This window comes from Paraburkholderia sediminicola, from assembly GCF_046027825.1.
In the GTDB taxonomy this organism is placed as follows: Bacteria; Pseudomonadota; Gammaproteobacteria; order Burkholderiales; family Burkholderiaceae; genus Paraburkholderia; species Paraburkholderia sediminicola_D.
In genome coordinates, this window is the sequence record NZ_JAQQDU010000062.1 from 1 (window position 1) to 53,054 (window position 53,054).

At 57.4% G+C, this 53,054-nt stretch carries 47 protein-coding genes; 11 read left to right on the forward strand and 36 right to left on the reverse strand.

Annotated elements, in window-relative coordinates:
- Together PQQ96_RS28125 and PQQ96_RS28130 are read right to left on the reverse strand one after the other, a co-directional pair.
- Window positions 1-242 (reverse strand): helix-turn-helix domain-containing protein (locus PQQ96_RS28125; protein WP_408298717.1); only part of this gene is annotated, 242 nt, incomplete at its 3' end.
- A 390-nt stretch (window positions 243-632) separates the two neighbouring features.
- Window positions 633-1,052: a hypothetical protein gene (locus tag PQQ96_RS28130; RefSeq protein WP_408298719.1), complete on the reverse strand. Its 420-nt coding sequence runs from the start codon at window positions 1,050-1,052 to the stop codon at window positions 633-635.
- 273 nt (window positions 1,053-1,325) lie between these two features.
- Here PQQ96_RS28130 and PQQ96_RS28135 point away from each other — a divergent pair, with 273 nt between their 5' ends.
- Together PQQ96_RS28135 and PQQ96_RS28140 are read left to right on the forward strand one after the other, a co-directional pair.
- Window positions 1,326-1,883 (forward strand): hypothetical protein, encoded by a 558-nt coding sequence (locus tag PQQ96_RS28135; protein ID WP_408298721.1) that lies wholly within the window; start codon window positions 1,326-1,328, stop codon window positions 1,881-1,883.
- A 30-nt stretch (window positions 1,884-1,913) separates the two neighbouring features.
- Complete coding sequence (locus PQQ96_RS28140; RefSeq protein WP_408298723.1) at window positions 1,914-2,552, forward strand: hypothetical protein; 639 nt, start codon at window positions 1,914-1,916, stop codon at window positions 2,550-2,552.
- Window positions 2,553-2,568: 16 nt separating this feature from the next.
- Here PQQ96_RS28140 and PQQ96_RS28145 read toward each other — a convergent pair whose 3' ends face one another.
- A complete protein-coding gene (locus PQQ96_RS28145) occupies window positions 2,569-4,506 on the reverse strand; it encodes a putative bifunctional diguanylate cyclase/phosphodiesterase (RefSeq protein WP_408298725.1) in 1,938 nt (645 codons plus the stop codon).
- Between the two features lie 84 nt (window positions 4,507-4,590).
- Entirely contained in the window at window positions 4,591-5,667 is a 1,077-nt protein-coding gene (gene alr, locus PQQ96_RS28150; protein ID WP_408298727.1) for an alanine racemase, read from the reverse strand.
- Window positions 5,668-6,540: 873 nt separating this feature from the next.
- Here alr and PQQ96_RS28155 point away from each other — a divergent pair.
- Window positions 6,541-6,738 (forward strand): hypothetical protein, encoded by a 198-nt coding sequence (locus tag PQQ96_RS28155; protein WP_408298729.1) that lies wholly within the window; start codon window positions 6,541-6,543, stop codon window positions 6,736-6,738.
- Between the two features lie 126 nt (window positions 6,739-6,864).
- Here PQQ96_RS28155 and PQQ96_RS28160 read toward each other — a convergent pair whose 3' ends face one another.
- Entirely contained in the window at window positions 6,865-7,050 is a 186-nt protein-coding gene (locus tag PQQ96_RS28160) for a hypothetical protein (RefSeq protein WP_408298730.1), read from the reverse strand.
- 1,079 nt (window positions 7,051-8,129) lie between these two features.
- Here PQQ96_RS28160 and PQQ96_RS28165 point away from each other — a divergent pair.
- Window positions 8,130-9,113 (forward strand): GlxA family transcriptional regulator, encoded by a 984-nt coding sequence (locus tag PQQ96_RS28165; RefSeq protein WP_408298732.1) that lies wholly within the window; start codon window positions 8,130-8,132, stop codon window positions 9,111-9,113.
- A gap of 254 nt (window positions 9,114-9,367) precedes the next feature.
- Window positions 9,368-9,676, forward strand: coding sequence for a hypothetical protein (locus PQQ96_RS28170; protein WP_408298734.1), 309 nt, complete (start codon window positions 9,368-9,370; stop codon window positions 9,674-9,676).
- A 230-nt stretch (window positions 9,677-9,906) separates the two neighbouring features.
- Here PQQ96_RS28170 and PQQ96_RS28175 read toward each other — a convergent pair whose 3' ends face one another.
- The 4 genes from PQQ96_RS28175 to PQQ96_RS28190 all read right to left on the reverse strand — a co-directional run bounded on the left by PQQ96_RS28175 (window position 9,907) and on the right by PQQ96_RS28190 (window position 14,869).
- Window positions 9,907-10,647 carry a carboxypeptidase regulatory-like domain-containing protein gene (locus PQQ96_RS28175; RefSeq protein ID WP_408298736.1) on the reverse strand — a complete coding sequence of 247 codons (741 nt, stop codon included), beginning with the start codon at window positions 10,645-10,647 and terminating at the stop codon, window positions 9,907-9,909.
- 19 nt (window positions 10,648-10,666) lie between these two features.
- The gene (locus tag PQQ96_RS28180; RefSeq protein WP_408298738.1) at window positions 10,667-13,045 is read right to left on the reverse strand and encodes a YjbH domain-containing protein; all 2,379 of its coding nucleotides are present in this window, start codon (window positions 13,043-13,045) and stop codon (window positions 10,667-10,669) included.
- A gap of 882 nt (window positions 13,046-13,927) precedes the next feature.
- A complete protein-coding gene (locus tag PQQ96_RS28185; protein WP_408298739.1) occupies window positions 13,928-14,230 on the reverse strand; it encodes a hypothetical protein in 303 nt (100 codons plus the stop codon).
- Window positions 14,231-14,380: 150 nt separating this feature from the next.
- A complete protein-coding gene (locus PQQ96_RS28190) occupies window positions 14,381-14,869 on the reverse strand; it encodes a GDP-mannose mannosyl hydrolase (protein ID WP_408298741.1) in 489 nt (162 codons plus the stop codon).
- 524 nt (window positions 14,870-15,393) lie between these two features.
- Between PQQ96_RS28190 and PQQ96_RS28195 the strand changes: the two genes are divergently transcribed.
- On the forward strand, window positions 15,394-16,767 hold the full coding sequence (locus PQQ96_RS28195; RefSeq protein ID WP_408298743.1) for a UDP-glucose dehydrogenase family protein: 1,374 nt from the start codon (window positions 15,394-15,396) through the stop codon (window positions 16,765-16,767).
- Window positions 16,768-17,791: 1,024 nt separating this feature from the next.
- Window positions 17,792-18,994 (forward strand): hypothetical protein, encoded by a 1,203-nt coding sequence (locus PQQ96_RS28200; protein ID WP_408298745.1) that lies wholly within the window; start codon window positions 17,792-17,794, stop codon window positions 18,992-18,994.
- Between the two features lie 5 nt (window positions 18,995-18,999).
- On the opposite strand, the gene PQQ96_RS28205 is transcribed toward PQQ96_RS28200, so the two are convergent.
- From PQQ96_RS28205 to PQQ96_RS28290, 18 genes are all read right to left on the reverse strand, one after another.
- Window positions 19,000-20,604: a hypothetical protein gene (locus tag PQQ96_RS28205; protein ID WP_408298747.1), complete on the reverse strand. Its 1,605-nt coding sequence runs from the start codon at window positions 20,602-20,604 to the stop codon at window positions 19,000-19,002.
- A 54-nt stretch (window positions 20,605-20,658) separates the two neighbouring features.
- Entirely contained in the window at window positions 20,659-21,960 is a 1,302-nt protein-coding gene (locus PQQ96_RS28210) for a glycosyltransferase WbuB (RefSeq protein WP_408298749.1), read from the reverse strand.
- Window positions 21,957-22,787 carry a glycosyltransferase family 2 protein gene (locus PQQ96_RS28215; protein WP_408298751.1) on the reverse strand — a complete coding sequence of 277 codons (831 nt, stop codon included), beginning with the start codon at window positions 22,785-22,787 and terminating at the stop codon, window positions 21,957-21,959. The genes PQQ96_RS28210 and PQQ96_RS28215 overlap by 4 nt, the downstream gene beginning before the upstream one ends.
- Window positions 22,784-23,347: an LbetaH domain-containing protein gene (locus tag PQQ96_RS28220; RefSeq protein WP_408298753.1), complete on the reverse strand. Its 564-nt coding sequence runs from the start codon at window positions 23,345-23,347 to the stop codon at window positions 22,784-22,786. Before PQQ96_RS28220 ends, PQQ96_RS28215 begins: the two co-directional genes overlap by 4 nt.
- A 3-nt stretch (window positions 23,348-23,350) precedes the next feature.
- Window positions 23,351-23,908 carry an acyltransferase gene (locus PQQ96_RS28225; RefSeq protein ID WP_408298755.1) on the reverse strand — a complete coding sequence of 186 codons (558 nt, stop codon included), beginning with the start codon at window positions 23,906-23,908 and terminating at the stop codon, window positions 23,351-23,353.
- Window positions 23,892-25,148: a glycosyltransferase gene (locus PQQ96_RS28230; protein WP_408298757.1), complete on the reverse strand. Its 1,257-nt coding sequence runs from the start codon at window positions 25,146-25,148 to the stop codon at window positions 23,892-23,894. The genes PQQ96_RS28225 and PQQ96_RS28230 overlap by 17 nt, the downstream gene beginning before the upstream one ends.
- Complete coding sequence (locus tag PQQ96_RS28235) at window positions 25,145-26,380, reverse strand: glycosyltransferase (RefSeq protein WP_408298759.1); 1,236 nt, start codon at window positions 26,378-26,380, stop codon at window positions 25,145-25,147. The genes PQQ96_RS28230 and PQQ96_RS28235 overlap by 4 nt, the downstream gene beginning before the upstream one ends.
- Complete coding sequence (locus tag PQQ96_RS28240; protein ID WP_408298761.1) at window positions 26,377-27,498, reverse strand: glycosyltransferase; 1,122 nt, start codon at window positions 27,496-27,498, stop codon at window positions 26,377-26,379. The genes PQQ96_RS28235 and PQQ96_RS28240 overlap by 4 nt, the downstream gene beginning before the upstream one ends.
- A 12-nt stretch (window positions 27,499-27,510) precedes the next feature.
- A complete protein-coding gene (locus tag PQQ96_RS28245) occupies window positions 27,511-28,914 on the reverse strand; it encodes an oligosaccharide flippase family protein (RefSeq protein ID WP_408298763.1) in 1,404 nt (467 codons plus the stop codon).
- Window positions 28,915-28,930: 16 nt separating this feature from the next.
- Entirely contained in the window at window positions 28,931-29,881 is a 951-nt protein-coding gene (locus PQQ96_RS28250; RefSeq protein WP_408298765.1) for a GDP-L-fucose synthase family protein, read from the reverse strand.
- A gap of 5 nt (window positions 29,882-29,886) precedes the next feature.
- On the reverse strand, window positions 29,887-31,005 hold the full coding sequence (gmd, locus tag PQQ96_RS28255) for a GDP-mannose 4,6-dehydratase (protein WP_408298767.1): 1,119 nt from the start codon (window positions 31,003-31,005) through the stop codon (window positions 29,887-29,889).
- 66 nt (window positions 31,006-31,071) lie between these two features.
- Entirely contained in the window at window positions 31,072-33,276 is a 2,205-nt protein-coding gene (locus PQQ96_RS28260) for a polysaccharide biosynthesis tyrosine autokinase (protein WP_408298769.1), read from the reverse strand.
- A gap of 3 nt (window positions 33,277-33,279) precedes the next feature.
- A complete protein-coding gene (locus PQQ96_RS28265; protein WP_408298771.1) occupies window positions 33,280-33,720 on the reverse strand; it encodes a low molecular weight protein-tyrosine-phosphatase in 441 nt (146 codons plus the stop codon).
- Window positions 33,717-34,820 (reverse strand): polysaccharide biosynthesis/export family protein, encoded by a 1,104-nt coding sequence (locus PQQ96_RS28270; protein WP_459252141.1) that lies wholly within the window; start codon window positions 34,818-34,820, stop codon window positions 33,717-33,719. The genes PQQ96_RS28265 and PQQ96_RS28270 overlap by 4 nt, the downstream gene beginning before the upstream one ends.
- 196 nt (window positions 34,821-35,016) lie before the next feature.
- Entirely contained in the window at window positions 35,017-36,396 is a 1,380-nt protein-coding gene (locus PQQ96_RS28275; protein WP_408298775.1) for an undecaprenyl-phosphate glucose phosphotransferase, read from the reverse strand.
- 47 nt (window positions 36,397-36,443) lie between these two features.
- Window positions 36,444-37,970 carry a mannose-1-phosphate guanylyltransferase/mannose-6-phosphate isomerase gene (locus tag PQQ96_RS28280; RefSeq protein ID WP_408298777.1) on the reverse strand — a complete coding sequence of 509 codons (1,527 nt, stop codon included), beginning with the start codon at window positions 37,968-37,970 and terminating at the stop codon, window positions 36,444-36,446.
- A 704-nt stretch (window positions 37,971-38,674) separates the two neighbouring features.
- A complete protein-coding gene (locus PQQ96_RS28285; RefSeq protein ID WP_408298779.1) occupies window positions 38,675-39,007 on the reverse strand; it encodes a hypothetical protein in 333 nt (110 codons plus the stop codon).
- Between the two features lie 507 nt (window positions 39,008-39,514).
- On the reverse strand, window positions 39,515-39,904 hold the full coding sequence (locus PQQ96_RS28290) for a hypothetical protein (protein ID WP_408298781.1): 390 nt from the start codon (window positions 39,902-39,904) through the stop codon (window positions 39,515-39,517).
- A 567-nt stretch (window positions 39,905-40,471) separates the two neighbouring features.
- On the opposite strand from PQQ96_RS28290, the gene rfbC reads away from it, so the two are divergent.
- Window positions 40,472-41,020: a dTDP-4-dehydrorhamnose 3,5-epimerase gene (gene rfbC / locus PQQ96_RS28295; RefSeq protein WP_408298783.1), complete on the forward strand. Its 549-nt coding sequence runs from the start codon at window positions 40,472-40,474 to the stop codon at window positions 41,018-41,020.
- 101 nt (window positions 41,021-41,121) lie between these two features.
- On the opposite strand, the gene PQQ96_RS28300 is transcribed toward rfbC, so the two are convergent.
- The 4 genes from PQQ96_RS28300 to PQQ96_RS28315 all read right to left on the reverse strand — a co-directional run bounded on the left by PQQ96_RS28300 (window position 41,122) and on the right by PQQ96_RS28315 (window position 45,405).
- Window positions 41,122-42,117 carry a GlxA family transcriptional regulator gene (locus PQQ96_RS28300; protein WP_408298785.1) on the reverse strand — a complete coding sequence of 332 codons (996 nt, stop codon included), beginning with the start codon at window positions 42,115-42,117 and terminating at the stop codon, window positions 41,122-41,124.
- 287 nt (window positions 42,118-42,404) lie between these two features.
- Window positions 42,405-43,286 (reverse strand): UTP--glucose-1-phosphate uridylyltransferase GalU, encoded by an 882-nt coding sequence (gene galU, locus PQQ96_RS28305; RefSeq protein WP_408298787.1) that lies wholly within the window; start codon window positions 43,284-43,286, stop codon window positions 42,405-42,407.
- A 366-nt stretch (window positions 43,287-43,652) separates the two neighbouring features.
- A complete protein-coding gene (locus tag PQQ96_RS28310) occupies window positions 43,653-44,642 on the reverse strand; it encodes a GlxA family transcriptional regulator (RefSeq protein WP_408298789.1) in 990 nt (329 codons plus the stop codon).
- Window positions 44,643-45,210: 568 nt separating this feature from the next.
- On the reverse strand, window positions 45,211-45,405 hold the full coding sequence (locus PQQ96_RS28315; RefSeq protein ID WP_408298791.1) for a hypothetical protein: 195 nt from the start codon (window positions 45,403-45,405) through the stop codon (window positions 45,211-45,213).
- Window positions 45,406-45,832: 427 nt separating this feature from the next.
- On the opposite strand from PQQ96_RS28315, the gene PQQ96_RS28320 reads away from it, so the two are divergent.
- Together PQQ96_RS28320 and leuB are read left to right on the forward strand one after the other, a co-directional pair.
- Window positions 45,833-46,828, forward strand: a complete 996-nt coding sequence (locus tag PQQ96_RS28320; RefSeq protein WP_408298793.1) for a GlxA family transcriptional regulator — start codon at window positions 45,833-45,835, stop codon at window positions 46,826-46,828.
- A gap of 210 nt (window positions 46,829-47,038) precedes the next feature.
- Window positions 47,039-48,127, forward strand: coding sequence for a 3-isopropylmalate dehydrogenase (gene leuB, locus PQQ96_RS28325; protein WP_408298795.1), 1,089 nt, complete (start codon window positions 47,039-47,041; stop codon window positions 48,125-48,127).
- On the opposite strand, the gene PQQ96_RS28330 is transcribed toward leuB, so the two are convergent.
- Window positions 48,102-48,311, reverse strand: coding sequence for a hypothetical protein (locus PQQ96_RS28330; RefSeq protein ID WP_408298797.1), 210 nt, complete (start codon window positions 48,309-48,311; stop codon window positions 48,102-48,104). The genes leuB and PQQ96_RS28330 overlap by 26 nt on opposite strands.
- 322 nt (window positions 48,312-48,633) lie before the next feature.
- Here PQQ96_RS28330 and PQQ96_RS28335 point away from each other — a divergent pair, with 322 nt between their 5' ends.
- Complete coding sequence (locus PQQ96_RS28335; RefSeq protein ID WP_408298799.1) at window positions 48,634-50,532, forward strand: potassium transporter Kup; 1,899 nt, start codon at window positions 48,634-48,636, stop codon at window positions 50,530-50,532.
- 143 nt (window positions 50,533-50,675) lie between these two features.
- On the opposite strand, the gene PQQ96_RS28340 is transcribed toward PQQ96_RS28335, so the two are convergent.
- The 4 genes from PQQ96_RS28340 to PQQ96_RS28355 all read right to left on the reverse strand — a co-directional run bounded on the left by PQQ96_RS28340 (window position 50,676) and on the right by PQQ96_RS28355 (window position 52,947).
- Complete coding sequence (locus PQQ96_RS28340) at window positions 50,676-51,569, reverse strand: haloalkane dehalogenase (RefSeq protein WP_408298801.1); 894 nt, start codon at window positions 51,567-51,569, stop codon at window positions 50,676-50,678.
- Window positions 51,566-52,183, reverse strand: coding sequence for a TetR/AcrR family transcriptional regulator (locus tag PQQ96_RS28345; RefSeq protein WP_408298803.1), 618 nt, complete (start codon window positions 52,181-52,183; stop codon window positions 51,566-51,568). The genes PQQ96_RS28340 and PQQ96_RS28345 overlap by 4 nt, the downstream gene beginning before the upstream one ends.
- Before the next feature lie 37 nt (window positions 52,184-52,220).
- Window positions 52,221-52,457: a hypothetical protein gene (locus PQQ96_RS28350; protein ID WP_408298805.1), complete on the reverse strand. Its 237-nt coding sequence runs from the start codon at window positions 52,455-52,457 to the stop codon at window positions 52,221-52,223.
- Between the two features lie 163 nt (window positions 52,458-52,620).
- The gene (locus PQQ96_RS28355) at window positions 52,621-52,947 is read right to left on the reverse strand and encodes a hypothetical protein (protein WP_408298806.1); all 327 of its coding nucleotides are present in this window, start codon (window positions 52,945-52,947) and stop codon (window positions 52,621-52,623) included.
- Between the last annotated feature and the right edge of the window lie 107 nt (window positions 52,948-53,054).

Genomic DNA, 53,054 nt, shown 5'->3' on the forward strand with positions numbered 1-53,054 from the left:
ACGCCTTGCCGCGCAATGCGCTGGCGCCACTGGCTGACGGTCTGCACGGACACGCCCAGTTCCTCTGAGATCGCCGCGCTCGTGTAGCCCTCGTGAGCCATTAATGCGATGCGTGCCCGTGTCACATCGCGTTGTGCAGCCGTCGTGCGTCGGATCAGCGACTGCAACTCCTGTCTTTCCTTCCTGGCCAGCTTCACTGGCGTTGCATGGCGTCCTCGACTCATACCGCCAGGATAAACCATGCAATCAATTATTAAAAGTAATTGCGGGATGTTGTACTAGTTTGAATTCCGGGCTCAGGAGGCGGGCGGGACGAAACCCGGCGGGCAACTCATGTGCGCGTTGGCAACGGTGGCATTGCCACATGCCGCCTTGACCGATGTAGCGGGAGTCGGCGAAGGGGACGATATGCCGTCGCCGCATGCGCCGAGCAGCACTGTTAGAGCACTGAGGACGATGAGCGCAAAAGGCCGGAATGCCGATATCGGCATGAGTGTCTCCGAGGAAAAAAATGACGGACGCGATCGCGCGTCGGCAACCGCTGCGTTCAGACGCAAGCGGTGCCGAGACGATAATTACCGTTTATTACATGCGAGTGTCGTGGAGAAAAACTGGCGAACTACGTATAAAGGTTAGCGCCTGGGTGGCTGAGGATTATTCGCCGGATTGGTATCGAACCTGGCGACGTTCTGAATGCCTTCGTCACCGATCATGGCCTGCAATTCAGCTTCCATCACGTCGGTGATTTCCTTGCCGTATATCTCGTCGCCATTCACATAGACCGTGAACGACAGCAAGTACTTTGCTTTCTTCTCCGGGTTCTCGATTGTCTGCCGGGTCCACTGATAAAGCGGGTAGTTTTCCGTTCCCTGCTTTTCCGCCTCGTTCACGTAATCGGCGAAAGCATCGAACTGACACTTCAAGGTCGCGTTATGCCGGCGTAACACTTCATGAAGCGCGGTATGCGAAACACCCTGCGGGTTTGGGCGCAGATCGCCGGCAAGTTTGGGCGAGACGGTGATCCTGAGCTGGAATTGCCATGTGAGTTCCATGTCGACCTCGGTATCGCAGCACGAGTATGCGCTAGTGGAGATAAGTCGGCGCTATTGGCCGTTATGCAATGGCCGATCATAGACCGGTTAATTCTGAATCAACTCGCCAATGTCTCTCGCATGAATTAATTACGATTTTCTTTCAACACAAAAAGAATCAGCCTTCAGTCAATTTTTCTCCGGACTTGCCGATAACACGTGAACCGCCTTTACATAAGAGTCGGGCGGCCGACCACCTCATTCAGACCATAACCAAAGAGGCATTAGAAGCCCATGTTTGCTTTGCGAAAGATTCTCCTCGTCATCCCGATTGCCACGCTCGCCGCGTGCTCGGTTGTCGCGCCGCCCTATTCTGCTTCCGTCGACAATATCCAGACGCTCAAGAACGCATCGCCTCTGGCAACGCGTCTCGGCACGTTCACTAACGATAAAGCCGATGGCGATCATTCGTCCGTGCAACTGCGCGCGAACCGCATGACCTCGCCCGTTGGCGATTCATTTGCCCAATACCTCTCGAGCGCCCTGCAGCAGGAACTGACGATCTCCCGCGCGCTTTCACCCGACGCCAAAGTCGAACTGAGCGGTGTGCTGCTGAAGAATAACGTCGATGCCAACATCGGCACGGCCACCGGCACGATCTCCGCTCGCTTCATCGTCAAGCGCGGCGACGAAGTGCGATACGACAGCGTGAAAAGCGCGACGACGCAATGGGACTCGTCATTCGCAGCCGCGATCGCGATTCCAAGGGCGACTCAGGAGTATCCGCTCATCGTCCAGAAACTGCTCGCGTCGCTCTATGCAGATCCTGCATTCCTGCAAGCCATCCAGTAATCCTTCTCTTCTCAAAGACCAGAAATCATCATGAAACTGATGCATCTTATCCGCAGTATCGCGGTCACCGGCGCCATTGCGTCGCTCGCAGGTTGCGCACACGACATCACCATCTCCGGCGACCCGGCAGCGCTCACAGCAACCACCACGACCGCAGCAACATCGACGGCGCAGACGCAGCCGCAGCCGCAGCCGGTCATCAACAAGACGGTGGGGCTCGTCATTACAGACGAGTTGCGCGCCAAGGAAGTCGTCACGCCAGGCGGTGGTGGCGACAAGGTGGCCTACAAACCGTATCGCGATCTGGAGCTGCCGATCTACGTCGAACTCAGCCAGGTGTTCAGCAATGTGGTGAAGCTGAATGCGGCGCCTGATCAGGCAACGGTCCAATCGAAGAGCCTGAGCTATGTCGTCACGCCGACCATCTCAACGACGTCTTCGTCGCCGAGCCTCCTGACCTGGCCGCCGACCGACTTTTCGGTGACGCTCGTGTGTACCGTGACAGATCCGAGCGGCAAGCTCGTGACGAAAAAGGAAGTGACGGGCAGCGGTCACGCGGAGTTTGGTGAATTCAAGCGCAACTTCGGTCTCTCCGCCCAGCGCGCGACGATTGACGCCGTGCAAAAGCTGCAGGCAGCCATGCAGGATTCGCCTGAACTGCGTCAGTAAAAGCAGGCCGCAATGATCAGCGCCCGCTGGACTCAGCGGGCGCTGCAAGTTTTATTTCAAGCTGCGGAATCTGGTCACCGCAGACCGACTTGCCCAGAAGATAACCCTGAGCATGCGTGCATCCGCAGACGCGCACAAAATTCAGCTGTTCCTGCGTCTCGATGCCTTCCGCCGTGGTCGGTATACCGATCTCCCGTGCCAACGCCACGATCCCGCGAACCACCGCCGCGGATTCGCGCCGATGCACGGACTCCTTCACGAACGAACTGTCGATCTTGAGCTTGTCGAATGAGAAGCGCACGAGCGTCGACATGGTTGAAAACCCCGTGCCGAAGTCGTCGAGCGCAAGGCCGATGCCCAGCGCGCGGAGCTTCTCGACGTTGAGCCGGGTGACGATATCGTCGCTCAACAACACCGTTTCCGTGACTTCGATATTCAGACGCGCCGGCGGCAACCCCGTCTTGCCAAGGATCGCTGCAACCGTCGAGGCGAACGATTCCTCCCGCAATTGCACCGGCGAAACATTCACGGCGACGCTCACTGCATCGCGCCAGGTGGCAGCTTCCGTGCATGATTGCAGCAGGGCCCACTCGCCGAGTGCGAGGATAAGGCCCGTCCGTTCGGCGGTCGGAATAAATGCGGAGGGAGAAAGCTCGCCGCGAGTCGGGTGCGTCCAGCGAAGCAGTGCTTCGCGGCCGGAAATCGTGTCATCGCTGAGGTCGACAATCGGCTGGTACTCCATGCGCAAACCGCTATACGACTGCATCGCGCCTTCCAGATCGCTTCGCAGGAGGCTCAAACTTTCGTCCGACGCGTGCCTGACGGCATCGAAGAGCGCGTACGCGCTTTTGCCGCTGCGTTTGACCGCGTACAAGGCACGATCCGCGCAGATCAACAATTGCGGCCCGGTCCTGGCGTCTTCCGGATAGAGCGATACGCCCACGCTCGCGCCGATATGCACCCGCGCCTCGCTGAGTGCGAAAGGCCGCGCCAGCGTCTTGACGATCCGGTCCGCCAGCAACCGCACGTCGCGGTTCAGCCCCGTGCCGTCGGAAATGGCGACGAACTCGTCGCCAGCCAGCCGTCCCACGAGATCGCCGGCCGGCAGCACGTCACGCAATCGAACCGCCGCTTCCTGAAGGATCTGATCGCCGGCGGCATGGCCGAGGCTGTCATTGATTGCCTTGAAGCCGTCGAGATCGATCAGCAGAACAGCGAACAATTGATCCTGACGCAACGAACCTGCCTCGGTACGCTCCAGCAGGAGCTCACTGATACGCGCGCGATTGGGCAGGCCAGTGAGGCTGTCCTCATGGGCAAGGCGATGGCTGTTTTCGCGTGCCAGCAGCAACGCAACGGTGTCACGATTGCTACGCAGCGCAACCGTAAAGAAGCCTGCGGCACAAAACGGCGCCTGAAACAGCAGCACGAGCTTGCCGGAGCCGGGAGAAAGCGCCGCCCCCACGCCCAAAAACCCGAGAATAAGCGTAATCTGCAGCAGCACGAGGCGGGGCGTCCCGGCGTTTCGTCCAGCCAGCCCACCGATCACACCCACCGCGCAAACGTTGCCCAGCAGGAAAAGCGTCTGATCTCCGCTGGTATTGCACAAGAAGGTGCCGAACCCGAATAGCGCGCTCCACAGAAGGCTCGCGAAAAGAAATGCCGAAGTGGGTGTCCGCTGGCCCAGCGCGCTGCGCTGGCAACACAGCCAGATCAAGGCAAGGCGGGTGATCAGCAACGCGACGACGGCGCTGCCCCAGCATGCGTACAGGGCTTTGGGATGGAGATAAAACGCGGTCGCGCAAACACTGATTTCGCAGATCGACGCAAACACGATCGACGCAGTTCGCGTGAACAGGTTGGCCAGCAATATTTGCCGATTCTCGGCGCTCAGCTCCTGAGCGGAGGACACGACCCACTTGAAAAATGGAGACCTTGGTTCGCTGAAAGCCATGACCTACGCATTTTGTGGTTAGTGGGTCGAATCGTACGCTCCTCGCAATTAGTACGTAAACACAAAAAATGCCTGGTTGCACCACTATTGCGCTGCTTTCACCTCTACGGGCACCCGTTTTGCCAAAGCGCACATCAGTTCGTACCCAATCGTCCCCGAAGCATGCGCGACGTCATCGATCTTGACCTGCTCGCCCCACAGTTCGACCTTTGAACCAACCTGCGCATGCGGGCACGGCGTCAGGTCGACGGTGAGCATGTCCATCGAGACGCGGCCAACCACTTGCGTCATGATTCCGTCGACAGCGATTGGCGTACCCGTGGATGCGTGCCGGGGGTATCCGTCCGCATAGCCGCATGCCACCACACCGATGCGCATGTCGGTATTCGCGGCGAAGGCACGGCCATAACCGACGGTCTCCTGCGCCGACAATGACTGCACGCCGATCACTTCGCTCCTGAGCGTCATCGACGCGCGCAAACCCACGTCATCAATATGACGCGACTGACCGGTGGGCGAGCCGCCGTACAGCACGACACCCGGGCGCACCCAGTCACGATGAGCCTGGGGATGCCACAGAACGGCCGCTGAATTCGCGAGACTTCGTTGGCCGGGAATGCCGTGCGTCACCGCATCGAAGCGATCCATCTGCCATGCCACGTCGCCATCATCAGCATTCGCGAAGTGGCTCATCAACGTGATGTCCGAGATGCCTGGAATCGCACTGGCCTCCTCCCATGCGGCGCGGTACGCGTCGGGCCGGAATCCAAGGCGATTCATGCCGGAGTTCATCTTCAGATGCACGTTGATGCGCTCACGTGACGGCGACAGGCGCAACAGATCGAGTTGCTCACGGCAATGCACGGCCATGGAAAGATCGAACTGCTGGGCGATCTGCACGTCACCTGGCGTGAAAACACCTTCCAGAAGCAGAACCGGCTTGGTCCAACCCAACTCCCGCACCCGGACCGCTTCGTCGAGATCGAGCAGCGCGATGCCGTCGGCGTTCGCGAGTGCCGGAAACACGCGATCGATTCCGTGCCCATAGGCGTTGGCTTTGACTACGGCCCAAGCGCGTGATCGAGGCGCCCGCTGCTTGACGAGGGAGAGGTTATGGCTGACTGCGTCGGGATGAATCTGTGCAACGATCGGGCGTGGCATAGGAGGCGTTGAGGGCTGGATTGGAAAGGGAATGGATGCCCGTTGCTAAAGACCAATGTTATGGCCGACAGGCAGCGTTTTCCACTATCGTATCGAGCAGTAGCCAGTTTTTGTTAATGTATTACTTTGATTTTTAGGTTTATTTATCGACCGTTTGTCTCTGTCGGCGGAAGGCGGATGTACGGATCACCTGGGTGGTCTGAGTGGCCTCAGTGAGCGCCGGCGCTCCGTCGGCGAGAAGCACGCGATCCCGTTTATCGCGAATGTTTTGATCGGTCCTGCCTGGATGAGCCCTTTTTCATGTCCTGTTCGGTCAAGAATGTGACCCCATCCGCCGCATGCGTCCGCCGCCTGCTTTGAGCGACTAAACTCAGCTTCGGTCTTTCGAGGGGCGCTTCTCTCAAGCGAACCCCACCCCTCGATCTTTCAGCCTGCCGCTCCCTCGGGCGGCAGGTTCTTTTTTCGTTTGCATTCCTATTCGATTTGAAGACACGATGCGCGCCCGTTCGAAACCCCGCGCTACGGGTCCGATCCAGGATTGGCAGCAGGTCTGCAGTTGGGTAATGACCTGGCGATCATGTCCGATCCGGGCATGTTTAGACCGATCCTGCCGGGACAAACCTTTTTCATGTCCTGTTCAGTCAAGAACGGGACCCCATCCGCCGCGTGCATCCGCCGCCTGCTTTGAGCGACTAAACTCAGCTCCGGTCTTTCGAGGGGCGCTTCTCTCAAGCGAACCCCACCCCTCGATCTTTCGGCCTGCCGCTCCCTCGGGCGGCAGGTTCTTTTTCGTGGACCTCTTCAGTACCGGGCAGTATGGATGACGTCGAGAACTACTCGTGTGCAAAATCGCGTGACGCTTTCGAGGAAAACATGCAGCTACCGACCGTAGATAATTTCATCAAGGACCGGCAGCACGGCGTCACCTACAACATCTGCGCCTATCGCAAACTTTCAGGTCCGGAGATGACGCGCGCGATGCAGGTCTTCATTCAGCAACAGGGTGAGCGTCAACCGAAGCCAGGATCAGTCGTCAAGATCTTTTCGCTGGCCGGTCTGGATGACCAATAGGGGTGGGGATGCTTCAGACGCCAATTGACGGACGTCGGGCACGTCCACGATCGCGCGGCTAGCGGCACGCTGCGTCATGGCATCGAAGCATTTGTGCGGCAAGATACGCCGTGTCGACGACGCAGTCTAATCGAACATTGACAGCAGATCGGCGATGTTCGTGTTAGGCAATCGCTTCGCAACCATGTCCCAGAAGATCACATCGTGCATCGCGCTGGCGTCTTCGGCCGTCTTCCACGCGCGCGCGCCGACGATAGAATCGGCTGTTTCGCGAGCTGCGGAAACAATTGTCTGAATGTCTTGTTTGTGCATGAATCCGTTAACGGTCGCGTGTAGAGCTTATTTAGCCCTATGCGCAATCGTTTGCTAAATATTTTTATTCACCCCGCCTGCGCCTGGAACAATGCCTGTGCGGTGACCGAGTTGAACGAACGCTTTACATGATACAAGCGCTCCCCGTGCGCAAGGAGGCAGGAAACCCTTCCTTGAAAACCCGGACGAATCGTAGGCAAAGCAGTTGGACGGTAGCAGGCAGCACACGCCCAAAAAACCACCATTCGGCGGCTGACTCGGCTCGATAGCGTTGATTGATCCGACAGGCGATCGACAGGCGTAAAGCCTGCAGCCCGAACGACGCCAAGTGCCCCGAACCCTTCGCCAGGTTCGACCGTGACGGGAGAGTTGAGTCGGCTCGCGAGGTCTCGCATTGAATTAATGCGCAAGTGACCGTATCCCAGGACCTATCTGGTTGCAGTGTCATCAAAACATCGACAAGTCCGCCGAACTACGACGTCGGCAGGCAACGATACGCGCGTCACACACCTGCAAGCGCATATCCTGAGCGGCCGAACGTAATGTTACCCGCTCCAGTGGGCCGCACCGCTTTGCGGCGGTTATCGGAAAACTTCTGTCCGAGAAGACCAAACCGGGCGCCGCCTCGCAAATCGCCTGAGGCACCCACTTCCCCGGCGTTCGCAGCAGGCCTTTGTGACAGCACACCGCACGGCATGGCGGATGTGTCAGATTGAGACAACACACCCCCTAAATGCATCCGTTACAAGATATTTCTATGGCATTGATCAATTCCCCATTATTGGGCAATATCCATCAGAAGCTTATGTAAATGAATAAATATTCTCGCTATACATTCCGTCTCAGTTTTGTCGCGAATTGCATTTCCAACCCTTAGCGGGTTCGCGGGCGGTAGAATCAGAAGCCCAGCACGGCTATTCGCCGACTCACCGGTCAGTGTCCCCAACGGCCAATGTGTTGGTTAATTCGGCCATGTAATACTGACAACAGAATCAAATCTATAGCATGCTCCAATAAGAAAAAAACCAGAGTCTTGGGGAGAAGACTTTGCAGACCACATATTTCCGGGGAAAAAATAAATGGACTTGGTAGAGACTCTGCCGCATAGCTCGCGGCAAAGTGCGGTGCCGATGCAAACGAGCGCGCTGACGCGCGTCGACATCGCACTGTTCAATGGATTTGCACTGCCTACGGTCGCAGCAATCATCGAGATCTTCCAGAAGGCAAACTCGCTCACCGCCGCGCAGCGATCGGGCCGCGCCCGCTACGACGTCTCGCTGCTTTCCGCCGCGGGTGGGCGTATCGCCAGTTCGTCATCGGTATTTGTCTGGACCGACGACGTCCAGTCGCACCGAGGCACGAACGAAACACACCTGTTGTTCGTTGCCGGCGGTGCGGGCGCACAGCAGGCATGCCGCGACGAGCGGTTGAGCAACTGGCTGCGCCGCCGGCATCCGGTCAGCGAGATCGTGCATCCGATCGCGGAGGGCCAACTGCTGCTGCAAGCAGCCGGGTTGCCCAGTCGCTACTGCCCGCTTCTCTATGGCGGTAGCGAAGTGCAAGGTCTGCCTCCGGCGCGATCGCTGTCAGAACCGCCTGGTGCCGTATCCACGGCGCTACGCATCGTCGAAGAGGATCTCGGCGCCGATCTGGCACAGCAAGTCGCCGAATCGATCGCCCCGCAACCCACGACACCTTTCAGCTCGGCAGGCACGTTTGGCCTGACGCCACAGGTCAGTGAGAAGATCCTGGCGTCGGCGCGCTGGCTGGATGCGAACGTCGATCGCCCCATCTCAATCGACGATGCGGCACAGGTTGCGGCGATGAGCGAGCGCAACTTCCTGCGCCGCTTCAAGAACGAGATCGGCATGACGCCCTCCGACTATCTGCTTCGCGCACGTTTGAACATGAGCTGCCGGATGCTTGTCGAGTCGCGTTTGCCGGTCGACAAGATCGCGCGCCGCTGCGGTATCGGCAGCGGCGGGCAGTTGTCGAAGCTCTTCAGGAAATATCTGGCGACGACACCGACGGACTATCGGATGCGCAACGAAGTGGCACCGTAGAAGGGTTGTGAAGAGGGGGCATGGATACCGGCCGCCGTTTTACGGGCGGTGGCCCTTGACTATATCGGCCATCATTATGGTTCTTTCAGCCGCGTTTTCATTGCGCGGGTGCGGCTTCGGTAATATCAAAATCAATCAACTCGTTCTTCACTTCCGAAGAACGATTGTCCCAAGCGGTCGGCCGTCCGATGGTAAAGTTCGAATCGGCGGCTCCCAATTTCAGGCTGGCTAATCTACCGGGTGCATAGGGAGTTATGGGCGAGTTTATTCCAGAGTATCTGGTCCGCGAACAGGCAGCCGTGGGTGCGCTCGTGTTGTTCGGCGTTCTGCGCATCGTTGCCGCTGCTGTCGCCGTTGGAAAGGACTGGCGTATATCGATCGTGCAAGGTTATTGCATTGCGATCGCGGCGCTCTACTGCGTACCTCAGCTATTCGATCTGTTTACACAGCTATATGGAATGCGGGCCGCGGTTGCGGCCGCGGAGCTCGAGGGCAAGGCAGCGGGTGCTGCGTTGGCGCTCTTTTTCGCGCCCATTCTGAGCCACAAGCTCGGCTACGAATAGCTGGCTTTCACGTCTCGAGCCCATCTCGTTTGGTGCATGGATTCTCGCGGCCGAATCGCAAGGACCGTGGGTATCCAATCGAGACCATCGCGACGCGAAGCCTCAAATATCTTCAGGTTTATATGAGTGTTTTCCAATCGGGCAAGGATTCTTTGGCGAACCGGCCGGTCTAGCTCCGCTTGGGACCTAGACCGGTACCGCGCCCGATTTCCCGCTTCCGCACGTGAAAACTATTTCGTTGTGGTTCCCGTGCCGCCGGTGCCACCCGTTCCGCCGGTTGCTCCACCGCCGTTGCCCCCACCGGAGATCGGCGCTGCCGCACCCGCCGCTGTCACAGCGGCCGACAGCGACGCCGCCGGCTGACCATTCGCGGTGATCGCGCCAGCAGTCTGCAAAGTGTCCAGATCCGCGTCCGCGCCGGGCTGCCCTGGCGTGAACGAAACCGTCAAGAACGACGATGACGAAAGCGTTATCCCATACTGGGTCTTGATCAACTGGGCGACAGCCGCCTGTGCGTTCGCGATTACCGTGTTGTTGGACAGTGCGCTCTGAAACGCTGTGTTGCTCGAGATACCCGACAGCAATCCGCTAACGGTGGTTCCAAGCTGCCCGGCCAGATAGCTCAATAGCAATTCGGTCAAGGGCGTCACGTTGTAAGTGCCGGCGCCGGCCGCGAACGAATGGAGCGCGATGGCACCGCTCGAAGCAGTGATCGCACACGGTCCGTCAAAATTGAAGGTCGCCGAATACGCGCCGTTGGAATTAGCCGTCGCACTACCTGAACCGTTCTTGCAGGTCAGTACGATGCTTGCGTTTGCCATTGCCGCGCCTACTGCGGCTGTGCCGCTCACCGTCCCGGCCGGTGAACTACCGCTATCGGTTCCGCCACCGCATGCGACCAGCGCGCTGGTCGCAAGTACCATCGATCCGACCTGTAGCGTGCGCAGCGTAGCACCGTTTAGAAGCTTCATCGCCTATCTCCAAAGAAAGTCATTCACAATTGACCGGCACCAACGCCCGTCCGTCGCTTACACCCTGAAAACCGCCTCCGCAGACACCGTGTGAAAGCGCGGCACCTGTCGACACAACAGGCACACCCACTTGCGGCTTCGGCTTCGTTCCGTCACCGCCAGGTCGCCCGTAACGCAGATACGCATCTCGCATCCTGTAAAGCTGGGTCGAGAAGTACTCGCCGCTAAAGCGGCCCTGATTCAGCAAGTACTGCTGCGTGCTATACGGGAAGCTCATGTTCTCGGCCGCATTGGTCGACAGATAATTCGTCGATCCCACCCGCGTACGGAAGTCGAGCCCGAACTGTTCCGAGCCGTACACCTGGCTGATCCCGGGCTTCATGCCCTGACGCAACGTCAGCGGGAAACTGATTGCCGCGCCCACAAACGTGCCCTGCCCGCTGTGCTCGCCATGCACGCTCACCGATACGTCGTCGAACCAGCGCGTCAACGTCGCTTCCGGCCCCTTGTCCCCGCCGACAAAGCGCGCCACGCCCGCTTCGATCCACAGCTTCCAGGACGGCTGCACCCAGCGGTAGGTCAACTCGGCATTCTTCTCACTCGGCAATTCGTCATGGCCCGGTTCATGGTGCAGATAGGCGAGCCGCAAGCGGATCAGATCGGGACGCCCCGGCACAAACATCGTTGTTTCGTTTTGCACGCCGACATACGAGTAATCGAACTTGCCGATCGATGTCACGTTGAACACCTGCGGGATGATCCAGAAGCTCTGTGCCAATCCGACCGCATTCAGGCCGCCGCGCAGACGGTAGTCGCTAAACACGCGGCCTTCGTCCATGTTCTTCGTGTTGTAAATCGGCGCGATATAGCTCGCGTAGAACTCCGCGCCACGCCACAGCGGCACGAACCCTTGAATGTTGGCGCCGAGCGAGATGTCGAAATTGCCGTACTCAGTGCCGTACAGGTAACTGACGATCGGCTCGATCTGAATCCGCGTCAGCCCATGCGTGTGCTCGTTGCCATGCCACGCGATCGAATCCGCGTCGTACGTCGGACGCGTGCGCATCGTCAGTGAGGCACCTGCGGCCGTCGGCGCGCCGCCTTCAACGAACTGCGCAAATGCATCACGATCGACAATGACTTCGCCTAGCGGCTGATTGGCCTTCTTGATGATCACGTGAATCTTGTCGGTGCCATGAGGCGCATTCACGCTCGCCACGCCAAGCACGATACCGAGCGCGTCAGCTTCGTTCTGGTTGTAGCGATGGTTCTCGTACTCGACCACCAGATCGCGACCGCTCATCCCGACACGCACACGTTCGAGGCCGGCGGCAAAGAGTTGCGCGGCGATTTCGTCGAGCGCGGACGTATCCAGCGCTTCAGGAATGGCAGGAGACAGTGCATCCGACGATTTAGCCGCCGTCACGTCACTCAGCATCACGGATGCATACGACTGCAGCGGCGGCACATACGTAATCGGCGCAGCGGCCAGCGCGTTGTTGTTACTGGTGGCAGCGCGCGTGTCCACCGGTTGCAGGCTGGCCAGGCGGATCGGGCCGTCATCACCGGCATCCGCGCTCTGGGCGACCGGCACTTGCGGGCCCGCGCACAAACCGTCTGCACAACGCGCACTGCTAAATCGTTTGCCCAGCGGAATCTGAATGCCCACCGAGAACGACGTGCGTGGCGACACCCCATCTGTTGAACGGATCGACCGTGTAAACGTGCCGATTACGTTCGCATCGGCTAGCCAGCTAATCCGCGGAGACTGATAGCGCACGCCGGCATAGGGCGTTTTCGAATCGTCTTCCGCGAGCAGCGACAACCCTGTGTTCCACAACGAGACCTGTGCGCCGCCGAACGCCCCATCAAGGCGATCGCCCTGACCGTAACCGGCAGTCAACGTCACTGGCCCAAAAGCTTGCGACACCACGCCGTATTTCGAACGGAAGTAATGCGTCTGGCCGCCAATATCGGTTATACCGAACGCAATGGTTGGTTGATACTTGAAAAACTTCGGCACTTCTACCTTGACGTCCGCCATCAGATGACGAAGAACCGTGTGATCCTCATTCGCATACGGTACGTGTACGTTGGCCGGATAGTTTGCTAGCCCACCGGACAATTCCACGTATGGCACCAGACCTACTGCGCCCCAAACAACTTGAGAGCCCGTCGCCTGTTTGCCGTAGCGCGGATCGATATAATTGTTGTACTGCGCCTCCACCGTCCCTTCAGGCAGTGCAAACGCATACGGAATCACCAAACCACCCGCTTGCCCGAGCGCATTGAGCGCGGGGTCGGCCGCTTGCGCCGAGGCGGAAAACGCCAGGACGGCAGCAAGCGCAAGCGCACTCGGTGTCGATCGGGGTTGTTGTCCACGCATATTTCGGGTCATGTTTTTAGTTGTTTGTATCAGTTCACGTTGCTGTGGACCCAACCCTTCGGCCTGCCTCCTCTATAAATAACCATGCCGAATTAATGACGAAGATTCTGTTTTTATATCAGTTCGACTCACCCAATCCACTACGCTTAAAATTTTCCAATGTGACGTTGAGTGTCGAATAAGCTGGAGCTACCTGACACGGCGATTTGCACGGTTCGTTACAGCGCAGAGGAAAATCTATCTGGGTTGCGGTGCATCATATCCAGATTGCTGCATGGCGGAATGCTGCTGACGGAAAAAGCTAACATGTTGGCGGAATCCTCCATTTTTCAACTTTATTCCGAATGAGACGAGGTAAGTTCGCAATCTTAGAGCGATGTCTTGTCCTCTGCAAAGTGCGCATAATCTACGCTACCGTTGCAGAAAAAGACGCACTCACTCGCTCCTGAATCGACACTGCCTATGGATGTCATGCAGACCGCGTAAACCCATCGCGTCCGACTTTTCCATGTCGCGTGGACACAAGCGGAGAATGGTGATTCTGTTGGTCATTTCCGACAATAGATTGACCCATACCGCAACGCGACAACTTGTCGATTATCTATCACGTTAAAGTCATCTCACCTCGGATCGTTTGAGGGATCTCTCAGCCCTTCAAATGTCCTTTTCAGCCCGCAGGCATCCGTCGGCGGGCTTTTTTTCATTGAACATCCACGGGCGCGGCATCAACGCGTAGAACCGCCCCGCATCGCGGACGGCCCTGCAACAGGAAAACGAGAAGGTGGTCGTCCCCCGCAATCTCAACGAATGGAAGGAAGCGTCGTTTAGATCGAGCGTCCAGTAGCATCTTGATAGTCGCGGGCTGGCACGCTGCCACGACGCACTGCGGTTTACTTAAGCGTGGTCGCCCGGTGCTGTCGTTTCCATCCGGATCGGCCATATTAATGCACCGTCGGTCAGTGCGACGTTTAAGATGCTCGGTCGATCCGGCTCTTCGGCTGCGATCGTCGTCGCATACTCGTGCGCCACGTCGGCATCCCCTGCTTCCACTGCGGCGCGAAATGCCTCGAATTGGGCACTGAGTCGGATGTCCCCGCCAATGTCGGGAAGGTTCGCCTCGATGAGGTCGATCGCTTCCTGATATTTGCCTTGACCACGGAGCGTGGCCGACACCTGGATGATTTCATTCATCTTCATCGATCATTCCTCTGCTTACCAGCCTCTGACACTAACGAGCACGATATTTTTCTAATCCTCTGCCTCGCGCATGCGTAGCCTAATTCTTCTGTCAACAAGTGCGCACTATTGGCGAAACAGTCGGCCCTGAGTTCGAGGAAGATGTCCATGTCATATCAATAAGCGACCTTCGCGCCGTAGCGCGAGATCCTCGAAATATGCCTGGGTGTTCGGATGAACCTCCGCATCGCTCGCGATCTCTTCTTCCGTGGCCCAACGGTACGCGGTGTGCTGCAGGTCGGGCAGGCACGCAAGTTTAAAAGTGCCACGCAACTTGTACCCGAGTACAACGTAGTGAGTCGAGATACCGAAATGACCACTGAAATTGTCCTCGTACAGGTGTTCATACACGCCGAGAAAGTCGGCGTCGGCCCGTCTGAGGTCGGCTCGGCCAAGTTCCTCACCTGCAATCCGGCGAAAGGCGTCGTCAAGGCGTTCGTTCTTGCGAATGCGACCGCCCGGAACAAACCAGAAACCTTGAGCAGGCTTATTGACGCGGCGCCCCAGAAGGTAACCACCCGCCCCGTTCTCAATGATAAGGTCGATGGCTACCAGTGGCGTTGCATCGACAACATTCAAGAACATATGGATTGGAAGCATGGCGGTTCAGAATGAAATGATCGAGAAGAACGGCATTACGTGTGAAAAGCCCATTAAAGATTGCGCGCCAATGCATCGATCAATGAGCGTGCCCCGTACCGATATGTCTTTTAGATAGGCATCGCACGCATACTTTCCTCTCGCAAGAGCCGTGCGAATCCCAGCAAGTGTACGGTGCAAGATTGGGCCCAGTCGGACAATCTTGGGACGTAATCCGCCGTCATCTCTCCGTACTCATCTAGCGAAACTTGATACCGCGCTTTCACCCACCAGAACGTTCCGCCGTCGGCACCCAACTAGCGACGCGGACACTCCCGCTGCGTTTTCGCCAAGCTCGCCATGCCGATCAAACCTTGACGGAAAAAGAAATTACCTTGTCGCCTAGCGCCAGATATTTCCGAAGCAGGACTCGTTAAGTAAAGATGCGAACTCGTCGGACCGTTACGCCCTCGGACAAACCGATCAGGCGAGTATTTGCATGCCGACTTGAAGAATATTTCCACTTTCCACGCGCACCAGAATCCATGAAAGTCACTATCGTCGGAACGGGTTATGTAGGTCTTGTCACCGGAGCATGCCTCGCGGAATTGGGTAATGACGTGTTGTGTCTCGATGTCGATGCCGCGAAGATCGAGGAGCTAAACAGCGGCGGCGTGCCTATCTACGAACCCGGGCTATCGGAAGTGATCGCGCGCAACCGCGACGCCGGACGCCTGACGTTTTCCACTGATGTCGCGAAAGGGGTTGCACATGGTGACATCCAGTTCATCGCAGTTGGAACCCCACCCGATGAGGACGGCTCCGCAGACCTGAAGTACGTGCTTGCTGCCGCGCGCAGCATCGGCCGGCACATGGACTCGTTCAAAGTCGTTGTAGATAAGTCGACGGTACCAGTAGGTACCGCAGACAAGGTACGCGACGCGATCCTGGAGGAATTGGCGGCATGCGGCAACGACGCACAATTCGCCGTCGTCTCAAACCCCGAGTTTCTCAAAGAAGGCGCAGCGGTCGAGGACTTCATGCGACCTGATCGTATCGTCTTGGGATACGACTCCGACGTCCCGGGACTGCGCGCGAAGAGCCTGATGGAACAACTCTATGCACCGTTTAACCGCAATCATCAGCGCACTCTGTGCATGGACGTGCGATCCGCCGAGTTCACCAAGTACGCCGCCAACGCAATGCTCGCCACACGGATATCCTTCATCAACGAACTCGCGAACCTGGCGGACCGGGTTGGCGCGGATATCGAACATGTCCGGCGTGGCATTGGCTCTGATCCACGCATCGGTTATAGCTTTCTGTATGCGGGTTGCGGGTACGGTGGCTCCTGCTTTCCGAAGGACGTGCAGGCGCTAATGCATACCGCCAGCGAAAACGGCATGGAGTTGAACATCCTGGCTTCAGTCGAGTATGTGAACACCCTGCAAAAGACGGTGCTGTTCGACAAGATCAAGCACCACTTCAGCAACGCACTGAATGGCAGGCATTTTGCGATTTGGGGGCTTGCTTTCAAGCCGAACACTGACGACATGCGAGCGGCAACCAGCCGCCAACTAATCGCGGAATTGATTCGCGGTGGCGCGACGGTCAGCGTTTACGACCCCGTTGCGCTGGACGAAGCCCGACGACGCCTCGCGGAGGACCTCGGCCCCGATCGTTACGAAAGTGTGACCTTTGCGAAAGAGCGCGACGTAGCGCTCCGAAACGCCGACGCGCTGGTGATCCTGACCGAATGGAAGGAATTCCGCAGCCCCGACTTCGAGCAAATGAAAGAAGCGCTCAACGACACGGTCGTATTCGACGGACGCAACCTGTATGACCCAGGTGTAATGAGGGATAGCGGCTGGACGTACTACACCATCGGGCGCGATGCGGCTCACTCTACTTCCCGGTGACGCTGCAGCTATGACTCGGATTCGCTTCAGTTTCAATGTATTTGCGTTGCGCCACGGAATCGCGAGGCGCTCCACGAACATGGGCGCGAGCCGATTGCAAGTTCGGGTGGGCGGATTCAATCTGTTTTGTTGCGATGCCGGCGCTGCTGAGCAGCGTCAGTATTTTGGCTCGCGGATGAATACCTGTTTCATGAAAATTCGCTTGATCGCTACGGTTGCGACAGCGGTGAGCGCCATCGCCTGTTCATCGGCATACGCGCAAAGCAACCTGGACTCGATGCGAGCGCAATACTCAAGCGCCAATCCGCAGCGCGGTGGGCAGGTTGGTTCAGATTCGTCCTTGAGTCCCCTGCTTGGACCACCTCCGGACTATGAGATGAACGCCCTGTCAGGTGATGACGCCACGGGTTCAACCCGAAGTCAACCTTCCAAGGGTGATCGCCAGACGCGTAGTACAAAGTCGCCGCAAAGCGCGCGCATTAGCTCTCTGTACGGCGCGCCCACGGATTACGAGGATAGTTACTCGGCGCACCTTGGAAGCCAGCCTCAAAAGAAGGACGGGGCGCGTCAGACGACGAGTTACGGGCTCGCGGCGGTTGAGGGCTTATCGTCACCTGGAGCGGGCAACGGCGGGGAGGATTCGTTGGGGAAGACAACAGCGCGGCCGAATAGCGGTCGGGTGCGAACCGGGCAACAGGGCAACGGTAGTGTGCCCGGATCTTCGATAGTGGCGCCCGAGTCGTCTTTTGCGACGCGACTTAACTCGGCGGCTGGCGGAGATGCGGCTGCGACCTTCTATAGGTCGCCGTGGTAATCGCCCAAAACCGCCTGCAAGTGGCCGGAAAATTATGAAAGATACGGCGATGTAAGTCTGAGACGTAATGCACTATAGTATTTGACCCTCCATGCGCATCGGCAATGCCTGTCCTGCGCCATCGGAAACGACAAGAATATGCAAGAGCACACAATCCCTCTTCGATACAGCAACCGATCTAGCTTCATGCTTCATCGGCTAATAAGATTCATGACTTCATGGTTTCCCTCATTTATCTACGCAATCCTGCTACTTTCCCCATTCTCATTTCGACTATTTGACATTGGAGGAAACTATTTTCTGGAAGGCGCTCTGGTAATTGTCGCGTTACTTGGCTTCTTGATGCGAGATGCGGTGTTCAACGCAGCGGCCAAAGCACTACGCCAAATCAAAAAACCTGCCGTAGCATCGACAATCGTAATTATCACAACACTTTTTCTAATCGGAGCGCTGGTCGAAGGGAACGCGGCCTATGCTTACGGGGACTACCGGTCGAACCTGTTGGTAGTCTTTGGGTTTGGAGTTTCCTCACAATTCAAAAACCGAGACCCCTTGCCGCTGATCCGCCTTGGAATAGCGACGGGGCTCATTAGCCTAGCCGCCTGGTATATGCAAATTAACGGCGACACTGCAAGCACGAAATTCAGCTCGCCATACTTGTGCTTAACGGCCGCAGTTTTGCTTGCATGCGAAACTCGACGCGCCCTCCTTGCAGTTTTCGCGGTCATTATCCTTGTCGTTTTGGCCGGCGTTAGCTTCTTTCGTCAGTATTGGATCATCGCGATATTGACGATTTTTATTTTACTCACTTTCTCTTTGCGATCCTTCAAGGGAAAGGCTCGCCTTCGCATGTTGACAGCGCTTGCAATCGGAACCTTGGCCGCAGTGGCAGTCATTGTCCACGAGTACAGCAAGATTCAGGCATTCTTTCTTGATGACCAGTCTCGATACATCCAAGGCGTGGGCAAGGCAAGTGCTTTGATGGATACTCTGAACGGGGGCGGAAAAGCCGTTCAGGAAGGTGACAATTTGCGACTTGCCTACTTTCAGTTCTTAGGTACACAACCGTGGAAGGTGGTTCTGCCACACGGACTAGACTATCGTTCAGCTTACGATCATATAGACCCTTTCTTTACCCGACAGGGCTATCAAGCGACGACAATTGATTCTCTGTTTTTCTACCTTGCCTACCACTACGGCCTAATTATCACCGTCCCGTTGCTCTCGTGGCTATATTGGTCCCTCTGGGCTAACCGCCGACGATTTGGCGCGTTGCCTGCATTGAGTCTCATACTCGTCCTTACGGTCGTCTTGCTGTTTGACGGTGGACAGGCGGTAATTCCTATCAAATCATTTTGGCTCGGCGCCTTCGTCGCATTATTTTCCAGGCCGGTATCGATTAGATGGAGGTGAAAACCTTACTCCTTATCGTCGACACGTAAAGCGCCCCGCTTTCCATCGATCGTCAACTGGGAGGCGGATACCCGGCCGGTGCCGCGCTGAAAAAAACTCTCGTTCCGGTTGCTTGCGTAAGTGGTTGACGCGACGCCGGAAACTGTCTTTATTGTGACGTCACCCAATTGCACATTGCCCAGCGCTCCCAACGGGAAGTAGTCAGGATCTGCGCGCGTGGTGCCGGATTCGCCTGCCACGATAGGAGCCCCCCCGAGCGTGCTAGCGAATTCAATGTACGCTTGATCTATAGCAAGTGTTGCGTCGTGCGAGCGGATTGGCACCGTAGAGGAACCCGTGATCTTGAGCTTACCGATCCGCACGTTCGTAGTGCCGCTGTTACGCACCAGATACCTAGAGTCCATTGCGTTGGATGTCGACGCTGTTGGTCCTGCGCCGTCGGCCGGGAATCCGACAGACAACGCAGCACTGAAGCCTCTTCTGGGATCGGCGAGCGTCGCGCAATTGGACAAAGTTAGCTCGCCAATTACCGCGTCAACGCCATACATGAATGTCACTCCGCCCCGCTTAAAATCCTTGGCGAAAATTCTTCGGATATGAATGGCGCGCGAGTGATCGTCGACGAACAACCCACCCACAGCGTTGTTGGAACCGTTGCCGTTAAGAATTAGACTACCCCACTCGACGTCCGAGGTCGACTCGATACTAAGCGCATTTTGTGCAAGAGGATCAGCGTTGATTACAACACCATCCGAACGCATCTGTTGGCACGTACCCCAAGATGCGTTGACCTTCTTTCCCAGCGTAACATTCTTCCATCCACTATTTATCGTTCTCGAATGAAGGACATAAGCCAGCGGGCTGCGTGTCGTAAACGAGATGTTTTCCAAGAAAATGCGCCGAGGATAGTCCGCCGCGTTTGCGAGAAAGCGCACTACCAAATCTTGCGCGGCATCAAATCGATGTGCGGGAAGCTCCGCGAAGCGAACGCTATTCCCGGAAATCGCGCGTATGGTGAAGAACTGATTTGGTGCGTCCTCGTTTGAGGGTGTGCCTCCCGGCGGTTGGGCCTCGCGAGCGAGACGTACCGTTTGCCCGACACTTAGCTGGTCCGCCGATTTCACGCTGACGAGAAAGGGGTCAAGGCTTAACGCAACGACGTCGGTCGATTCCTCGCGATCGAGAGGCGCCGAAAGGACGTTATAAGTTCCTTTAAAGCCAAGCGCCTCGGAAGGTCCACCGCCGAGGTCAATTTGAGTCGAGCGGTCGCCTACAATCGTCACATTTGACGGAATCACCCAGGTAGTTGATATGACATCGTTGCCAAGTGATTTGGAAAGTATTTTCCCGCCTACGTCTGAACCGCGGTATCGCCCTAGATAGTAATAGCCCTGCGCGAGTCGAAGGTACCCACCGCCAAGTTCATGGAGTCGATTCGAGGCGCGTTGAAATGCCGCCATCCAATCCGGCCCCTCGTCTTCACGTCGAAACGTCTCTACGGAAAGCACTGGACTGTTAGCCGATTGCGCAACGTTCCAACGAGCGGGCCCCGTCAGTGCGGTTGCCGTGCCTGCGATGCGCCAAAGCGCGCTTCTTCGATTCGCATTCATTCATTCCCCGTACATCTACTTTCGTTGTGGCGAGAACAAATCTGATCCACTCATTCAAGTAAAAACCGACCTCCCCCTCTCCCCATCACACAACATCTGGAACCTCCCGTCGAGCCGCTCCATCACCGCCCCGCGTGACAACTCCGTTTCCGCGTAAACGCGAGCGGCGGCGCCAAGCCGAGTTCGCTTGCTCTTGTCATCGGCCAGATCTTCTATCGCCGCCACTAGCGCCTCAACATCCTCAGGCGCCACCGTCACCCCCCGCGGAGACACCACATCGAAGAGCTCCGTCCCGGCACGGGCCATCGCGATGATGGAGCGGCCGCTGGCGAGCATGCCGGTCAGTTTCGAAGGCATGACCAGATCAGCTGCATCTGCGCGTTGCGGCAGAACATGGATGTCCGCAACATTGAGGAGATCGTTAAGATTTTCAAACGGTTGCAGAGAGAGAAATGTGCAGTTCGTCAGCTGCCCACATTGCTCAATAAGACTTCCTTTGCATGGCCCGTCCCCACACAGCACGAATTGAATATCCCGTCTGTGTGCAAGAGCAGCAGCAGCCTGCGCCAACACCTCAATGCCCTGTTTGGCGCCCATGTTCCCAGAGTACAGAACCACGATAGAGTCGTCGGGAATATTCAGTGCCTTTCGGTACAGGCTCGGACGTTCCAGCGGAAAGATAACGTTCACGTCGACCCAATTGGGCAGTGAAAACAATCGCGGTGAATCCACCCCCTTGCTGCGGCCGTGCTCGATCATTTTCGCGGAAATGGTCGATACGACGTCGAAGCGTCGCATCAGCCAACTTTCGACACCCAAGGCGAATCGCCTCAACCGCTTGCCTTTTAGCATTCCCAGTTCGAAAGCCGCATCGACTTCATAGTCCTGAATGTGAAGCCATGTGCGTGCCTTCGTCAACCGGCCGAACATCAAGGCAGCCGGAATGTTCATCAGACTCGGGGCAACGGCGATCACAATATCGGGCCGCCAAAACAATTGTGCGAACACCGTCGGCAGACTCGCAACGGCGAAACTCGCGAGATGCAGGAGACGCTTCAACCCGCCAGGACGGCTCGGCACCCACACCGGCGCGCGCTGAACGCGCACTGCCGCACGTTGCTCAGTGCGATAGCGCCAGGCCGAGTGACCGGTCCCAATCCGCCACTCCGGGTAGTAGGGCGGCGCACATATAACGTGCACCTCATATCCCGCATCGGCCAGCGATTCCGCCATCTCCGCGCTGTACTTTCCAATGCCGGTGAGTTCGGGCGCGTAGTTAAGTCCATAGATCAGGACCTTTCTGGAAGCCCGCCTATCAGCGGTGGCCGGGCTGGATTGGATGAGCGCGCCCTTCATGCTTTCGGCACCTTCAAACGCTCACGCACCTTCAACACGATGAAATACTCGTAGATGGACTGCAACACGGCGTAGACGAATCCAGGCCGTCCATCCAGGAACCCTCTTCGAACCCCATACAGTACAAAGAATTTGACCAGTGGACGCAAAGGCATTTTGTAAAACAAGCCCTTTTGATGATAGCGACGCACCTGAAAATCCTCGGCCAGCAGCGCCTTTGAAAGCTTGAACTTCTCGCCCTTGCTGGCATTGATCATGAATTGATCGGCCTCGAGCGAGCTATATGAATTGTGTCGTGCCAACCAGTGCGAAACACCCTTGCTAAACGGGTGATGGTCGAGATAGCCGTCAATCCTGCCTGTCTTGCCGTTGACCACAGTGACCGGATTCACCATCCGTTCGTACCGAATGTAAGCCGGTTTGAAAAGGCGAACGTAGTACGGCGACACCTGGACGTGTTTCAGCCACCGCTCGCTAAAGAAATCGCGACGCTGCACTTCGAAGGCAACGCAGTCGGACGATCTGGAGACCGTCTCGCGTATCGAGCGAGCCAGTGCCTCGGTCACGCGTTCGTCAGCGTCGATATATAACACCCAGTCATGCTTGAACTTGATGTTGGCCAGCCCCCAGTTCTGGTGACTCGCCCAGTTATCGAACTCCCTCAGCGTAATCTTCGCGCCGAGCAGCTTGGCAAGCTCAACCGTGCGGTCGGTGCTGTAGGAGTCGTAGACATGGATATCGTCGCACCATTCGATAACGCTCTCCAGGCAGCCTGGAAGATCCTGTTGTTCATTCTTTGTCAGAATGAGGACTGAGACACTGCTCATCGCTTTTCTCCAGATCCAGTTCGAGTGGATATCTTTCTCGCAGGCATGCCCGCATATACCGTCCAGCTCTCGCGAAGACTGCGGGTCACCACCGATCGCGCGCCCACCACAACGCCCTCAGCGATCTCCGCGCCGGGACAGACAAACGCTTCTGCGCAAATCCATGCCTCGCGACCGATGAATATCGGCTGTGCTGTGAGCTGAAACATAGGATCGTTGAAATCGTGGCTACCGGTGCACAGATGCGCACCCTGTGAGATCACGCAACGCTCTCCCAAAACAATCCTGTCCATCGAGTAAAGCGTGACGCCGTTGGCAACGCCTGCCAGGGCCCCAATCGAAAGATTCCAGGGCGCCCAGATCTTGACCCGCGGATAGATGTGCGCCCCCGCCCCGACTTGGGCACCGAACACCCTTAGAATTCCTCGACGCCACGCATGGAAAGGGCGCGGTGTAGGGAGGAAAAACAGCACATATGCGATTCCCCATAGCACGCGTGCCACGCGATTTTTCAGCGAAAACGAAGGCGCAACCTTGGAATCCACACCTTGCAAAATCATTGTTCAAGCCTCTTGCTGAGCCGCCACGGGGGCACAGTACTTGCCCGCGACGGCAGGTGCTTCAAGCATCTTTCTGTGTATCAACTCGTCCCTCAAGATCGCGAAGCGGCGTCTGATCAGACGTGCCGGAACGCCGCCGACCACCGTGAACGGTTCGACGTCCCGGGTGACGACCGCCCCGGAAGCGACCACAGCACCATCACCAATGGTCGTTCCGCAAAGAATGGTCGCGCCGGCGCCGATCCATACGTCCTTACCGATATGGGTCGGGCGAAACGTGGGTCGCCCGCTAAAAATGATCGGAACGCCTGGGCGATCGAAGATGTGATCGTTGCCCACGATCTGCACGTCGGGCCCCAGCATCGAATAACTGTCGACGCGAACGCCTGGATTGATCCGGCAACCGGGTCCCACGTAGACATACTCGTCTGCGTGAAAATCTCGGCTGATATCACCGTATCCGCCGAATAACACCGTTGGATGGACGTCGTTGAGCCTGAGCAGTTTCCGCCAGAACAGTCTTCTCGCGCTGCGCATCGCGGCTCTAAGCTCGGCCTTCATACGCATCTCCATAGAGGGCTTGCATGTCGTTACCCTGTCCGGCCGCTTTCCCGTGGATTGCATCCGAAAGCACTTCACATTGCCTATAAGGGTTATATATTTCGTCAATAATCCTGAAGCAATTTCCTCGCGTTTGGCTTCGATTGGGAAATACGTCGGGAATCGAAATCAGACACCTCGACAGATCGGCTATGTCGCCGTAGCGGAACAAAATTCCCGATATACCTGGTGCGACCGCTTCCACTTCAGGCATTTGCCGGTCCATGTCCGAGTGGCTAATAACCGGTGTACCGAACATGAGCGAATGCATGGCAGTCAGGCCGATCTTTCCGGGTGAAACGACAACATCGGAATCGAAGATGTAGCCGGCCACCGCCTCCTCGTCGTACAGCTCACCAATGAAGTCGATATCCAACTTCAATTGCGCGGCAAGCTCTTTAAGCTTGCTTTCCGCAGGGCCGCCTCCTATCAACGTGAGCTTGAACCGGCGCTCCGACGTTTCCTGCGCCAGTGACACAGCATGCATCAACACATCGTATGCACACTTGTCAGTCAATCGGGACACACCGAGGATGTGGATTTCAGAGGACAACCGAGGCTCTTCGGCACGCACCAACAGCTCACAGCGTGTACGCAATTGGGACTGGTAGTCCAGGCTGTTAAACCCCACATAGAGATTGCTGGAGCGAAATCCAAAGCCTTCAGCAATGCATTTAGCACGGTAGCCATAGAGATACTGAGCATGTCCGAGCGAGAGGAAGATACGCCTGATGTAGTTTTTCAAAGACCGGTCGGCCGACAAGAATCCATGCCCCCAAAAGAGCACACGCTTGCCGGTCAAGCGCCCGATTGCAGCCGCAATCCAGGTCGTGAAGAAATTCGGGTTGGCAAGCAACACCAATACGTCGAATTCACTCGAGAAGGAAGCGCGTACCGCCGCCCACTGAAACGAGATGTCATTCACCACCTTGACTGCCGCTGGTCTGAAATCTGTATCGGCCTCGAAACGCAATGCTGGGATGCCTTGGTAGCGCGCCACTGGGTCGCCAAAAAACGTCACGTCAAAGTCGTCCTCGCTGATCGCATCGAGAACACCTTTGCGGTAATGCGGGAAGAAGTGGTACACGATCGCAACGCGGAGGCGCTTATTCGCGCCGCCGCTCTTGCCGGATCGGCGCGAGGTGTGCGATGAACCGGGCCGCCGGTCCCGCAACGTACGCATCAGGCTAACGGTAGTCATGCGCGTCCTTCCATTCGATGAACGTGGCCGATCGCGTCCATCACATTGCTCCCGAACTTGTCGGGGCTGTGTTGGCGCGCAAAGTTTGCAAGCTGAGACGAGCCCTTAATGGAATGCACGATCGTCTCCAGTTTTTCCCAGTCAAAGCGTGGCACCGGCGACGCTGCGAGAAGAAAATCGTCCCACCGCAGGCCGAGCGAGTTCTTTGCCCGATTGTGGTCGATAAGACCGTAGTTCGAGGTGATCACGGGCACACCCGCTTGAGCCGACTGGATCAGCACGCCACTCATTCCGCTAAAGTTCTCGTAACACAGCCACATCGCATCGGCTGCCGCGAATACCCATCCCTCCTCAAGTTCGGAACAGAATTTGTTCATCAGGATCACCTGTGACCGACGCGCTCCTGCCTTCGACATAAAAGACTGGATCAAACGGGCGGCTTCGGCATCCTGTACTCCGGCAAGCACAAGCCTGAAGTGCCCTGGAAGATCCGCCATTGAAAACATGCTCAATATCCGTGCGAGGCCCTTTCTCGGACTAAGAGAACCGTAGGACGCGATGACAAAGTGGCCTTCCTCCAATCCCAGCGCCCGGCGAGCGGTCAGTCTTTGTGCAGGTTTTTCGATGAACGAGACGTCCGGTACGTATCTGATCTTGCCCGCCAATGCGGGCATGTTCAGCTTCACGTACTTCGGTAAGGGTTCATCTATCGTCGTAGCGAGTGTTAGTGCACGAAGACTCAGCAATCTTTTAAACAGCACGCTATTGACGACATCCATTTTCCCGCGCGGCCCCGCGATACCGCATGCCTGATGATGAAACTTCGCGGCAAGGATCATGCCGCCGAAAGGTGCGGTGCCAAAGGGTGAGCCGTACAGCCCGACGATCTTGTCGATGTAGTTGAGATACGGGACATAGACGAAATCAACTGCGTTCGTCTTACGGTACTCGCGGTAGGCCTGTTCGAAAGTGCGCAGGTAGGCACGCTGTCCGAACAACAACTGGAGTTTTCCACTGCGGGTTTCCCGCGGAATCTCCGGCATTCTTTGAATGTCCAGATCGGATGCCAAGGCCGATATCACACTTTGCGTCGCGGAATGAGCGAGCGCCGAGGCTGTCGTCATTAGCGTGACTTTCCATCCACGCCGGATCGCTTCCACAGCCATTAGACGGACGTACAACACCATACGGTGCCCCGTTGCTTCCGGTTCGACTAGCAGCAGCCTCGTCATGCCACACCTTCCCGCGACGTGACGTCACCGAAGAGTGCCGCATAGCGTTCCGCGACCCGCGCGATCGAATACGCGCTCAAATCGCGCTGGTGGCGAATCTTCGCTTTCGTAAGTAGCTCTATGATCGACGCCGCATAATCTCGATGGCTTGCCGGATCGACTGTCACAACGCCTGCGAAGCGCGTGGCGAACTCAAAGACGGGAATGGTCGAAGCGACAATGGGCACGCCGCTCGCGAGTGCTTCGATCATTGCGACACTGTGTGCCTCGCGCTCCGAAGGCATCACGTACACGTCCGCTGCCGACAGCAACGCCGCAACGTCCGGCCGGCTCCCCAGAAATCGCACCTTACCGGCCAAATGGTGCTGCTCGACCAATCGCTTCAGCGCGTCGGAGTAGGATGGGTCTTCCGTCAATCCTGCCAGCCACAACTCGGCGGACTGGCCTGTGCGCAACATGTCTTTCAGCGCCAGCACGCTAGCGGCCTGATTTTTCACCGGCGACAGGCGTCCGACTTGAAGCACCACTGTCACATCATCGTCAATCTTGAACTCGGCCCGCAGCCGGTCCCTGGCGTGCTCATCGAATGCGAAGCGGTCAAGCTCCGTACCGTTTGGAATCGTCAGAAGCCGGCGAGGCGCGCCACACCGCAATCGGTAATTGTTTGCGGCGGTCTCGGTGACGGTGACCACAGCTGCGGCGTCACGCTTGAGAATGCGCTCGCTCAGCCTGAGCAGGCCGCCTGCGTAGTCGTCGTTGGTGGCCGCATGCATGACGGTGACAACTGGAATTGCCGATGCCGTCAGTTTTATGGCGACGCGTGCGTAAGCCGCCGGGATGACCGAGTGCGCAACAATGACGTCAGGCCGAAAATCGCGCAGCGTCGCGCGGATATAACGAAGCCGTCCCAAGCGCCCTAGCAATCGTGCAGGCGACGCGCACCAGACGCCCTTCTCTTCAAGCTTCGACCAGACAGGGCGGAAGGCAAGCTCGCACGGGTTGATTCCCATGACGCCGGCCACACCAACTTGTGCGGTCATATGCACCTCCGCCAACGTGGCGGCGAGCATTTCGGCTCCGGAATGCCGTGGCGTCAGGACCACGTGCATGATGCGCATAATGTTCTCTCTCTAGACAGTCAGTAAAATTCCGGCCCGCAGCCGTTGTAGAGGCAACACTAAAGCGACAGCACAGACGAACCCGAGTCCCACGGCGTGATACGGAAGCGCCGAGAACACCTGGCCCAGGATCACGATCAGCGCCGCAACCGGCACCCCCACTGTGGCAAGCGGAAGCAATTGCCGGATCTGTGCGCGATCGTCCGACAGAACGTCCCAGAGCATTAACGCTGCACAGACATACACCGAAATCGTCGCAGCAAACGCCACACCGATAGGGCCGAGCCACGGCACCAGAATCGCCGATGAAACCAGCAGGCACACCAACTGCACCACCGTCCCGCGAGTCACCCGGCTTGGCCTGCCCGTACCGCGCAGGTAGGAGGTCAGCAGCCCGACCAATACGCCGGCGGCCATCAGATAGACGAAAATGCGGAAGAACGGCACAGCCCCGCTCCATTGCCCACCTAGCGCTAGTTGGATAATGTCGCGCGCGGCGACACAGAGGAACGTCGCAACCACGAGTGCGATCGTCCCCAACTGACTGAACAGCGCCAATGCACAATGCGCGGCGCGGCTTTTGTCCTGACGCGCCAGTTCGGAAAAGTTCGGAAAGAGGTACTGGCTCATCGCAATGCCAAAATCCGCCACGCCGAATTGCGCGAGACGGCTTGCGGTCTGGTACAAACCCAAAGTCTGCACGCCGAATGTCTTGACCGTGATGATCCGGTCCAACTGATTGACAATCACGGTGAGCAAGCTGCTGGCCCACACCCAGCGACCGAACTCCATAACCTCGCCCAATGCCTTGGTGTCGAAGTTCAGCCGCGGCTTCGTCTTGAAGACAATGTGCGAAGCGATGGCTTTCATAAACTCCGACAACGGTAACGCCGCGAGCACCCAGATCACCTCGCGATAGCTCAGCGCCGCGACGGCTGAGATCACGAAATCCGCCATAACGAAGGTGCTCGTCAATAGCGCGACCGTACGGAAGCGCCGCTCTCGTTGCGCGATGACGACACGCACACTGGCGACACACCTCGCGAGCGGCACCAACGCGACCATCTGCAAAACGGTGGTGCCCTCCGGAATATTCATTAGCCGGGCAATCAGACCGGAGGCGGCAAACAGGACAACCGTCAGCAACAAGCCCCGCAGCGCAGTCGCCGTCCACAGTGCGTCAAGACCGCGTTGATCTAGCAGCTCCCGCCGTTGGATCAGCGCGTGGCTCATCCCCATCTCGGTCAACGACTCCGCTATCGACAAGGCCATCAGGCAAGCCGCGATCAGACCGATCGATTGCGGACCCAGGAGTCGCGCAAGCAGGAAGAACTTGAACGCCACCAGCAGACGCGACACAGCCTGTTGTGCAAAGACCCACGTCACGCTGCTTTCGTCGAATCGCATCATTTTCATTGGCTGCCGGATGCGCTTAGGCCCGTTCCACGACTTGCGCGCCGTAGCGCTGCAAGAAGTCCTCGTAGGTCGTGGCCAACCCTTCCTCGAGACCGATCTTCGCTCGCCAGCCGAGCTCCGTCAGCCTGCTAACGTCGAGTAGCTTTTGCGGGGTGCCGTCAGGTTTGCTGACGTCGAATTCGATACGGCCGTCAAGGCCAACCGCACGCATCGCAACACGGGCCAATTCCTCGATCGTGACGTCCACACCGCAGCCGACGTTGTACCAGCCCCCCTCAATCCCATGCTCGAGCATGAATACAGTCGCATCCGCCATATCGTCGACGTGCAGGAACTCTCGACGCGCGCGCCCGGTTCCCCACACCGCGAGCGTGTCTTCACCGCCAACTTTCGCTTCATGGGCCTTGCGCAGCAACGCGGGCAATACATGACTCGTCTTCAGGTCGTAGTTGTCGTTCGGTCCATAGAGATTGGTCGGCATCAGCGAGACATACTGCGTGCCGAACTGCTTGTTGAAAGCCTCGCAAAGCTTGATACCCGCGATCTTTGCAATGGCGTATGGCTCGTTGGTGCTCTCCAGAGGACCGGTGAGCAGATACTGTTCCTTGATCGGCTGCGGGGCCTCCCGCGGATAAATGCACGAGGAGCCGAGAAACACCAGCCGCTGAATGCCTGCACGAAAGGCCGAATGAATCACGTTGGCTTCGATGATCAGGTTCAGATACAGGAAGTCCGCAGGATAAGTATCGTTAGCCAGAATGCCGCCGACCTTGGCGGCGGCCAGCATGACCACGTCGATCGCCTCGTCGCGGAAGAAACGCTCGACAGCGGCCTGGTCGGTCAAGTCAAGTTCGGCGCGGCTACGCGTCACTACATTGTTGTAGCCGCGCGAAGCAAGATTGCGTAGCAATGCCGAGCCGGCCATTCCGCGATGTCCGGCGACGAAAATTCGAGCGTTCTTGTCCATGGCGTTTACTCGTTGTACTCAAACGTCTTGAAACCCGCGAGCGTCACCAACGCATCCCGCTTCGCGACCTGATAGTCGGCTCGCACCATTTCCTTGACCAGCGATTCGAACGACGTGACCGGCTTCCAGCCCAACTTCTCGTGCGCCTTGGTGGGATCACCCAACAGCGTTTCCACTTCGGCCGGGCGGAAGTAGCGCGGATCTACACGCACGATCACGTCACCGCGCGACACTTTCGCTTCGCTACCCACGACGCGCTCGACAATGCCCACCTCATCGACACCCGAGCCTTCAAAGCGCAAATGGATGCCCAATTCGGAAGCGGCTTGTTCAACAAACTGACGGACGCTGTACTGCACGCCCGTGGCAATCACAAAGTCTTCGGGCTGTTCCTGTTGCAGCATCAACCATTGCATCTCGACGTAGTCGCGCGCGTGACCCCAGTCGCGCAGTGCGGACATGTTGCCGAGGTACAGGCACTCCTGCAGGCCTGTTGCAATGCGGGAAATCGCTCGCGTGATCTTGCGCGTCACAAACGTCTCCCCCCGCACCGGCGACTCGTGATTGAACAGGATGCCGTTGCACGCGTAGATGCCATACGCCTCGCGATAGTTGACGGTGATCCAGTAGGCGTACAGCTTGGCCACCGCATAGGGGCTTCGCGGATAGAACGGCGTCGTTTCCTTTTGCGGGATTTCCTGTACCAAGCCGTAAAGTTCAGACGTCGAAGCCTGATAGAAGCGCGTCTTCTTTTCGAGGCCGAGAATCCTGATCGCCTCGAGGATGCGCAGCGCGCCGATCCCGTCCGCGTTCGCCGTATACTCCGGCTCTTCGAACGAGACGGCGACGTGGCTTTGTGCCCCCAGGTTATAGATCTCGTCAGGCTGCGCGCGTTGGATGATCCGCACCAGGCTGGTCGAGTCGGTCAGATCGCCGTGATGCAGGATGAAGCGGCGATCGGACGCATGCGGGTCCTGGTACAGGTGATCGATTCGTTCCGTATTGAACAGCGACGAACGGCGTTTGATGCCATGAACTTCGTAGCCCTTGCTCAACAGTAGTTCTGCAAGGTACGAACCGTCCTGGCCTGTGACGCCGGTAATCAAGGCAACTTTGTGACTCATGGTGTGATGCTCCTCATAATCGATGCGCCGGGACCGTCCTCGCGCCTTGCTCGGGTGTTGTGACGCCTATTCCGTACTGCTTTCGTAGCCGTAGTAATACGTGCCATAGCCGAGACGTCTCTGCGGCACATCGGTAAACAGCACGCCCTTGAGAGCGACGCCGACGTTGCGCAGACGGTTGGCAGATTCCAGAATTTCCGGCATGGGGTGACGACCGTGACGCACCACCAGCAAGGTCGTGCCGGCGTGCTTACCGATCAGCGCCGCATCGGTTACGGCCAGCAACGGTGGCGTGTCGACAATGACGATGTCGTAGAGACTCGAAACGTGATCAAGCATTGTCTTGAAGCGCTCGCTCATCAGCAGTTCGGCCGGATTCGGCGGCAGCGAGCCCTTCGGCAGGACATCAAGGTTCGGCAGCACTTCGCGCAGGACTGCACTATTGATGTCCAATCCGGCGATGACATCCGAAAGCCCAGGATGTCTCGACACACCGAAGTAGCTATGCAAATCGCCGCGCCGCATGTCCGCATCGATCAACAAGATGCGCTTGTCGCCGCTCGCGAGTACCGCCGCCAGATTCACCGACATAAAGGATTTGCCGACCTCCGGACGCGGACCGGTAATGACGATCACGTTATTGGCAGCGTCGAGCAGGCCGAACTGCAGCGCGGTACGCAGACTCCTGATCCCTTCAATGGCCACGTCTTGAGACGCGATCGAGGCAAGCACGTGATGACCGGTGCGGCCGCGCCGCATACCTTGACGCAAACGCACCTGCGTCTCGCTATGCGGCACGGCTGCGTAGACCGGCAGGCCTAGCGCCTGTTCAATTTCTTCGCTGTTTTCCACGCCGCCGAACAACGCGTTCTTGACGAACGCCGCCGCCGTTCCCGCAATGAGTCCCAGCACTGCGGCCAGCACGATCACAAGCGCCCGCTTCGGCTTAACCGGCTCCTCGCCGGCAACGGCGTAGTCAACCACGCGAACATTGCCGACCTGACCCGCCTTGACGATCCGAAGCTGCTGCGCGCTGTCCAGCAGGTTCGTATACAACTCCGTGTTGACGCGCACATCGCGCAGCAGGCGCAAGGCGGACTGTTCCGTGTCCGGCAAAGTCGATACCCGCTTGTTCAACTGCTCTTGCTGTGCTTCGAGTGAGGCAATCTGCGCACTCAGTGCTACGACGCCCGGGTGTGATGGCGTAAACCGCTGCGTCATCTCGATCTGCTGTTGCTGCAAATCGACGAGTTTGGTTTTGCTGTCGACAATCTGTTGCAGCAGTAGACGGCTTTCTTCAGTTAAATCGACCGTTCCCTTCTGATTGCGAAATGCGTTGTAGCGATCTTCTGCCCCATCGAGCTCTTTGCGAAGCTGCGGCAATTGCTGGTCGAGAAAGCTGAGTGTATGCTCCGCCTCGGCGGACTTTCGGTCAATGTTCTGCTGGACATACGCCGCTGCGATCGTATTGATGATCTCCGCAGTGCGCTTGCTGTCCGCGCCGTCGAGCGAAACGCCGATCACCCCGGACTGCTTGGTTTTCTCGGCGATGACCAGCGCGTCCTGCAGCTGATCGACCGTGAGAAGGGTGGAAGCCCGACTGAGAACGAATTGCGTGCCCGGTCGCGCATCAAGACGCGAGACCCGCAACTCAACTAGACCTGCCGAGTCGCTGCCTCGAGCGACACTGCCCACCTGTCCGTGAAGAACGGTGTCGCCATCAGGATCTACCAAGTCGAATTGCTCGCCACCGCGAGCCACCAGCGTGTACTTCGCGTCGTATCGGTCACGCGGCACATTGAATAGCGATGCCTCGATCTTCTCGCCGCCCCATGCGAAACGCCCCAGGCCAAATACAGGCGATGCCAATTGATTGTCCCCCGCGCGCCGCGCCAGCGCAGCGCCGATGAACGGGAAATAACGCGGCTTCGCACTGATATCGAGGTGCAGCGATTGCACGGTCTGGTTGACCACGAGCCGCGATCGGATCAACTCGATCTCCGCGTCGGCGGTCTGCTTGGTGTCGAAGATCGACGCCAGTTCGCCCAGTGCGTCCTTGGTCGAATTTGCACTGTCTTCAACCTGGATCATTGCGTCCGCGCGATACACCGGTCTCGCGATAAACGCATAGAGCGTTCCGATGATGAGCACGGTCGCTGCGATGGCAACGATCAGCTTCCAGCTCTCCGCGATAACCGAAAGGTAGTCGGAGAGATGTATTTCGTCGCCATTCGACGAGTCGATGAATCGATTTTGGTTTACGGATGCCATAGATTAGTGAGTCAGTCGAACCATTGCGTCGAGCCAGTGCGCCACGCCACGCTCGATTTGCGCCAAGGCCGTTTCGAAGGCCGCGCGTCCTTTGCGGTACGGGTCCAGTACGTCTATGCCGTCATGCTCGCCAAGGCGATAGACCTTCCCCTTTGCGAAGGGATAGTTCGTTTCAATCCTTCTGCGTTGCTCGTGTGTCATCGACAGAACCAGTTCTGCCGAGCGCATGTGGAGCAGGTTCAGGTCCACGGCAATGTGGCCTCTGATGTCGATCTCTCGCTCCGCCATCAGGTTGATGGCGATGGGATCTGCCCCGCGTCCGACGACCGCGGCCCAGCCGGCGGACATCACACTGACGCCAGGCAACTGCTTTGCGAGCAGTGCCTGGGCCATCGGACTTCGGCAAATGTTGCCTTCGCAGACAACAAGGACGCTGTCTATCATTTCGTAACAATCGCCCCGGTCAAGCCTGCGTTGATCGCGGGCAGCAGCAGATTCAGCACGCGGCTGAAGCGAACCAGGCCGTTGCCATCCACATACACGACATCCTTAGGCTGCAATTCGAATTGATTCGCCAGCACCATTGCAACTGGCGAGCGCGCATCGAGATGGAACACCTGAGGCGTCACGCCGGATGAGCCGCGAATCACATAGAGCTGCGCTGCGTCCGCACTCGCGGTATTCACGCTGCCGGCTTGCGATAGCGCATCGCTCAATGTCAGCTTGCCGCTCTTCATGGGAATGGCGGTTACAGGCTTGTTGACCTCGCCCATGACGAATACGCCGTTGTCATCGCGCGAAACGACACGCAGTAAGTCACCGTTCTTCAACAGGATTTTCGAAGGGTTCTGATCGCTCGAGAGCATGCTCGATAGATTCAACCGATACGACATACCGTCCCGCACGAGGACCATCCGGCTCTGATCAGCCGTCGGGCTAAAGTCGCCGGCGCGGTTGATGGCTTCGAACAGAGTCAGTGGCACATCGTTGATCGGCACAGCGCCCGGTGCACGCACTTCGCCGTCCACGTACACCTGCTTGGCACGAAACGACGCCACCCGGACAGTCACCTGCGGCCGAACGAACACTTTGCTCAATGCGGCGTACACCGCCTGCTGGCTCTGATCGACACGCAGGCCGGCAACATGAACGTTGCCCGCATACGGCATCTGGACATTGCCGCTGCTGTCAATCACAAACCCTTGCACCGGATCGAAGGGCCGGTTGTTCGTTTGCGTCTGGGCGCCCAGCGCCGCCATCAACTCAGGGTGATCCCACACCGTGATCTGCAGGACATCGCCAGCGCCCAATGTGTACGGTTCCGGCTTACTCATCAGCTCGTGCAGTTGCACTGCGTTTGACTGCACATCCGCTTCACGCATCCTTTCCGTTAAAGCGACGTTGATATCGGTAATCGGAATCTGCATCTCGGTCGGCGGCACCTCCGAGTTCCCGCTTGCGACCGGCAGCGTCGCCGGAGTAATCATTCGCATGCCGGGAGCCACTGCACAAGCCGACAACACAGCACTTGCAGCGACGCTCATCAGTAGACGAGTACAACGGCGAACAGGACGCTCCACGCCGTCTTCACTACACATCCCCAAAAATCCCATCAGATATTCCTCGAATTTCGTCCAACTTTTCTTTCACGTCGTGATCGCCGTTTCCGCTCAGGAATGGCGAAAAACCATTCCCCGGACTCCCACCAGTGCGTACGCAGATCTGGCTTCATCTGGATCGCTAATACGCGTTGCTGTTAACCAGTCCCCGCGCTACCGTTGTCACGACAATCCGCATGTCCAACGCGAACGACCAGTTGCGCAGGTAGTAAAGGTCATGCTCTACGCGCTTCTGCATCTTCTCGACCCGGTCTGTCTCACCACGGAATCCGTTCACCTGCGCCCAACCGGTAATACCCGGCTTGATCCGATAACGATGGATGTAGCCGTTGATGACCTTCTGATACAGCTCGTCGTGCTCGATCGCATGCGGACGAGGACCGACCACCGACATTTCGCCGCGAAGCACGTTAAAAAACTGCGGTAGTTCGTCAAGGCTAGTGCGCCGCAACAGCGCACCCACGCGAGTGATGCGCGGGTCACCTTTGGTAGCCTGCGTCACCACGCCTACCTTTTCGGCGTGGGGGCGCATCGTTCTGAACTTGTAGATCTTGAACACTCGGCCGTCGGCCCCTTTGCGATACTGCGTAAAGAACACCGGGCCACGCGATGAACACTTCACCGCAACCGCGATGATCGTCAGCAACGGCGTCAAGGCGAGCAACGCAAGCGCCGCAAACACGCGATCGAAGATTTCCTTCTGCGCGATTGCCCGTGCCGGTAACGGCGATGCGACGAGGCTAATCGCCGGCGCGCCGATCAGGTCGATCACGCCGCCTTCGAATAACGCCATACTGCGCACGTCGGGAATGAAACGGATGTTCACGAGGTCGTCGCGGAACTCATTGACGAAGCGCAGCATGGTCGACGCTTCCGCCAAAGGTAGAGCCAGCCAGATTTCCTGTACGGCGGCGCTCCGAACGTGCTCGGCAAACTCGTGAAATTCATCGAATACCGGCACACCGTTCAGTGCGACACTTTCTCCGGGCCCCACATCGAACACCGCGGATGCGCGAAACCCACTGGAGGGAGACGCCTCAAGCTTGCGAACCACTTCCTGACAATGGGCGCCGGCCCCGAGGACTGCCACGTTGCGCAAATTCAGGCCGGCATAACGCACGCTGCGCAGCACCGCATGGACCACGAGTCTCGATCCGATCAATGCAACACCTGCGATCGCGGTCCAATAGGCGAACCACAGTCGCGAGATGAAGTCCGTGCGATGCAGCGAGAACATCAGAACCAGACCGCACGCCTGCACCAGCAGCCACGCTATCGAAACCAACCCGGCCAAGCGCAACATCGAACGTCCGCGCCACGACTCGTACAAACCAAAAACGGGAAACGACACCAGCACGAATGCGACGGAGAACGTAATGAACGCCCCGTCTCCCCGGCTCTGCCCCAGATCTTCAAAGCGGATATGCGACGCCACCAGAGCCCCCGCTACGACGAGGATCACATCGACAAGCCGCGCCAATAACCCCTGTATCCCGAGCATCTCGCGATTCCCCCGCCTGAAGTTGGACTGCGTAGCACGCCAGCGCGTCACGCGCGACCGTATGTGTCATCAAACCGAACAATGTCGTCTTCGCCGAGATACGATCCGGACTGCACTTCGATGAGTTCGAGTGGCAACTTGCCCGGGTTCTCCAGACGATGCGTGACGCCCAGCGGAATAAACGTCGACTGGTTCTCGCTGAGCATGAATTCCTCACCGCCCCGTGTTACGAGTGCAGTGCCGCTTACCACGATCCAGTGCTCGGCGCGGTGGTGATGCAATTGCAATGACAGACGGCCGCCCGGATTCACCACGATCCGCTTTACCTGGAAGCGTTCACCGCGATCGATTGAGTCGTAGTAACCCCATGGGCGCCGTACCTTTCGATGCGCATCGGCCTCGGGTGCTTGGAGCGCCCTCATCCGGCTGACCACGGTCTTTACTTCCTGTACGCGCGAGCGGTCGGCGACCAGCACCGCGTCGTCGGTTTCCACAACGACAATGTTGGTCACGCCGACGCAGGCAATGAGGCGGCTTTGCGAGTGGGCGAAGCTGGACGTCGCCCCTTCGAACACGACGCGTCCGCGCGCCGCGTTACCGTCCGCGTCCTTTTCCAGCGCTTCCCATACCGCGTCCCACGACCCAAGATCCGACCAGCCTGCGTCAAGCGGCACCACCACACCTTCCGCGAATCGTTCGTCCAATCCGAGACGTTCCATTACCGCGTAGTCGATCGAGTCCGACGGGGAAGACTTAAAAGCGTCCGCGCCCGGGTGGAAATACATGCCGTCGGAAGCACCTTGCGCGTGGGCCAGCAAACAAGCGTCATGCATGGCCGGCTGCATGATCTTGAGCGTGGCGAGCCACACGCTCGCCCGCACGGCGAATATCCCGCTGTTCCACCAGTACTGCTCCGACGCGAGATACTGCACAGCCAGCTCGGCTGCGGGTTTTTCAACGAAGCGCTCAATACGATGTGCCCCATCGTCAAGCTCAGATCCGAGCTTGATGTAACCAAAGCCTGTATCAGGCCGCGTCGGCGGCACGCCCAGGGTCACAATCGCGCCACGCCGCGCATGCTGCGCCGCCAAGCCAATCGCCAACTGGAAAGCCGTGAGGTTCTCGATCGCGTGATCCGCCGGCATTGCCACAATGATCGGGTCGTCACCCTCCGAACATGCGGCCGCGGCGGCGAGCGTCAGCGCCGGCGCTGTATCGCGCCGCGCTGGTTCAACTACGATGCGAGCATCGATTCCTCTTGCGCGGAGTTGCTCCGACGTAACGAAGCGGTGTTCGTCGCCGCATACGATGATCGGCGTGCTCACCGTGCCCCCATCGGCATAAAACCCTTTCATCCGCTGAACGGTGGCCTGTAGTAGCGAGTCCGGTCCCAGCACATCGATCAATTGTTTTGGATATCGCTCCCGCGACATAGGCCACAGTCGCGAACCCGCTCCTCCCGCCAGTACAACAGGTACGATTCGCACAGCCACCGCTGGGAATGATTCTTCCGTCAGAACTACCTTGCTTTCACTATCGGCAATTTTCATTTCACCCAGCGATAGCCAATCCATATGCACTCCTATTCGTAGTTCCAACAGAACCAGCAATGCCGCACCATGAATCGAGAACCACTCTATTTCGACGGCATCAACCGATCAGGCGTGGCGCTCGCCATAACCAACCGTGCACAGTTGACCAAACCATATCCACTGACGCTACAGCGTCTCTCTCAAACAGATTCGAAGTGAATTGATTGGCGTGGCTGACGACCGGCACCAGTGACTGGCACACGCGGCAGTAGCGAGGAGATCGAATCCGACCTGCGATCCGTACTTCGTGCCCCGACAATAATAGTTCGCGCCTTTCCCAAGCTGCGGACGCACGTCATTTCCCTGCAATGAACGCTACTCGCTCTTTACGAGTGCAGCAGTAAATCAATTGCGATAGCTTTAATCCAAACTGTCACTCTCGATTCTCATCCGTGAAAAATAACATCTCGACTTCAGTTGCAGTGCATCATACCTAGGCCGCCTTCTGACGGAATGTGACTGACGGAAAACGCCAACATGTTGGCGTTTTAGCCCATTCGCTTCCGACACCTCGAAATAGGCCATTCGCATGTCTCAAACATGGCGCTTTGCTCGCGCACCACGGCCCGATATGAGCAAAGTACCGTGTCAAATTACGCCAACGCTCTGGCTGACCGCGCCCATTCGGCCGCTGAAGTTTTTATTGGCTTTGTTAGTGATGCTCGACAGACGCGGATTCAGCGGAACTACGAAATAAGTGCACACGCGACAAAAGACGCAAAACCAACGGGCACCATAAGAATCGTGCATAGTCCCATCCGCATCATCAGCTTGGCCCTTGCGGCTTCCCAAGGGCCACGCGCGCGATGCGGCTGAAACTCAAGAAATATCAGCGGTTGGTAGTGCCGCCTCCCGACCTTCAAAGCGGAATACAAGCTTAAGATCAGATACGCGAGCGTCCAACCGAAACAGAGCTTCGAAATAATCGAAAGAACGGTCACCATATATTTCGCCACTTGATTTAACAATTTAGACGTCTTGAGCCTACAGGGCAATGCAACATTTTTCATGACAAACATTGGGCTTTATCCGTCGTTTTTTTGTCTGGTGGCAGGCTCATGTGAATTGGCTATGCGCCTCGCTACTGTGGCGAAAGCGTCATGCAGTCAGAGTATTTTTCGGAGAGCATCTCTGCCATGAGCTATCGATAGAGCGCCATTTGCTGCACAGCGACACAGTCGAGATTTTTGGCCTCACCGGACAGCCCCAAAAAGCCACAGCGTTCGCCCCCCCTCCAGTGTTCCTCACGCCAACGCTTGCAGTGCCATCAGCAAATCAATGCCGCTAATCCGCCGTTCGCAGATGCCGTCGGCTCATCTCACCGACGAAATTCAGCAAGCGTTTCCAGGCGCAATACGCGAAAAAAAACCGACACAGGATGTCGGTTTGAAAAAGCTTCCGGCTATTCCGAGGGCCGCTGCCGGAGGCCTGAGAGAAAGGTGTTCTCGCTTAAGGGCGCAACGCTATTTCGACAAGCCTCTTTGCGAAGTCACCAAGTTTCCACCGCTCGAACTACACAGCGCAAGCTATCGCCTGCCGCTCTTCGCACGCCTTCCTGAGAATCGCGCTCCCAACACGAGGTAGACCGTGCACGCGTGGTATACCTCGACGACAACTGGAGACTGATAGTCCAGATGAACCGGATCGACAAAGGCGCGTGTTAGCGCTTTGGCATCAAGTTTCACTTTCGAGACGCCCATCACACGCGCCGCCAGGTCTTGCGCGCAACTACCCAGCGCCACGCGCTGCATCAAGTCGACTCCGCCATTAGCGCACATCCACAGATGCGTGCATTCAACCACGTGCTGGGTCGTCAGCCACTTCCCCGTCAGACGGCGCCTGATCAACTGCGACATGACGAGATACGTAAGCAAGTCGGCACGCGCGTGAATGTCGGGATGATTTGACAGGGACATTATTGGTCTTGTGAGCCGGCAGGGTTACGAATAGGTCGAACAACCGTATCCCCACAGGCGGTTGCACTCCAAAAAACGTCTGGAGATCAAAGGTCCCGCTATGGATAGTCCTACGTTCGTTCTGATCGGATCCGCCAAAACTTTGAAGGATTCCGCCGAATATAGATTGCTGTTCGTCCATGCTTCTTCGCAAGCAGATATCACCGGCGACTCGTCGCGGAATTAAACGACAAGTAATTAGCTGTTGAACTGATAGATGGCGTATCGCACCAATCTTTTGGCGCTAAGGGCCAAGCCCACGCTTGTACCATCCTTGATCTTGCAGATGGAAATTCTTGAGCCGTCTCTCGCGAGATGCAGTTAAAGCCGGCCTCCGAAATCGTTTCGAGGAGGCAGCCACACAATGACGACAGACTGAGTGGTCGAGCCTACGGCTTCGACTTTCATCGTCGTCACAACTATCGGTTTATACCGACGATGCGCTGCCCGACGCATTACGCTCACTGCTTTCCGTCAAGTGGCATACCACGCGAAGTCTATTTCAATTCCTCACCTTATTCGTCACAGATGGCCATTCAGGTTAAGCACACTGCAATTCGCGACGTCAAACTGATCGAGCCACGCATTCTTTCCGACATGCGAGGGCTTTCGTTTGACAGCTTCGATCAAGAGGAATTCGAGGAGCATGTGGCTCGCGGCTACAGGTTCGTGCAAGAACGTCACTCCGTGTCCGCTCATAATGTGCTTTGTGGCCTGCACTATCAGATTCAGCGCCCACAAGGGAAACTGGTGCGGGTGGTGAACGGTGAAGTGGTCGATGTGGCGGTTGACTTGCGGCGCTGGTCGCCCACATTCGGGCGCTGGATCAGTGCGCGGCTATCCGCGTCAAACTGTCGTCAGTTATGGATCCCTCCGGGATTTGCACATGGTTTCCTCGTTCTGTCGGATGTCGCAGAGGTACTTTGCAAGACAACCGAGCGTGGTTTTATCGAGCATGAACGCACGCTGCAGTGGGATGATCCGGATGTCGCGATCGCCTGGGGCCTGGAGAAGACACCAATTACGTCCACGCGTGACGCGGCGGGTACAAGATTCAGCATGGCCGAAGTCTATTGATAGACATCGCCGGTCATGGCCGGACATGCGTCCGTTGGCTCGACTGTATGTCATTCGACCGACTATTCACGAATAGCCATTTACGGCGCCTGTCGCGGCTCCTAGCTTAAAGAGCGTTTGCTGGTACGGTACTCTGTCGGTGTCACGCCAAGGTATCTGCGAAATATCTTCGAAAGTTGTCCGCCACTTCCCATTCCACATCGTCGCGCGATCTTGTCGACTGGAAGGTCGGTTTCAGAAAGAAGATGGCAGCACTTATCGAGTCGAACGTATAGGAGGTAGTCGGACGGGGTCACACCCATTTCCACCTTGAAACGTCGCAGGAAGTTCCGTTCACTCATTGCGACGAACTGCGCCGCTTCCTCAATCGTAATCGCTCTGCCGCAGTTCATTTCCAACCATTGCGCCGAGGATTGGATTTTTTCACTCACGGCTCCAAAGACGTTCTTCTTTGGAGTAGAAGTAAACTGTGCCTCAAAACGCAATCTCAATGAGCCGGTAATCTCACGTGCGATTTCCGCGCCGAGGTCCTCTTCAATCATTGCTAGTGCGGCTCGCAACGGAGTGCTTGGTCGTTGGGAGGTAGGCACTTTCAGTCCGTGCCAGGCAACCGCATTGGCACCTTCGCCGCGGCGCGATTTGCGTGACGTATCAGGAGATTGATCTTCGTCCGATACTAATCGCCTCTCGGCTATTGGGAAAATTCGCTCGCTGCACAAGTCCAGTCGGCTCAGCCAGGCAATCAGGCGCTCCTCACTCAGCATGCTGTGGACACTGGCGCCTCCGGCAATGAAGAGCGCCTGAAAGTCGTCCGTGTGGCCGGGTGATTTGATACTGTCGGTCCAGACGAACACTGAAGACGAACTCGCTATCCTGCCACCGCTGACCGATAGGAGATGAACGTCGTAAAGCGGGCTACCGATGCGCATGGACGCGCAGAGCGCATTGGCTGACTGGAAAATCTCCACTACCGTGGCTGCCTCCGGTAGCGAAAAACCGTTGAAGAGTGCAATACCAATACGTTTTACGGAGCGATCGTCATGAAGTATCTGAGGCTGAGTCGCATAGCGATTGCAGCGGGCAAAAAAGACTGCCATCCAGCCATCCCCCGAGAATAAGTGGCCTCCTACGGCTACATTTGAGCCGATTTAACTATCTCGACAATCGTACACAAGCGGCGTGCATAAACTCGCTGGATGGCTGAATAGGATAATAAGTTGGCGGGCACGGATGGCTCGTAGCGCGCAGGCAGAATTTCGATGGTAGTGGCGGTCCGTGTCGCGATGACTGTATCTTTTATAAATATTTCGGTATCCTACTCAGTACTGACATGTTGTCCTACACGGCAACATGCGAGTACTCTTTGCCACGACGCGCCGAGACTTCACTGTTGTAGAAGCGACAGATGCTCGTCCAGGTACGTGCGAAATTCGCCGCGTACCTCAGGATGCCGCAGCGCAAATTCCACCGTCGCCTTCAGATAGCCAAGCTTGCTGCCGCAATCAAAGCGTGTGCCTTGATACTTGTAAGCGAGTACCTGTTCATCGGCAAGCAGCGACTGGATCGCATCCGTCAACTGAAGTTCGCCGCCGGCGCCCGGCGTGATCGTGCGCAGATGTTCGAAAATTCGTGGCTTAAGCACGTATCGACCCACCACACCTAGATTCGAAGGCGCCTCGGTCGGGTCAGGTTTCTCAATGATGCCCGCCATCTTGATGATCGAATCACCCCATTCCCTGCCGTGGATGATCCCGTACGACCGGGTATCCTGAACCGGAATTTCCTCAACACCGATCACCGAGCTATGGTAATGATCGAACACCTCGATCATCTGCATCATGACAGGGGGCGTACCGTATAGAAGGTCGTCTGCGAGAATGACGGCGAACGGATTGTCGCCTACCAGTTTTTCGGCGCACATCACCGCATGGCCGAGACCGAGCGCCTCCGCTTGACGTACGTAAAAGCAATCGACATGGCTCGGCTTGATGCTGCGTACCAACTCCAGCAACTTGTCCTTACCGCGCGCCTCCAGTTCCGCTTCGACTTCATACGACTTATCGAAATGGTCCTCAATTGCACGCTTGCTCCGGCCCGTGACAAAGATCATTTCGGTGATGCCTGCCGCCATTGCCTCTTCCACCGCGTATTGAATCAGCGGCTTGTCAACGATCGGCAGCATCTCTTTCGGGCTGGCCTTCGTGGCAGGGAGGAACCGGGTGCCAAGACCCGCCACTGGAAATACTGCTTTAGTCACTTTTAGCATGTGAACTCCGAATGTCTTTTATAGGATCGATCTGCGATTGCCTGCATTGACGCCTCGCTCGCAGACGACGCTGCTTCCCAGGTCAAATTGCGCTTAGGCTCACCCTTGGGGGGATCTATCGACTGTGCCCCCGCGCGGACCGACTGCTTTTCGCGCTCTTCCGCCGATCACGCCGCAGCATAGGGCCTCATTCAAATAGGTAGCCACGCATGGCGGAAGCGATTCGGCTTTTGGCCGAACCGGACGTGATTGGCGCACCGTCAATCGATGGATCAGGCAGACCGAATACATTCGAATTGCCTCTGTCCTCTCTGACGGCTGCTGACGAAAGACGCTACGTTTCGCGCTCGAAGCAACGTGGGTTGCTCAAAGCCGCTTGCCGGCGCGGTATTCTCCCGGCGTTGTCGCGAGATGTTTGCGGAAGAGTTTCGCGAGCCGGCCACCGCATCCAATGCCGCAACGACGCGCGACTTTGTCGACCGGCAGATCGCTTTCAAGGAGGAGGCGGCAGCTCATATCAAGCCGCACATAGAGCAAATAGTCAGAGGGCGTCATGCCCATTTCAACCTTGAAGCGTCTCAGGAAATTGCGTCCGCTCATGACGGCAACCTGAGCCGCTTCGTCGATCGAGACAGGTCGATGACCGTTCGCTTCCAACCATTTCGCCGACTTCCTGATCTCTTCGCTAACGCCGGCCGAAATGTTCTTGCGAACAATAGCGGTGAAACGGTTTTCCCCAGACGGTGCAACCCAATCAGCGACCTGACGCGCGACTTCGGCGCCAAGATCCTCCTCGACCACTGCGAGCGCGTGTCGCAATGAGCTGACCGTGGCGCTCGAAGGGTTGCTATCTGCAGCGGTCCGTACGATGCCACCAGTGGCTTCGCCGTAGCGTCTAACGCTACTGGCCTGCCCAAAGCCCGCAGCGTCGAGCAGCAACCTTCCTTCGTCGATGGGGAATACTAGTGCGCTTCTCGGATGAGTCCGGTGCAACCAGGCAATCAGACCATTATCGTGTAGTGCATTGTTCACGCCTGCGCCGCCAGCAATAAACAAAGCGTGAAAGCCCTCTGACTCGCGGTGTGCCTCGATGTCTTCGGTCCACACAAATACCGACGAAGAACTGTCAATCCTGCCGCCCGTGGCCGACAACAAACTGACTCGGTAACGTATGCCGTGGCGTGGGTCGCTCTCGGTGAGCGCATTCGCTGACTGAAATACCTCCGCGATTGCCGCGGCTTGGGAAAGCGCAAAGCCACTAAACAGCACGACGCCGACACGCCTTACGGTGACGATGTCGGGCGAAATGTGGAGCGACATTTCGCTGTCAGTGTGAACGGCTGAAGAACACTCCATCAGAATTTCCCCGGCAATTAGTTGGCCCTATTCGGCTTGCCTTGAGCCGGACGATGTTGTCGGGCCAATCGTACATAGGGATGATCCGGGTCATAAATCATTGGCTGAATCGACCAACATGTTGGCCGCTATGATCAATTCGTGGTGTCGTTCAAAACTGGATAGCCATAAGCGGAATTCGGCACGCGCTTACAATTAATTTTTTTAGCTATTTTTTAAACTCCAACATATCGAATCTGTTGACACATCATGTCCGTCTTTGCAAATCGTCAATTTACAGCTAGTCGCTGTGATTGCGGCAAATAGGTGTACTGCCCGCGAGTCGAGCAGCCATCTTCAAATCGCTCTGATGCGATCGCCTGGCGCAGCCGGCACCTTTACGAACGGGATACTCATGGAAGACATCCTTCAGATGCGGCTGCGAACGAAGGCTAGCGCACTCAAGGGGCGCACTATCGGTTCTTCGAATACGCGCTTATCATCTGCCAATCCCATACCGCAGTCGCCGACCGCATCCTGGATGCACGCAGGTATGGTTCGCCCGAAACTGCCTCGCCAAACTATGGCCTTATGTCCTGCGTCCCAGGATGGACAGCACGTCGGCGGCGCTGATGTCGGGCAATTGCTTGCCAATCATGTCCCAGAAGATCAAGTCGTGCATCGCGCTGGCATCTTCGGCCGTGTCCCACTCACGGGCACCGACGATGGAATCAGCGGTTTCGCAGGCAGCATTAACGATTGTCTGAATGTCTTGTCTGTGCATGAACGCGTTAACGGCGGCACGGTTGGCTTTTTTAGACCGGTGTCAGGAAAAGCCCTACTTTGACGGCCCCAAAGGTCTGTAGCGCAAACGCTAGCCGCAACGCACCGGCATCAGTGTCTCAATGATTTATTTATATCACTCAACATATAAAGCATTTCAGAAGGCGCTCTATACACTCCGTCTCATTCTATAAAAATAATACCACCCCAGCATCTCCCAATATTTCGGCATTACGCAGTACTCATCCGGCATAAATGTGCACTGCGCCCGTAAAAGTCCAAATCACCCAGTGTCTCAAACTGCCAATGTATTGGCTAATTCAGCCATGTAATAATTGCGCATGAGTCATTTGTATAGTATGCGTTAATAAAAACAAAGACAGAGTCGTGAGAAGAGACTTTGCAGGCCAAACATTCCGGGGGAAAAAATGGAACTGGTGCATACGCTGCCGCGCTGCTCGCGGCAAAGTGCGGAGGTGACGCAAGCGAACGACATCACTCGCGTTGACATAGCGTTGTTCGATGGTTTTGCGCTGCCAAAGGTCGCAGCGATTGTCGAAATCCTTCAGAAGACAAACGCACTCGTCGCAGCGCAGCGATCGGGCCGGACACGCTACGATGTTTCATTGCTTTCGGCGTCCGGTGGCCGCATCGCGAGTTCATCGTCAGTGTTCGTTTGGACGGACAGCGTCGACTCGCACCGCAGCACAAATGACACGCACCTGCTGTTCATCGCAGGCGGTGCAGGCGCGCAGCACGCGTGCCGCGACGAACGCCTTGGCAATTGGCTGCGCCGCAGGCACCCTTTCAGCGAGATCGTTCATCCGATCGCGGAAGGACGGCTGCTTCTGGAAGCGGCCGGGCTTCCCAGCCGCTATTGCCCGCTTCTGTATGGCGGCAATGAAGTGCACGATCTTTATCAGACACGCCCGCTGACTGAAGCACCGACTGCCGTGCACACAGTACTGCGCGTCGTCGAAGAGGATTTGGGACCGGATCTGGCGCGGCTGGTTGCCCAATCCGTCGCGCCGGAGCACAGGACGCCCTTCAACGCGTCAATGAACCACAACGCAACGTCGCAAGTCAGCGAAAAGATCATGGCCTCGGCGCGTTGGCTGGAGGCCAATGTTGATCGCCCCATCTCTATCGACGATGCAGCCCAGGTCGCAGCAATGAGCGAGCGCAACTTCCTGCGGCGCTTCAAGAGCGAGATCGGCATGACGCCTTCCGACTATCTGCTGCGGGCGCGCCTGAATATGAGTTGCCGGATGCTCCTCGAATCGCGTTTGCCGGTCGACAAGATCGCCCGGCGCTGCGGTATCGGCAGCGGCGGACAATTGGCCAAGCTGTTCAGAAAGTATCTGGCGACGACACCGACCGACTACCGTATGGGCAAAACAGCACCTCCGGGCGGCTCGTCCTGAGCGTATGTAGCGAACTCACCCTGGCCCGACATGCGGGCGCATCACGCCTATCAGCTTCAATCACGGTAGCACTTAACCCAGGATAAACAGTTGCCTTGTCCCGGTTTAAAAGTAGGCAAACAATGCCTCCTTGAACAACCGGGCGCTCGGATCAATCGGCAAAGACTTGAACCGGGCGAGTGAACTATTCAACCTGAAGAAAAACTGACCGTGAAAATCGCAATCCTTCCTGGCGACGGCATCGGGGCCGAGATCATCGCTGAAGCCATCAAGGTCCTGAACGTCCTGGACCTGAAATTTGAAACCGAGTTCGCCCTGGTGGGCGGTGTGGCCTACGCGGCCCACAATCATCCGTTGCCAGAAGCCACGCTTAAACTGGCGAGGGAGGCCGACGCCGTGTTGTTTGGCGCCGTAGGCGACTGGCGATATGACACGCTGGACCGCCCTTTACGTCCCGAGCAGGCGATCCTGGGCTTGCGCAAGCACCTGGGTTTATTTGCCAATCTCCGCCCCGCGATCTGCTACGAGCAACTGGTCAGCGCTTCGAGCCTCAAACCCGAACTGGTCTCTGGCCTTGACATTCTGATCATCCGCGACGCAACCGGCGACGTCTATTTCGGCCAACCCCGTGGACGCCGCACCGCAATGGACGGTCATTTCCCCGGCGCGGAGGAAGGCTTCGACACCATGCGCTACTCGCGCCCCGAAGTCGAGCGTGTCGCCCATGTCGCCTTCCAGGCCGCGCGCAGGCGCAACAAGCGTCTCACCAGCGTCGACAAGGCCAATGTGCTGGAAACGTCTCAATTCTGGAGAGACGTCGTGACCGAAATCGGCAAGGACTACCCCGATGTGGAGCTTGACCACATGTACGTCGACAACGCAGCGATGCAACTGGTCAGGGCGCCCAGGAAATTTGACGTGATCGTCACCGGCAACCTGTTCGGGGACATCCTCAGTGACGAAGCCGCGATGCTCACTGGCTCCATCGGCATGCTGCCATCGGCCAGCCTGAATGCGAGTAACCAGGGCTTGTATGAACCGAGCCACGGCAGCGCTCCTGACATCGCGGGCAAGGGCATCGCGAATCCATTGGCTACGATACTGTCCGCGGCCATGATGTTGCGTTTCTCACTCAACCAGGGCGCCGCTGCCGACCGCATCGAATCTGCGGTCAAGGATGTGCTCGCGTCGGGGTTGCGTACGGCGGACATTTACTCCGAAGGCACCACCAAAGTCGGCACAAGCCAGATGGGTGATGCAGTCGTAGCGGCCATTACCAGGAGAGCTGCCACGGCTTGAAGCCTTCCAGAAGCGCACGCGGCATCACCGTCAAACGGCGCCGCGGATTGCCGCCTTCCGCCTCGTAAAGCTTCTTCAGCACCGTCTGGAGAACGTCGCCAAACCATCCCTGAACACCGGCAATCGCGCTACCGCATCGACGCGCCAGGAACGCGCGGTGGATTGGGTCGGGCCAAAGAATCATCGACAGATATTCTGAAAGGTAGAGCCGGTAGCATACGACGCAATGTCACGGCATCTCCTTTCAATAACGTATCGTTAACATTTCATTTCGATGTCAACCCACATCCTCCCCGGCGGCGTCTTCGCCGTGACTCTGCCCATTGCGGCATGGGGAATCTGACGCTTGAGACAGCGGCAGATCGCTCACACACAAGAAGTATCGCAAACACGCGAGGGGCCCCTTCCAGCCAGGCCTGGGCGCGGACCTACCGCTCGCATCACGCGCAGAAGCTGCGGTCATCAATACGCCGCGCGTCTACCGGAATACTCAACTTAGAACCCCTATGTCCTCCACTGCTCTTAGCGCGCCCTCTTCTGTAAAACAAGCTGCGCCCAGCCTTGTGCTCGGCGCAATCGGGGTTGTCTTTGGTGATATCGGAACCAGCCCGCTCTATACGCTCCGCGAGTGCCTGAAGGCGGCAGGCGGTATCACGCAAACCAATGTGTTCGGCATTGTGTCGCTGATTCTGTGGTCGATCATCATTGTCGTCACGCTGAAGTACGTCAGCTTCGTCATGCGCGCAGACAACGATCGTGAGGGCGGCATCCTGGCGCTCACCGCACTGGCATCCGGCGTCGCTCCTGCGCGGTTGCGCGGCGTTCTACTCACGCTTGGGGTATTCGGCGCGGCCATGTTCTATGGCGATTCGATGATCACGCCGGCAATTTCGGTGATATCCGCCGTGGAAGGCGTGACACTCGTGGATCCCCATCTCAGCGAATGGATCGTTCCTATATCGCTTGTCATCCTCACCGGTCTGTTCAAACTTCAGAAACGCGGCACGGGCGCGGTCGGCAAAGTTTTCGGTCCGGTGATGATCGTGTGGTTCGTGACGCTCGCGGCGCTCGGCCTCTCCCATATCGTTACCCATATCGCCATTGTGCAGGCCGTCTCGCCGCTCTATGCCATCAGATTCGTCACCCAGGCGCCGACCACCGCGTTCGTCGTGCTGGGCTCGGTCTTTCTGGCGCTGACTGGCGGCGAAGCCCTTTACGCCGACATGGGCCATTTCGGCAAAAAGCCGATCCGTCTCGCGTGGCTGCTTCTCGTGCTACCCAGCCTGGTGCTGAACTATTTCGGTCAGGCGGCGCTGGTTCTGGAAACGCCGTCAGCGATTGCTCAACCATTTTTTCAGTCTGCGCCTGGCTGGGCCCTCGTGCCGCTGGTCGTGCTTGCCACAGCAGCCACGATCATCGCGTCGCAGGCCGTTATCTCGGGTGCTTTTTCAATGACCAAGCAGGCCGTGCAGCTCGGCTTCCTGCCGCGCATCCCGGTCGTGCACACGTCGACGCACGAGATCGGGCAAGTGTATGTCCCGTTCATCAATGTCTCGCTTTACGCGGCCGTCGTCTTTCTCGTGGTGTTCTTCAAGTCCTCTGACAATCTGGCGGCGGCTTACGGTATCGCCGTGGCATCGACCATGCTGCTGACCACCTTGCTGATGTACTTCATCACCCACTGTCTTTGGAACTGGAAGCCGCTTGCAACCGCGGTTGTCATCGGTCCGCTCGCCCTGGTCGACGCGGTGTTCGTATCCAGCAACGTTAGCAAGGTGCTTGAAGGTGGCTGGTTTCCGCTGCTCGCCGGGGGTGTGCTGTTTACCGTGATGACAACCTGGCACAAGGGACGCGAGACGGTGGTCGGCAAGATGAAAGCCGACAATATGCCGCTGGTGGCCTTGATCCACTCCCTGTGCGACGGTGAGCACGCCCCGCCGCGCGTGAATGGCACGGCTGTTTTTCCGGGTGGGGTCGTAGATATGGCGCCCTCCGCGTTTCTGCATAACCTGAAGCACAACGGCGTCATGCATCAGGTCAACATCTTCCTTGCTGGTACAACCGACAACGTGCCGCATGTTCCCGACGAGCGGAAAGCGGTTGTGGTCGACCTCGGGCACGGTTGCTACGCCGTCACGGTTCACCACGGCTTCATGGAAATTCCAAACGTTCCTGCCATTCTCGAACTGGCGCAGAAACAGATGCCGAACTGGACATACGAAGCGGCGGATACGTCGTTCTTCCTCGCGCGCGATACCATCGTAGCGACCGGTGAAAGTAAATCGATGCCGCTCTGGCGTGAGAAGCTGTTCGCGTTTCTTGCAAGAAATGGGGCGCAGGCGGCCGAGTATTACAGCCTGCCCGCTAACCGCGTGGTGGAAATGGGCGGTCAGATTAATATCTGAGCTCCCACAGCCAATCGCAGCGCGTCAGACCAAAATGGGGTTGCGCAGCCCCGCCACGGCTTCATTGCCGACGCGTTGCGGCGGGCTTTGCGAACCCAGGCTTCGACTGCCGCGTGCTGTCGAAGCCTGGGTTCGCGAAACCCTCATTCTGGGTTGGGACCCACTCCCAGTTCAGTTAGCCACGCCTTGACAGCGGCGCCGATGACCTCCGGGTGATCCTCTTGCAAATAATGAATGCCGACGCCGAGATTGATAACTCTGCAGTCCTGAAGTTTCTTCGCAAAACTTTCAGCGAAAGTTCGCGATACCAAGGCGCCTGGATCTGCCGTGAAAAGCAGCTTTGGGTAAGACGACCGCACCAGCGCGTCATGCGCTTTCGTCAAGGTTGAATACACATCCGCCGGCTCGCCAGCGATCGGCAATTCGTTCGGGAAGCGCCACGTGGGTCGCCGCGACTCGGGAGTAGGAAATGGTGCTCTGTAGACGGACATTTCCTCGTTCGTGAGTTTTCGTGCGGTTGCGCCGGGGAGAACCCGCTCTACGAATGCATTATCTTCAAGGATCATCTTTTCACCCACCCCGGGCGTCCGGAACTTCTGGAAGGTTTCGCGTGCATCAGCGTGAAAATCCTCCCACGTCGGCATGGGCCGGATGAACTCCATAAATGCAAGCCCACGGATGAACTCGGGTCGGCGGGCCGCCAGGTGAAATGCCAGGGCGGTTCCCCAGTCCTGCGCTATGACGAACGCCGATGAGATTCCTGCGTTCGTGAGGAACGCATCCAGGTACCGGACATGATCGGCAAACCGATACTCGATGTCTGGTTTTCCCGATTGACCGAATCCGATGAGATCCGGTGCGATGCAATGCGCCACGGGCGCAACCAGCGGGATGATATTGCGCCATATGTACGAGGAGGTCGGGTTCCCGTGTAGAAAGAGCGCGACCGGCGCTCCGGCATTTCCGGCTTCCCGGTATGCCATGGTCGAACCCAAAACACTCACTTGAGGCAAGACGACATCAGAAAGCGAGGTCATTTCTGCTCCTTGAAAATGGTTTCGAAAACGATGTTCTTGAAGCGATCAAGCGCGGCAGGGCCGCGTTCGACCTTCATACGGAGAATTGCGCCTTCCCATGAAGCCAGGAGGAATTCGGCGAGATCCTGCGGATCGAACGCTGACTCTATTTCGCCGGCGGTTTGAGCCTCGGCGATACACGAGGCAAACGGAGCACGCCACTCCTGGAATATTGCTTCCAGCCTCTCGCGCAAGAGTTCGCTTTGAGACGCCGTCTCAAGACTGAAATCGCCGATCAGACAACCGCGGTTCCACTTGTCGTCTGCCAGTACGCCGCTAATGATGTCCAGATACCGTTTCAGGCGCTGCCGCGGCGTAAGAGACGTGTCGTCCAACGCTTGTTTGACGAGCTCTTTGGTATGCGCGAAGTAGCGGTCAAGTACCTCTTCGGCAAACGCCTCCTTGGAACGGAAGTGATTGGTGAACGAGCCGTGCGGCGCACCAGCGGCTGCGCAGATGTCGCGCACACTCGCGCCCTCGTATCCCGATCGAAGCATGACCTCGAGGCCGGCGTTAAGAATGTCTTCGCGAAATGATGGCTTGCCCATGATCCAAATACAGTCGTGCGCATTCATCAAAATACAGTCGTGCGTATTGGATGTCAAGCTCTGTTTAAGTCGTCGCATGCACCCGCGCGCGCGTCGCCGGGAACACGCACCAGTTCCCGTCATCGTGCCGGAAGAAAAGCAACGCGCGGGCGCCGGCCGATGACGAGGTGCTGACGCACACGTAGCGTCTGCCATCCGAACGGGTGCGACTGAATTCAGTCACCCGAAGCGGGCTTCCAGGTGCCGGGGCAAGCCACTTTTCTACCTGGCAGCGCAGTGACTGCTCGCTTGAGTTTTTCATCAGTGTCTCCGAGAAACCTCAGCCTTCAGGTAGGGGAGAATGTCAATTTCCCCTCCAACAAGTCGGAGGACATGGGCGCGGTGTCGCCACACCTATACCGGGGTGATTCAGACACCCCAGCGCCGTGCCTTCTGAGAGTTGACGCTGGGCGTTGTCGCCAACCCTATTGCCCGATCTGGCGGCTAACGTGGTTTTCCTGCTGGTTCAACGCGTAGTCCTCACGCTTCGTGATGTGGCTATGATCCTGGCTTGCCATGTCACGCTCTTCCTGGCGAATCTGACGGTCGTCGCGATGCAGTCTGGCCGCTTCGCTATGCGACATGTCTCCGTCACGGACCGCCTGATGAATGCGATGATCCTGATTCGCGAGTCGTTGGTTCACTTCCGCGCGGCGCGGATGAGTCGCGTCCCAGTTCGTTTCTGCTGACGCAATGCCACTGAGGGACATCGCGAGCGTGGCAACAGCGGCGAGTTTGTAGGCGATTTTCATGGTCATCATCTCCAATCCGGTTGACAGGCGGCTTTATAGCCGTTCATCTGCTCAACGCCGCTGACGACGCCGTTGTTGACCGTGGAGTTGTGAGTTCTGAAACGGAA

What these genes read in the sequence shown, in the direction of transcription:
- galU (WP_408298787.1), bottom strand. Translation starts at nt 43,286, where the DNA reads ATGCTAAAAGTGACTAAAGCAGTATTTCCAGTGGCGGGTCTTGGCACC.
- PQQ96_RS28270 (WP_459252141.1), bottom strand. Translation starts at nt 34,820, where the DNA reads ATGAGCGTCGCTGCAAGTGCTGTGTTGTCGGCTTGTGCAGTGGCTCCC.
- PQQ96_RS28235 (WP_408298759.1), bottom strand. Translation starts at nt 26,380, where the DNA reads ATGACGAGGCTGCTGCTAGTCGAACCGGAAGCAACGGGGCACCGTATG.
- PQQ96_RS28245 (WP_408298763.1), bottom strand. Translation starts at nt 28,914, where the DNA reads ATGAAAATGATGCGATTCGACGAAAGCAGCGTGACGTGGGTCTTTGCA.
- PQQ96_RS28285 (WP_408298779.1), bottom strand. Translation starts at nt 39,007, where the DNA reads ATGTTTGTCATGAAAAATGTTGCATTGCCCTGTAGGCTCAAGACGTCT.
- PQQ96_RS28220 (WP_408298753.1), bottom strand. Translation starts at nt 23,347, where the DNA reads ATGATTTTGCAAGGTGTGGATTCCAAGGTTGCGCCTTCGTTTTCGCTG.
- PQQ96_RS28130 (WP_408298719.1), bottom strand. Translation starts at nt 1,052, where the DNA reads ATGGAACTCACATGGCAATTCCAGCTCAGGATCACCGTCTCGCCCAAA.
- PQQ96_RS28290 (WP_408298781.1), bottom strand. Translation starts at nt 39,904, where the DNA reads ATGTCCCTGTCAAATCATCCCGACATTCACGCGCGTGCCGACTTGCTT.
- PQQ96_RS28315 (WP_408298791.1), bottom strand. Translation starts at nt 45,405, where the DNA reads ATGCACAGACAAGACATTCAGACAATCGTTAATGCTGCCTGCGAAACC.
- PQQ96_RS28275 (WP_408298775.1), bottom strand. Translation starts at nt 36,396, where the DNA reads ATGCTCGGGATACAGGGGTTATTGGCGCGGCTTGTCGATGTGATCCTC.
- PQQ96_RS28330 (WP_408298797.1), bottom strand. Translation starts at nt 48,311, where the DNA reads ATGATTCTTTGGCCCGACCCAATCCACCGCGCGTTCCTGGCGCGTCGA.
- PQQ96_RS28185 (WP_408298739.1), bottom strand. Translation starts at nt 14,230, where the DNA reads ATGAAGATGAATGAAATCATCCAGGTGTCGGCCACGCTCCGTGGTCAA.
- PQQ96_RS28180 (WP_408298738.1), bottom strand. Translation starts at nt 13,045, where the DNA reads ATGACCCGAAATATGCGTGGACAACAACCCCGATCGACACCGAGTGCG.
- PQQ96_RS28190 (WP_408298741.1), bottom strand. Translation starts at nt 14,869, where the DNA reads ATGCTTCCAATCCATATGTTCTTGAATGTTGTCGATGCAACGCCACTG.
- PQQ96_RS28355 (WP_408298806.1), bottom strand. Translation starts at nt 52,947, where the DNA reads ATGAAAATCGCCTACAAACTCGCCGCTGTTGCCACGCTCGCGATGTCC.
- PQQ96_RS28215 (WP_408298751.1), bottom strand. Translation starts at nt 22,787, where the DNA reads ATGAGCAGTGTCTCAGTCCTCATTCTGACAAAGAATGAACAACAGGAT.
- PQQ96_RS28210 (WP_408298749.1), bottom strand. Translation starts at nt 21,960, where the DNA reads ATGAAGGGCGCGCTCATCCAATCCAGCCCGGCCACCGCTGATAGGCGG.
- PQQ96_RS28165 (WP_408298732.1), top strand. Translation starts at nt 8,130, where the DNA reads ATGGACTTGGTAGAGACTCTGCCGCATAGCTCGCGGCAAAGTGCGGTG.
- PQQ96_RS28195 (WP_408298743.1), top strand. Translation starts at nt 15,394, where the DNA reads ATGAAAGTCACTATCGTCGGAACGGGTTATGTAGGTCTTGTCACCGGA.
- PQQ96_RS28225 (WP_408298755.1), bottom strand. Translation starts at nt 23,908, where the DNA reads ATGAAGGCCGAGCTTAGAGCCGCGATGCGCAGCGCGAGAAGACTGTTC.
- PQQ96_RS28145 (WP_408298725.1), bottom strand. Translation starts at nt 4,506, where the DNA reads ATGGCTTTCAGCGAACCAAGGTCTCCATTTTTCAAGTGGGTCGTGTCC.
- PQQ96_RS28205 (WP_408298747.1), bottom strand. Translation starts at nt 20,604, where the DNA reads ATGAATGCGAATCGAAGAAGCGCGCTTTGGCGCATCGCAGGCACGGCA.
- PQQ96_RS28310 (WP_408298789.1), bottom strand. Translation starts at nt 44,642, where the DNA reads ATGGAGTGTTCTTCAGCCGTTCACACTGACAGCGAAATGTCGCTCCAC.
- PQQ96_RS28350 (WP_408298805.1), bottom strand. Translation starts at nt 52,457, where the DNA reads ATGAAAAACTCAAGCGAGCAGTCACTGCGCTGCCAGGTAGAAAAGTGG.
- PQQ96_RS28340 (WP_408298801.1), bottom strand. Translation starts at nt 51,569, where the DNA reads ATGACCTCGCTTTCTGATGTCGTCTTGCCTCAAGTGAGTGTTTTGGGT.
- alr (WP_408298727.1), bottom strand. Translation starts at nt 5,667, where the DNA reads ATGCCACGCCCGATCGTTGCACAGATTCATCCCGACGCAGTCAGCCAT.
- PQQ96_RS28160 (WP_408298730.1), bottom strand. Translation starts at nt 7,050, where the DNA reads ATGCACAAACAAGACATTCAGACAATTGTTTCCGCAGCTCGCGAAACA.
- PQQ96_RS28200 (WP_408298745.1), top strand. Translation starts at nt 17,792, where the DNA reads ATGACTTCATGGTTTCCCTCATTTATCTACGCAATCCTGCTACTTTCC.
- PQQ96_RS28335 (WP_408298799.1), top strand. Translation starts at nt 48,634, where the DNA reads ATGTCCTCCACTGCTCTTAGCGCGCCCTCTTCTGTAAAACAAGCTGCG.
- gmd (WP_408298767.1), bottom strand. Translation starts at nt 31,005, where the DNA reads ATGAGTCACAAAGTTGCCTTGATTACCGGCGTCACAGGCCAGGACGGT.
- PQQ96_RS28240 (WP_408298761.1), bottom strand. Translation starts at nt 27,498, where the DNA reads ATGCGCATCATGCACGTGGTCCTGACGCCACGGCATTCCGGAGCCGAA.
- PQQ96_RS28140 (WP_408298723.1), top strand. Translation starts at nt 1,914, where the DNA reads ATGAAACTGATGCATCTTATCCGCAGTATCGCGGTCACCGGCGCCATT.
- PQQ96_RS28260 (WP_408298769.1), bottom strand. Translation starts at nt 33,276, where the DNA reads ATGGCATCCGTAAACCAAAATCGATTCATCGACTCGTCGAATGGCGAC.
- PQQ96_RS28230 (WP_408298757.1), bottom strand. Translation starts at nt 25,148, where the DNA reads ATGACTACCGTTAGCCTGATGCGTACGTTGCGGGACCGGCGGCCCGGT.
- PQQ96_RS28135 (WP_408298721.1), top strand. Translation starts at nt 1,326, where the DNA reads ATGTTTGCTTTGCGAAAGATTCTCCTCGTCATCCCGATTGCCACGCTC.
- PQQ96_RS28280 (WP_408298777.1), bottom strand. Translation starts at nt 37,970, where the DNA reads ATGGATTGGCTATCGCTGGGTGAAATGAAAATTGCCGATAGTGAAAGC.
- rfbC (WP_408298783.1), top strand. Translation starts at nt 40,472, where the DNA reads ATGGCCATTCAGGTTAAGCACACTGCAATTCGCGACGTCAAACTGATC.
- PQQ96_RS28175 (WP_408298736.1), bottom strand. Translation starts at nt 10,647, where the DNA reads ATGAAGCTTCTAAACGGTGCTACGCTGCGCACGCTACAGGTCGGATCG.
- PQQ96_RS28320 (WP_408298793.1), top strand. Translation starts at nt 45,833, where the DNA reads ATGGAACTGGTGCATACGCTGCCGCGCTGCTCGCGGCAAAGTGCGGAG.
- PQQ96_RS28345 (WP_408298803.1), bottom strand. Translation starts at nt 52,183, where the DNA reads ATGAATGCGCACGACTGTATTTGGATCATGGGCAAGCCATCATTTCGC.
- PQQ96_RS28265 (WP_408298771.1), bottom strand. Translation starts at nt 33,720, where the DNA reads ATGATAGACAGCGTCCTTGTTGTCTGCGAAGGCAACATTTGCCGAAGT.
- PQQ96_RS28300 (WP_408298785.1), bottom strand. Translation starts at nt 42,117, where the DNA reads ATGGCAGTCTTTTTTGCCCGCTGCAATCGCTATGCGACTCAGCCTCAG.
- PQQ96_RS28250 (WP_408298765.1), bottom strand. Translation starts at nt 29,881, where the DNA reads ATGGACAAGAACGCTCGAATTTTCGTCGCCGGACATCGCGGAATGGCC.
- PQQ96_RS28155 (WP_408298729.1), top strand. Translation starts at nt 6,541, where the DNA reads ATGCAGCTACCGACCGTAGATAATTTCATCAAGGACCGGCAGCACGGC.
- PQQ96_RS28170 (WP_408298734.1), top strand. Translation starts at nt 9,368, where the DNA reads ATGGGCGAGTTTATTCCAGAGTATCTGGTCCGCGAACAGGCAGCCGTG.